Source organism: Bacillus sp. 17RED48, assembly GCF_019837545.1.
Lineage (GTDB): Bacteria > Bacillota > Bacilli > Bacillales > Bacillaceae_G > Bacillus_A > Bacillus_A wiedmannii.
The window spans coordinates 1-57,671 of sequence record NZ_JADAXG010000009.1 but is presented as its reverse complement, the minus strand read 5'-3'; the positions used below and the strand labels follow the sequence as shown (position 1 = coordinate 57,671).

Genomic DNA, 57,671 nt, shown 5'->3' with positions numbered 1-57,671 from the left:
ACATGTAAAAATTACTCCTGAAGAATGCTTTTACTTAATGAATACTTTACAACAATCTTCCACTACCTTTCGCCAAACCGGCGGGGTTCACAATACCGCGCTATGTGATCGAAACAATATCCTCCTATCAAGAATGGATATTGGAAGACATAATGCATTAGATAAAATATATGGTCATTGTTTACGCAACGATATATCCGTTAAAGGAAAAATCATCGCATTTAGCGGGCGTATTTCATCCGAAATTTTACTAAAAGTTTCAAAAATCGGATGTGAAATGGTTCTATCTAAATCCGCTCCAACAAAATTAGCATTACAACTCGCTCATGATTTAGGCATTACAGTCGTAGGATTTATTAGAAATGAATCTTGCAATATTTACACACATCCACATCGAATTGATGGTTATCAATCGAATAACTAAAATAACTCCTCGGTTGAGGAGTTATTTTAGTTATAAAAATGTAATATATTAAAGACTTGAATAGTTAATGAAGTTAATATATAATTTCATTACATATTAAAAATAAAACATTGTAGCATATATCTTTTCATTCTTTTACAAATTAAAAGAGACTGCTAACAAAACGCATACACAATCTTATAGAAGTAATGGATTTATTTTATTTGAAATCGACCAAGGAGGTTATAACTATGGAAATTCGCTTATTAACGACAGAGGACGCAGAAATATATTTAAAAGTTTGTATGGAAGGTTTAACGAAGAACCCAGAAGCTTTTAGCTCTTCTTATGAAGATGTTCTTAAACATGAGGATCCTGTAGCTGCTATGGCAAAACGATTAAGCAATCCGGATAAGTATACTCTAGGGGTCTTCAAAGATAACGATTTAATCGGCATTTCTACTTTAGAAACAAAGCCTTTCATTAAACAAGAACATAAAGCAAAAATCGGTTCCGTTTTTGTTTCCCCAAAAGCGCGTGGCCTTGGCGCAGGACGAGCTCTAATTAAAGCAATTATTGAAAATGCCGATAAACTACATGTAGAACAACTTATGCTCGATGTTGTAGTTGGTAACGATGCGGCAAAAAAATTATATGAGTCATTAGGTTTCCAAACTTACGGCGTACAGGAACGTTCATTAAAACATAACGGTCAATATTGGGACGAGGAACATATGGTTCTATTCTTAAATGATTAATACTTCAATATAGTTAAAAGCACCTTTTGATTAAGAAAGGTGCTTTTTTCATTACAACAATGTAATCTTCATGTCACCTTTATCGATCGTACCAAACCTTTCCATTCATTATACTAAAAGTATAAAGTGAAACTTTAATTAGTAAGGCATCAATTATGAAATGAACGTATAGCATTCAATTGATAGGTAGAGGAGAATGTGACATGAAACAAAACAAACGAGCTATGCTTTTAATATTTACTACAGCAATTGTAACTTCTGGGTTAGCAATTTTACCTTGGTTTATTATATAGAACTATTTCCCTAATAATGAAAAAAGCTTATTGCTTCTTAAGAAGCAATAAGCTTTTTTATATTATAAAATCCCCAAAATTTTATTTACACAACTTATAATAATAACCATAGATACGGCAATGCACATGACAACCGTATTACGATCTTGCTTTTCTTTTTTTGAAATTTCTTCTTTTGGATTCATGTGTATGATCTCCTTTTAAAAAAAGTGTGAGATAGGAAATTTTTCTTATCCGATGCGAGGTGAATACGAAAACCCTCTCTATCTCACATACACAATAGAATGGAATTGTCATTTTATAAATAAAATGACATGACGTTATGTCGCAACATAGGGTATTTTGTGTCGCTACGTTTTCTATTATAAAAAATAGTTGTGCAAAACTAGTGCATTTTTTATGTCAATTACTCTGAGCGAAAAATAACTCTTCCACTCAATCACATAAAAAGAGTTTTTTATTATTTTCATGTAAACTATACAAGTAGAATGAACAGTTTGGGGTGCACAAGATAATGGTAAAAATTTTATTAGTAGACGATGAAGAACGCATGTTACGATTATTAGATCTTTTCTTAAGCCCTCGCGGCTATTTTTGTATGAAAGCTACCTCTGGCCTTGAAGCACTAAAGTTAATAGAACAAAAAGACTTCGATATTATTTTGTTAGATGTTATGATGCCGAATATGGATGGATGGGATACTTGCTATCAAATCCGTCAAATTTCCAACGTTCCAATTATTATGCTAACAGCTCGTAATCAAAATTACGATATGGTGAAAGGCCTCACTATGGGCGCGGACGACTATATTACAAAACCATTTGATGAGCATGTATTAGTCGCAAGAATCGAGGCTATATTACGTCGTACAAAGAAAGACGGCTTCGTTAGCTTCAATGGTATCGAGTGGGATAAAACGAAACATACTGTCACAGTTTATGACGAAAAAATCTCACTAACTCCTATTGAATTTTCGTTACTTGGACTATTTTTACAAAATACAAACCGTGCTTATAGCCGAGATGATTTAATCGAGAAAATTTGGGGCTATGAAACAGACATCGAATATAGAACAATCGATTCACATATTCGCAATATCCGTGATAAATTACGTAAAAAAGGATTTCCAATTGAAAATTACTTAGAAACCGTCTATAAAGTCGGATATAAATGGAAATGTGAATAATTACTTCGGTCAGTGGAAATACCATACCACTGACCGTTTATTATGAATAAGGTATGGTGAGAAAATGAGTAAACTTTCCCTTAAAATTGGGACATACTTTTTAATATTAGCTTTATGTATTGAAACAATTGCTTTCGTATCTTTTTACAAAAGCATTTCAACAATGCGGATTGAGGAAGAAACACTTGCTCTTTTAGAAAAAGGTAATCGCTATAGTAAAAAAATTACAAGCCGCACAAAGTGGAATGCAATTGCTAAAGAAAAGCAACACCCCGAACGCGCTGAATACAATAAAAACCCTAACCGTCCTATGTATCCAGATTTCGATATCGCGGATGCAGCTGCACACTTAGTAGAATCAGAATTAATTGCTAACTCTGATATAGCTATCATACTAACAGACAATAATGGCAAAATTATTTCCACTTCAGAACCCGTAACAAAGGCAATGCAGAAACAACTTACTTGTAAAACAGAACCTATTCCAAAAGGCGGATTAATTGTCGAAAAGAACTGGAAAAAATCAAAATTCATCACAACGGTAAGCCCACTTAACACAGAAGAGTTTCAAGGAAAGTTATATATGTTATTAAAAACATCTTTCTTAGAAAATATGTTACTTAAACTCATGAATCAATTTCTTATCATTAGTGTTGTGACAATTATTTTAACGACTATTTCTGTCTTTGTTTTTTCTCGTGTTATTACAGAACCACTTATAAAAATGAAGAGGGCAACAGAAAAAATGTCAAAATTAAATACACCAATTCAATTAGGTATTAAACGGAATGATGAGCTTGGCAGCTTAGCAAAAACGATCGAAGATTTATCCAGTGAACTGACTTATATGAAAAAAGAAAGAAATGAATTTCTCGCTAGTGTTGCCCATGAACTATTAACTCCATTGACCTATATGAAAGGTTATGCGAAGGTAGCAAAGAGGGATTCTTTAACGAAAGAAGAGCGTGAAGAATACTTACAGATCATTGAGGATGAAACAGATAGTGTAACCGATCTCGTCCAAGATTTATTTATGCTAGTGCAATTAGAACAACATCAGTTTGTTATAAAAAAACAAAAAGTGATCCTTAAACCATTTTTAGAACGAATGGTTGAAAAAACAAAAACAACATTAACTAACAAACAAATGCAACTCCATGTATATTGCAAAGATGATTTAGAAGTTTGCATAGACGAAAGACGTATGGAACAAGTTATGTTAAATTTATTACACAATGCTTATCAACATTCACCAGAAAACACATCTATTACGATACGTGTACTCACGGAAACAGATTCTTTTACAATAAATGTAGACGATGAAGGAGAAGGTATTCCTGAAGAAGATATCTCACATATTTTTGATCGTTTTTATCGTGTTGATAAATCCAGAACGAGAGCTACTGGAGGAAAAGGTATCGGGCTAGCTGTTGCAAAAGAAATTGTAGAATTGCATAACGGTTCCATTCTAGTAACAAGCCAATTAGGAGTAGGGACAAACTTTAGAATCAAGCTACCATTTGAATAAGATGCGTGTGAAAACACCAGTAGTAGTAAACACTACTGGTGTTATTTTGTTCATAAAATCAGCTCATATAAGCTAACCTTTTGAAATTATTCTTATTTCAATATAAAATAAAGTTACATTTGCAAAGATTTGGAGGGTGATATAATTGGATATCCATGTATTAACAAAAGACGAAGCAGAAATTTACTTAGAACTTCGTGTAGAAGGATTAAAGCAAAACCCTGAAGCTTTCAGCTCTTCTTATGAAGATATTATTAATAAAGAGTGTGCGATTGAATATAAAGCACAAAAATTAGCACAAGATGAAAACTATACACTAGGTGCATTTAAAGATGGACAATTAATCGGAGTTGCAACGCTGGAAACGAAACCATATGTAAAACAAGAACATAAAGCTAAAATCGGTTCTGTATATGTGTCTCCAAAAGCACGCGGACTTGGAGCAGGAAAAGCACTTATTAAAGAATGTCTTGAACTTGCTAAATCTTTAGAAGTAGAACAAGTTATGCTTGATGTTGTTGTTGGCAACGATGGTGCGAAGAAACTTTATGAATCATTAGGATTTAAAACATTCGGTGTGCAAGAACGTTCATTAAAATATAACGGACAATATTGGGACGAAGAGCATATGGTCTTATTCTTAGATGAAAATAAATAATAAAAAACATCCTCATGCTTGGAGGATGTTTTTTTACTTTCTTGTATACCATGCCTTATGTAATAATTGAATCGCTTTCGCAATTTCTTCTTCTGATAAAATCGCAAACCCAAGTAAAACTACATTTTCAGGCGCAGTACCGTCTTTATAGTACGTAGAAACAGGATATATTTTAATACTATATTTCGCAGCTTCTTGAATTAGTTCTTCTTCTCGCATTCCATTATGCACTTGTAATAAAATGTGTAATCCAGAATCTTCTCCTATCACTTCAACACGATTAGAGAAATACTTCTCTATTTCAAAAACAAGTCGATCCCTCTTTTTTCGGTAAACGACACGCATTTTATGAATATGTTTTTCCCAATAGCCTTCATTGAAAAACCTTCTTATCACTTCTTGGTCCATTCTTGAAACACTTTGCGTATAAAATAAATATTCCTTTTGATACTTTTCAATTATATTCTTCGGTAATACGATATAACTCATCCGTAATGAGGGTAACAACGCTTTTGATAGCGTCCCCATATAAATAACTTTCCCATCTGTATCTAATCCTTGCAGTGCCGGAATTGGCTTTCCTGAATAACGAAATTCACTATCGTAATCATCTTCAATAATATACCTGCCTTCTTCTTTCTTCGCCCATTGTAAAAGCTGCGTCCTTCTCGTAATAGGCATAATCATTCCATATGGGAATTGATGAGAAGGTGTAACAAATACAACATTTGCATCGCTATTTTCTAAATCTGCCATACAAATTCCGTCCCTATCTAAAGACAACATTTGAACCTTCTTTTCTCCCTGTTCAAAAACGACCATTTTCCTATGATAACCTGGGTTTTCAACCGCATAGTTACTTCCCTTCAACAACTGAAAAAGTAACTTCACTAATATTTGTGTTCCCGCCCCTAATACAATTTGACTAGCTGAACAACGCACACCTCTAGATTCATACAAATAGCTCGCAATTTCCTCCCTTAAGCTCAATTCCCCTTGAGGGTGTCCAAGAAAAAGCAACTCATTATTATGCGGCTGCCATACATCATTTATAAGCTTACGGTACATAGTGAACGGAAAAGTATTCGTATCAACTCCTGTTTGGGTGAAATCAAATTTATAGTTCTCCTCCCGAAACGGTACTTCTTCTACTTTCGCTTCGCTTCCTTCTACATAAATCATTTGTTCAATTTTACATACAAAATAACCTTTTCTCGATGCCGATTCAATATAACCTTCTGCAAGTAATTGCTCGTAAGCTGCTTCTACTGTATTCTTACTCACTTGTAAATAGCTCGCCAGCTTTCTTTTAGCAGGTAATTTTGTAAAAGCCGGAATCGTTCCATCTTTAATCTCTTTTTTTATATACTCATACAATTGCACATACAATGCTATTTTACTTTTCGTATTTAAATTAGGCGTTAATTCTAACATAATATCTGACCCCTTAATAAAACTAAAATCTGATACTTTTTACAGTACCAGAAGTTATATATAATTCCTTGTATCATGTCACACATAAAAAATCAAATACTCGAGAGGGGATGCATGATCATGAACAACAATAGACGGATTGGACTCATTATGATTATTACAGGAGCTACCTTATGGGGATTATCTGGCCCGATGATTCAGTGGCTATTTCAACATACTAACGTATCATCAATTGATTTTTTAACAATTCGCTTGTTGCTTGCGGGAATATTTATTTTATCTTTCTTACTTATAAAGAAACAAAACATATTTCAAATTTGGAAACATCCGAGATATGCTATACAACTTATTATTTTCTCTATTCTCGGTATGCTCGGTGCACAATATGCCTTTATCGAAACAGTTCATATTAGTAATGCGGTCACAGCGACATTATTTCAATTTCTAGGTCCTGTTCTTATTACCATTTATGTCGCATTTGGACAAAGAAAATTCCCTGCTTCTATGCCACTACTCGCAATTATAACTGCCCTAACAGGAACGTACTTTATTATTACAAACGGTTCAATTGAAAATATTGTTTTATCGAAAGAAGCCATTATTTTCGGCCTATTAACAGCAATTGGCTTTGCATTTTATACCCTTCATCCAGCTTCTCTTATTAAAGAATGCGGAACAACTGTAGTAATTGGCTGGGGGATGTTAATCGGTGGCATTGCCCTACTTATTTGTAATCGCTCGTTTGAATGGAATCAGCTTTCACAAACTTTTACACCAAAAACTTTTTCTATGCTTATTCTTATCATCATAAGTGGCACTCTTTCTTTCCTCCTTTATATCGGTAGTCTGAAATATTTAGCAGCAACAGAAACGAGCATTTTATCTAGCATTGAACCACTTGTAGCTGCCATCGTGTCAATCGCTTGGCTAAATGAATCCTTTGGAGCATATCAATTATTAGGCGGCGTATGTATCGTTCTTTCTGTTATTTTCTTAACGATGCCGCAAAAAGAAAATGAACCGACTTTTACAACTGAACAAATATAGAAAATGTCAAAAGAGGTCGTACAAAACTTACGACCTCTTTTTATACTTTAAAGGAATTGTCCCGCTTTCTAGCAAATACAATTACACTAACAATAAAAATTAGGAGTGTGACACCATGAAAAAAATCGGAACTATGCTACTTTTCTCTTTTCTCATCGCTGGATGCACACAAGCGCAACCTGATTCAGAAGCACCTAAAAAAGAAACCATCGCAACGTCATCCACTCAAGTTAATGCACCTTCCTTCTTTCATCTTAGCGTTTTAAAAGATGTAAATTGGGAAGAAACACCCTCCTTCATACAAGAAAAAATACCTTTAAAAGGCATCGAAGAAAAAATCGCAATGGCTGATAGTCCTATTATCGCAAATGAAAAAAATGAAATGATGTGGTACTTTTTAGATACTGAAATGCCAACTGGAAAACTATCTATTATTGCACTAAAACAAGGATCAATAACTCCAACACCCGTACTCTTTCAACAAGAAACTTCCAAACCAACTTGGACCACTTCAAATACAATTGATTCTACTACAAACGAACTCCCTCTCACTATGTCACTACCTTCATCTGGATTATGGGTATTAAATATATATGTGAATGAAGAATATTATGATCAGTTTGTAATTACCGCTGAGTAAAGTGACAAAACTAAAACACTTTCTTACAACAATGTAATTTCTACGTCATATACTTCGATAGTGTAAGTATCTCTCTTCTCTTATACTTACAGTAAGAAATGGCACAAGGAGAGATGAAAAAAATGATAGAAGTGATCGTAGCAGTAACTGAGGTTTTAGTAAATGGTAAACAAGTTGCAATGGAATTAAATAAATAGTGAAGACACACAAATAAATAATTTTACACTTCTTCATTATTTTGATTTCTTATCTCAAAAAAGCAGTGCCTTTTTAGGCACTGCTTTTAGCTATTAATAGCTTGGTATTTTCATAATTTGCGCCACACCTGAATCAATAGCTGCTTTCGCTACAGCTTCCGCAACACTTGGAACAATTCTTTTATCTAACGGATTCGGGATTACATAATTCGCATTACGTTCTTCGTCCGTAATGATGTTAGCGATCCCATATGCTGCCGCTAATTTCATCTCTTCTGTAATATCAGTCGCGCGCACATCTAACGCACCACGGAATATCCCTGGGAACGCCAATACATTATTTACTTGATTCGCATAATCCGAGCGCCCGGTTCCTACTACAGCTGCCCCAGCCTCTAATGCATCCTCTGGGAAGATTTCTGGAATTGGATTCGCCATAGCAAACACAATTGCTTTCTCATTCATCGTTTGTACAAGTTCTTTCGTTAATACGTTAGGAGCAGATACGCCAATAAAAATATCAGCTTGATGAATCGCTTCTTTTAACGTTCCACGCACATATTCTCGATTTGTCTTTTTTGAAACTTCAATTTGCGCTTCGTTCATCCATGATTCACCTTCACAAACAATACCTTCTAAGCTAACTAACGTAATGTGCTTTGCACCAGCCTTTAATAATAATTTTCCAATTGCAATCCCTGCCGAACCCGCACCGTTAATAACAATTTTCACATTATCCATTTGTTTGCTAACAACTTTTAATGCATTAATAACAGCTGCTAAGACGACAATAGCGGTTCCATGTTGATCATCATGGAATACAGGAATATTCGTTTCTGCTTTTAATCGCTTTTCAATTTCAAAACAACGTGGTGCCGCAATATCTTCTAAGTTAATTCCTGCAAACGTAGGCTCTAAATTTTTCACAAGGGTAACGATTTCATCCACATCAGTCGTACCTAAACATAACGGGAAAGCATCTACATTCGCAAATTTCTTAAATAAAATACTCTTCCCTTCCATAACAGGCATAGCTGCTTTCGGTCCAATATTCCCTAAACCAAGTACCGCTGTTCCATCTGAGACAACTGCCACCATATTACCACGTGCCGTATAGTCATACACTGCTTCTTCATCCGCCGCAATTGCTTTGCAAGACTCCGCTACACCTGGTGTATATGTCAGGCTTAAATCATCCGCTGAATTTACTTCTACTTTACTTGTAATTTCAATTTTCCCTACTAATTCTTTATGCAGTAACAATGATCTTTCATTAATTTGATTTTCTAACATACTTATAATCTCCCCTTAATTTGACAAGCTAGCTATATGAATATAGCTAGCTTGTTTGATCATGAAAACATTTTTAATAAAATTGTCGCTGTTACAACCATTGCTGCCCCGCCTAAACGTGTTGAAATTTGCGCAAACGGCATTAATTCCATACGATTTGAAGCTGATAAAATAGCAACATCTCCAGTTCCACCTAAACCACTATGACATCCAGTTACAATTGCTGATTCAACTGGATACATTTTCATCACTTTCCCTACAAGAAAACCTGATGCTACCATTGTAAGAACAACTGATGCGCACACAACAACATATCCTACTGAAAGAACTGCTGCTACGTCTTTTAACGGAATATATAGCAATCCTAGTCCAACCATTAACGGCCAAGTTAAATTCTTCGAAATGAATTTATATAAATGGAATGCTCCTTGCTCCATTTTTGCTGGCATTAATTTAAAGTATTTCACAAGTGCTGCTGAGAAAATCATAATGATTGCCCCAGGAATACCGATGAACTTAGAAGCAAATCCTCCGAAGATAAAGAACGTACACGCAATTAATAAACCTGCTCCCATTAATGAGAAGTCAATTGGCTTCTCTGTATTTTGTTCTTTTAATAACTCTGCTTGATTGTCTGTTTTCACTAATACACCGTTACCACTAAGCTCCGGTTTCTTCTCACCTAAACGCTTCATATACCCTGCACTCACGATTGCGAACATATTTCCAATAATAGCCGCTGGAATAAGCTGTGATACAAACGTTGCTGATGATTCATTTAAAATATCACTATAAGCTAGCGACAATGGTAAAATCCCTTCCCCTATACCACCACTCACAATTGGTACGATGATAAAGAAGAATGTTTGCTTCATTTCAAATCCAAATAGTGAACCGACCAATAATCCTACCGCTACCGAAGCTAACGTCCCTACTACTAAAGGTATAAACATACGAACGAAACCTTGTACTAACACTTTACGATTCATTCCTAAAATACTTCCGACTACTAAACAAGAAATATATAAATATAAAAAGTTCGATTTTTTCATTAACATAGTCGCAGCTTCCATTGAAGCTGGATTCATCCAGTTAAAAAATACAAGTAATGATGGAATAAATAACGAAAGTATTGCCGGACCGCCGATATTTTTTAAAATTGGAATTCTCATTCCAATGTCGCCTAAGAAAATACCCATGATCATAATAACTGCAAATCCACCAATCATATCTGCTGGCAATTTATTATATACAGATGCCCCATAAATAATAGCAGCCAATACTACATATAACGGTAAAGGTATAACACCGATTTTTACATTCATAATTTTAGAAGCGAAAGATTCTCTTTGTACTTCATTTCCTTCAGAAAATGATACCGCTTCCACATTCTTTTGAATTCCCATATGGCACCCCCTTGTTTTCTTAATAACAATATTAAAACGCTTTCAATAGTAAAAATAGTTTTTGTAAGTTTTGTAATTGATTTTGTAATTAAAAAAAGTATAAGCGACTTATAATAAGTCGCTTATACGTAAAACTCTATTTTATTTTTGTCAATACATCTTAATTTACTCACTGGTCTTCCTACGTGTTGATACACCATTTCGTTTTCTAATACTCCAATTTCAGTCAAAAACATTACATACTTTCGAATAGAAACTCTTGAAACTCCAACTAATTGCGCCATTTCATCTGTTGTAAACGCTCGTCCATTCAGCGACTCGATCTTCTGCCAAATTAATTGCATCGTTTGCTTCGTTAATCCTTTCGGAAGCTCTTTAGTGACCGTAGGCTCTCTTTTTTCTTTTTGCAAAATTAACGAATCTAATTCCGATTGACTAATTTTTTGTTGTTCTTTCATGAAAGTAAGTTTTTCTCGATATATAGTTAATGCCTTTTTAAATCGTTCAAATGTAAATGGTTTAATTAAATAATCTACTACACCATATTGTAATGCTTTTTTAATACTCCCCATATCATGTACAGCTGAAATCATCATAATATCGATTTCTTTTTCTTGGTTCCGAATATACATTAAAAGCTCAAATCCAGTTTCTTCAGGCATAAAAATATCAAGTAATACTAAATCTACTCGTGATTCCTCTAATACTTCTATCGCTTCTTTAACGGAGTTAACTGCTTGAACAAGTTCAAACCCTCCTACTTGCTCTAAATAATGCGTATTTAACATTGCTACCATCGGGTCATCTTCTACAATTAAAACTTTAATCATATTTACCTCTCATCCCTACCTTTAGGTATTTCAATTGTTATCGTTGTTCCCTTTCCTACTAATGAATGCATATGAATTTCCCCATTTATTCGCTGTATACTTTCTTTTACAAGATACAAACCATAACCACGGTTATCTCCCTTTGTGGAATAACCTTTCGTAAATAATGCCCCTATTTCTTCTTCTGGTATACCTTTCCCCGTATCTTGTACTGTAATGATTAATGCATCCCCATATTGTATCTCAAGTTCAACTTGCTTCTTCTCACAATTCGTCACTGCCTCTAATGCATTATCAATTAAATTTCCGACAATCGTAATCAGTTCATGAGTAATACTTTCATCATCCATTTCTGGCATGTAAGAATCTTCACTTATGATTAATTTTATGTTTTTCTCTCTAGCATAGCTAAATTTTCCAAGTAAAAAGCCAGCAAATACTGGACTTTTTATTCTTTTCATAACCCCACCAATTTCATATTGATGCTCTGATACCATACCGCTTATATACTTTTGTAATTCTTCATACTGCTTCATATGTGTAAGCCCTAATACGACATGCATTTTATTCATAAATTCATGCGATTGTGCCCGTAATGCTTCCGCATATAGCCTAATACCAGTTAATTCTTCTGCTAATTTTCTAATCTCTGTTTTATCACGAAATGTTGCAATTGCACCAACTATTTCTCCTTTTACATATAAAGGAACACGATTCGTCACAATCGTAATTCCATAAATATTTTGTTCTTCGTTTAATTGTACCTCTCCCGTTTGTAATATTTCTTTTATACGTGAATTAGGCATATACAACTCAACATCTTTACCGATAAAATCTTCTTCAAGTCCACTTTTCTTAAACAATCGTTTTGCCTCATTATTTATTAAAGTTACATTGGCTTCCTTATCTACAGCAATAATACCTTCCTTTACAGATTGTAGCATCGTATTTCTTTCTTCAAGAATCTTCGCTATCCTGTGAGGTTCAAGACCGAATAAACTTTTCTTTATATGTCTAGCTAGCAATATTGCTCCTATAATTCCGACTAGTACTCCAACTCCGACACCAATGTAAATGATATGTCTACTTTCCTTAACTCTCTCTTTTACATTATCTGCTGAAATACCAACGGCCACCGCTCCAAGTTGTTCACCTGTTTCAGAAAATACAGGTACAAACACTCGCATTGAAATACCTAAAGTTCCTTCTGCCAGCGATACATGTTCCTTTCCTTTCAATGCAGGCCCTTCATCTCCCCCAATAAAATGATGGCCTATTTTTTGAGGATTTGGATGTGATTTTCTTATTCCATTCATGTCCATAACTACAATAAATTGAACACCTGTGTTTTTTAATATTCTATTTGTATACGTTTGGATTGCAGAAGTATCTGCCTTCCCAATCAAACCATCGATTACAATTGAATCATTCGCCACAATGTGTGCAATTGTTTTTGCTTTCTCTGCTTGGCTATCCTCCGTCGTCCGTTCTACATTATGACTAATTAATATATCTGTCACAAGTAAAGAAAAAATTACAACTGTACAAACTAACAATGTAATCGTTTTCCATAAATTCCATAGTCTTTTTCTTTTTTTCATCCCGTTAATGACTCCCCTAATTGCTGAATAGAAAAATAAGTAAGGTGAAAATAATATCACCTTACTTATCTGCTGTTATTATACTTTAAATTTACTAGTCATCGCTTGTAGTTCTTCGGCCATCCCAGCTAAGTTTTGCGAAGCTGAACTAATTTCTTCCATTGAATTCACTTGTTCTTCTGTTGAAGCAGCAACACTTTGCATACTAGCTGTATTTTCTTCTGCAGCCGCTGCAATTTCATCAATAGCATTTGTCACTTCATTTGCATCTCCAGCAATTCTCTTCGTTGTTTCTACCATTTGATTAACTTGAGAAACAATATGTGTAGTAGAACTTAAAATTTCCGTAAAACTTGCTTTCGTTTTCGTTACAACATCAAGGCCTTGTTGAACTTCTCCATTCACATTATCCATTGCCTTAACAGTATGTTCAATATCCGCCTTAATTTCTGCAATTAAATTTGCAATCTCTCCAGATGATGCTCCTGATTGCTCCGCTAATTTTCTAACCTCATCAGCTACAATAGCAAACCCTCGGCCCTGTTCACCTGCTCTTGCTGCTTCAATAGCTGCATTTAAAGCTAATAAGTTCGTTTGAGTAGCGATGTTTTGAATCGCTTCAGAAATAGCTCCTACCTGCTTTGATTTCTCATCAAGAAGTTTAATAATAGCATCTGAATCGGATACCGATCTAGAAATAGACTGCATTTGTTTTGCTGTTTGTTCAACCAATTCTTCCCCTTCTTCAGCTCTTTCTCTCGCATGTAATGAGGAGATAGAAATTGATTCCGCGCTTCCAGTTACATCTTGAATTGCTGTATTTACTTGTTGTAATGTAGCCGCACCTTCTTCAACACCTTGACTTTGTGATTCAGCCCCACCTGATACTTGTTCCATTGCAATTGTAATTTGATCTGTCGCATCATTTGCTTGCTGTACGCTCGCTGTTAACTCTTCAGCCGATGCAGCGACATGTTCTGCTGAAAAACTAATTTGAGTAATCACATCTTGTAAAGAGGCAGACATTTCATTAAATGAATTCCCTAATTTCCCTATATCATCCTTGGAATGGATTGTAATTTTCTCTGTCAAATCTCCCTTACTAATTTTATGGGCCGAGTCAGCTATTTTTCTTAATGGTCTTGTAATAGACTTTGTAATGAAATAAATTAATACACTACCAAATACAATAGCGATAGCAATGACAATCAAAGTCTTATAAAATACTGGATTCGCAGCTTGGGTAATTTCTTCGTCGAACATAACCCCAACTACTTTCCATCCTGTTTTCTCATTTGTTGCAAAGATTAAATTCTTTTTATCACCTTGTTCTGTATAAGACACATTTCCTTGTTTTTCTTCATAAATTGGTTTAATCCACGGATCAGTAACTTTTGCACCTGGTTTTCTAGATGGATGACTAACAATTTGCTTATTTTGATCTAGAATAACTGCATAACCTTTTTCACCAATGTTAATCATTTTGGAAATTTTTAAGATGTTATCTAAATTTAAGTTAATTCCTATAACACCTTTACCATCTTTTACTTCTTTAGCAATTGTCACTACCATATTTTTAGTAGATGCTGATTGATATGGTGCAGTAACAATTACTTTTCCTTTATTTTCATGTGCTTCTTTATACCAAGATCTATCTGTTGGATTATACCCATCAGCCATTTTGATAAATGGTTCTCTTATAAACTTTCCCGTCTGTGTTCCAATATAAATACCTTCTACTTCTGGATGAAGTTTTATATATTGCGCTAACTTCGTTCTTACTATTTCTTCTTGTCCGTTTGGATATGTATCCTCTGTTAAGACGTCTGCAAAATACGCCGCATCAACAAATTTCTCTTCTATATTTTGAGAAATAACAGTATTTAAAACAGAAATATTTTCCTTTGCTTTACCTGTAATTTGTTGTTCAAAATTTGTTTTGGCAGTTTGATATGAAACACCACCGATAATAAGTCCTGGTATAGTTAAAATAAGAAAAAATGAAATGATTAATTTTTTCTTGATACTCATACATTTAACCCAGTTAAATATTTTTTGCATAATAAGCCTCCTTTATGTAATGTGAATACTTGTGTAATTTTATACAATTAACATATATAAAACAATATATAATGATAACATGTAATTTTTTTGTCAATTATGCATTTTTTCATATTCACTACTTCTAAAGATTTAATCATAAAAAATAAGAGAACTTCAGCTTATATAATAAGCTGAAGTTCTCTTATTTCTTGACAAAAAACACCCACAAAAACTCCTCTTACAGTTCCTTACATCTATTTCCTTACTAATTCATTTAGAGCTTTTCACATAACTAATCGCCTGACTCCCCATTTGCATCCATGCCTTTTCAAATTTTCCTCTCGGCACTTTTATATCTAGGCTATCCTCGAGAGGATCCCGAATATATACAAATTCTTCATCGTATCCAATCAGTACTACACAATGTTCATTATACGTAATAGAAACATCTCCGCTATTTGTTTCCCATGTAGTAAATTCATCTTCATCTAATGGCGCAAATTTTGCATTCGTAATCATAACTACCGGTTGTCCTGATTTTACACTCTTATAAAGTTCTTCTATACTCTTCCCTGTTAAGTCCACAGCTTTATTAGGTAAATACTTTTTCGCTAATTGAAAAAGTGGTCCGTGATATACACCATATCCAGATTCAGAAAAGGTATAAATATTTCCTACAAATCCTTCATTCGGATTCCCACGTACACCATCGTTCATAAAATCAACTTTCTTTATTTCATTTGCTAATTTCATCTTATCCACTGTAATGCCTGCATATTGTAACATCATCGCTAAGCTAGTCACTTCACAGCCTCTATCTAGCTCTGGTAATTGCTGAATTAAAGGTACATTTGATAAGATGACCTTTTCATCATTATTACTAAAATCTGCTTCTTTTCCGCTTTGTATATTGAAGAATGTTAACTTCTCCACATACTTTGTAATGCCATTTGTATATACATTCCATACTGCTATAGCTAGTAAAGCCATACATATATACCACTTCCATCTCCGTATCACTCTCACGCCCTTTTTAGTTCGTTAAATAAGAATAAAACGCGTCAGCATCCGTGCGAATCACCGGTACAAAATTTAGTTCTTTTCCTTTTTCAGGCTGATTTTTTTTAATTTTTTCTGCTAGTTCTTGAACGTTCATATTCATTTTATCCATATTAAGCTCATCTGCCATTTGTAACACTTTTTGTTCATTAATTTCGCTTAATACTTGATATATATCTTTACCATACAAATCAATATGATATTTTTTTGCTTCTTCCTGCACTTTTTGTTCGTACACTTCTTGCGCTAACGTTTCTATCTCTTTTCCTTTTTGTGAAATACCTAACTTCCCTGCTTCCTCTCTTACTTTCGTTCCATAGATTTCTTCCGCAATGTCTTCTATTTCTTTTCCATTTGTCGAAATGCCTAATTTATCCGCTTCATCATTAATTTTAATCGTATTAATTTGATTAATTAAATTTACAATCGTTGTATTCTCTATAGATATGCCTAGCTTTAACGCTTCTTGCTTCACTTTTGTTTCATAGATTTCTTCTGAAAGAGTTCCAACGTCTTTTCCTTCAATCGAAATTCCTAACTGTTCAGCTTCTCTTCCTACTTCCGTCTCATGAATTTCTTTTTCTAGCGTAATTTGTTCTTTCCCTTCCGTTTCAATACCTAGATTCTCCGCCTTTTCTTCTGTATGCACCGCATGTATCTTCCCATTATTTAATTGTTCTTTACTGCGCTGCGTGTAATTTGTCTTTCCTTGTGATGTTTCAGAAGGAGAGGCACCCCCTAATATGCTTAAGCTCATTACTCCAATAGTGAATACCGTCATCATTTTCTTTTTCAAAATTAATTCCTCCCTCTTACACTTTCTTTTCCATCATTCCCTATACATAATCGAAATAACATTATGATCGATATAATCTGCTCAAATACCTTTTTATAATCGCTTCTTCATAGGGCTAACTTTCTGTATATCATACATGTTATAAATAGTTTCTTAACTTTCCCTTAAAAAAAGACGACCTTGTAAAAACAAGATCGTCTTCTCACTTATATTCTTTGGTTTTTAGGGAAATTCACTTCAAAACAAGTACCCCCTCCCCATTTGCTCTCTACTAATATTTTCCCATAATGCTTTTCTACAATCCAATTTGCGATTGAAAGGCCTAATCCCGCTCCTTCTGACGCACTTCTCGCTTTATCACCTTGATAAAAACGATCAAATAATTTTGGGATGTCCTCATCTTTAACCCCTATCCCGTCATCTTTCACCCGTATACGAATTGAGCTGCTCGTTTGCGTACAATCGATTTGAATATGCCCGCCCCCATTTGTATACTTCATCGCATTATCTAACAATATGACCATCATTTGATGAATTCTCTCTCTATCACCCATAAATGATATGTCATGTTCTACTTTTAATATCATCTCTTTTTCTTGATATGAAGCAATTTCCTTATATGGATCTACTATTTCTTCTAACAATTTATCCATTTCAAATGTTTTCTTATCCATCTCAATTTGATTAGAATCCGAACGTGCTAACAATAATAAATTAGTTACAAGCTTAGATAACCGTCTACACTCCTTTGAAATCGTAGAAATATCCATCGCTTTTTCTTCTATTGTCGCAGATGGTGACTGAAATAACACATCCGTTTTTGATTGAATAACTGCAAGTGGTGTCCTTAATTCATGTGATGCATCCGAAACGAATTGCTGCTGTTTTTCCCATGAATTTTGAATGGGTATGAGTGCCCTGCCAGCTAAGAAAAAGCCAATTCCTATTGCACATAAACTTCCTACGCTACAACCTATAACAAGAATTAAAAATAAAGTATTTAGCATCTCTTCTTCAGCTGTTGTATCGCGTACAATTTGAACTATTTTCCCATCTTCTTTAAACGCAAAGGTTCTAAAATATCGTCCTTGCACTTCAATATCTTGCAAATCCCCTAACTTCTTTGGGAAAAACTGATCCAAATTCCCTTCAAAGCTAGAACGAAATTTATGGTTATCTCCCTCTATCTCTACTACTTTCCCATTCCAAGTTATTTTAGTTATCCGGGGATCTCCAATTTTAATGTTCTCCATACGTTTTCTTGGTAATATTTTAGCATCAAATTTTTTTCCAAACTGAGCCTTCATTTTTATAGATTGATCCACTTCATTATAAATACGATTATATGTGTATGAATAAATGATACTGCCTAATACACCTATCAAGATAATAAATACTAATGAATTCAATATAGTCAATCGAATGCGTGTTTTCTGAAACATGCTTCCCTTTTTCATTGTTCTTTTAATATATATCCAATACCTCGAACAGTTTGAATATCTTTCTGATAACCGAATGGCTCTAATTTTTTACGTAAATGATGTACATACACTTCTACAATTGCTACTGTCGTATCTGAATCAAATCCCCAAACACGATCAAAAATTTGTTCACGCATTAAAATCTTTCCGCTATTTTGAACAAGGTACTCTAGAAGCTCATATTGTTTTAATGTTAACTTCATGCTTTGTCCATCTACTTGAACGTCTTTATCTTTTCCGAACAGTTCAATCCCTTTATAACGAATAGTCTGCTTTGTTGTTAAACTACCGCTTCGTCGTAATAAAGCACGAATTCTCGCTTTTAACTCTGGAGCCTGAAATGGCTTAACGATATAGTCATCCCCACCAAAGTCCAAGCCTTTCACGCGATCTTCTAAAGAATCTCTCGCTGTCAAAAATAGGACTGGTGTTTCAATCTTTTCATCACGTATTTTTTGAATTACTTCAAAACCGTCCATTTCTGGCATCATCACATCAAGCAAAATGGCGTCATATATATTTTGTAATGCTAGAAATAATCCATCTTCTCCATTCAATGCTGTATCTACTTCAAATTCATCGCGTAATATTTGGACAATAGACTCTAATAAAGAAGCATTATCTTCTACTACGAGTAAGCGCATATTCTCACCTTCCACCATATCGTTCAATCCTATTTATAATTATATTTTAACGTTTTTCTCAATATAAAATTTGAAAGATTTATTATAAAAATTCTTCCTTAAATTTTTCTTAATAAAAAATTGAAAGAAATAAGATTCCCCTTATCTCTTTCAACTTTTTACTACGTACACCTTTTTACTCGGCAATTCTAAACAATTTAACTGGCCACCATATACAGCACCGCCATCAATCCCTATAATACGATTACTCCCAAAATACACGCCACAATTCTCACTACCATGAAACGTTTTTGTTTCCGTATGACCAAATACAACAACCTTTTCACCACTATACCCACTATGAAACTCATTACGTATCCACATTAACGTATATGGTTCACATTCCGAAACTCGCTTCAATGGCTCAACACCGGCATGTACAAATATATACTCTTCTGTTTCAATGTAATGATCTAATTCTTGAATAAATTTTACATGTTCCTCTAAAACATGCGATTGTAAAATTGGTTTTTGGAAGGCTTCTTCATTAACTACAATATCTTCATCTACAAAGCCATAGCTGTATAAAGTCTTATCTCCACCATTCCTTTTTACCCAATGGTTCCATGAACGTTCTTCATCAGTCGTTAACGCTTTAATCATCATATCTTCATGATTACCCTTTAGAACGAGGGCTCCCTCTTCTTTTAACGCTTTTACCTTTTCAATTACAGCACGCGCATTGGGACCACGATCTACATAATCCCCTAATAAAATCAATTGATCCTGTCTTGCATCATATTGAGCTTCTTCTAATAACTGTTCGAACTTTTCTATTTCTCCATGAATATCACTAATAACAAGAATTCTTTTCATATTATCCCCCTTCTTTCTAAACCACTCTCTTTCTAATTATAGTTCAAAACAACAGAAATTTCTGAATCCATATTCAAAATCACATTTATTACAAATAAAACGATTGTCCTTACAACAATGTAAGTCTCTTGTCATCCAATTCGATAGTTGCAAGTGCTATATTTCCTTATACTAAAAGTAAGAAATGAAACAAAAAACAAGGAGAGATGAGACATGAAAAAAGTGATGGAAGTTGTAGTAGCGGTGGCAGAGGTTTTCGTAAATGGCAAACAAGTTGCAATGGAGTTAAACAAATAATGAAAAGGACAAGATTCATTCTAGACCCTTTACTCATATAAAAGAGATAAGACTTCTTCATTTTTTTGATCCCTTATCTCCTTGAAAAAGCCGTATCCTTTTTCGGATACGGCTTTTTCTTATTTTTGACTCGTACGAGCTGAAATACTAATTGCTCTATCAGTTGCTTTGGCAGCTTCATCTAACGCTTCTTTACTATTCTTTCCGTCATACATTGCTTCTAATGCTTTTACAACTGCATCTCGTGATTCTGGGAATACACTAATTAAAGCCCCTTGAGTTGCTGGAGATTGCTTCGTCGCTTGTAATTGTTCCACTGTTACTTTTAGCTGTGGATATTTTTCATATTGCTCTTTTACTAATGGTTCATTGTATGCATCTGGATTAATAGAGAAATAGCCTGTTGCAGTATGCCATTTTGCTTGTACGTCTGGCTTCGTTAAATATTTCATAAAGTCCCAAGCACCTTGTTGTGTTTCTTCTGAAACCATATTCGTCATCCATAATGATGCTCCGCCAATAACAACACCATTTTGTTTCGAATCCTCTGGATATGGAATATATGACACGCCTACATTAAACTTAGATGCATCAATTAAGTCGCGAACACCAGCTGAAGAATCTAAATACATAGCAACTTGTCCAGACTGGAACGCGGCACGAATATCATCCCAACTTGCTCCATATTTTCCAAGTGCGCCAGCTTTATTTAAATCATCTAACATTCCAAATACTTTCTGTCCTTCTTTATCGTTAAATACCGCCTTCTTTGCAGCATCTTTGCGACCGTTTTCGTTATCTACATATAAAGCACCTTGTGTCGCTAACAATTCTTCAAAGAACCAACCATAATTCAGCATGGAGAATCCATATTGTTTTACATTTCCGCCTTCTTTAATCGTTAACTTTTTCGCTGCTTCTTGTAATTCCGCATACGTTTTCGGAGCTTTTTCTGGATCTAAGCCCGCCTTTGCGAAAGCATCTTTATTATAAATTAGTACTGGTGTAGATGAATTAAATGGCATAGAATACATTTTGCCATCAACTGAATAATAATTTGTAATTGCTTTTTCCAACTTTGAGGTGTCGTACTTAGCTTTTTTTATCCAACTATCAATTGGCGTAATCTTTTTGCTATCAATCATATATTTTGTTGTAATTTCACTCGACTGAACAAGAGCTGGCGCTTCTTTCGTAGCAGACATCGTTCTAAATTTCGTTAAAGACTCTTCATATGTCCCTTGGAACTCTGCCTTTATCTCGTATTTATTCTGTGACTTATTATAGTCTGCAACAAGCCCATCTAGTACGCCTTGTGTTTTTCCACCCATCGCATGCCAAAAACGAATTACAGTCTTATCACCATTTTTTTCAACTGGTGCTACTTTTTCCTGCGCTTCAGATTTCCCCTCCGTTTTACTACTTGAACAAGCGGCACTAGATAATGCCATTGTTGCTGCCATTAATAGAGCAGCACCTTTTTTAACTAAACTCATTTTAATCTCACCTTCTCTTGGTTATTTAATTGCACCTTTTGTTAATCCTTGTTGTAATTGCTTTTGCCCTACAAATAGTAAAATCAGTGTTGGAATGACAATAACCGTAACACCGGCCATTACGCTTCCCCAATCAGTTGCAACTTCTTGAGACTGAAGCTGCTTTACACCAATTTGAACTGTTCTTACTTTTTCATCAGTGGTCACTAAAAGTGGCCATAAGTACATATTCCATGTTGTTAAAAAACTATATACTCCAAGCGTAATAAAACTCGTTTTACAATACGGAATTACGACGCTAAATAAAAACCTTACATTTCCAATCCCTTCAATAAAGGCTGCTTCTTTCAGTTCATTCGGAAGCGTCATAAAATGTTGACGTAACAAGAAAATACCGAAAGCTGTTGCAAAAAACGGCACTGTCATCCCAGCAAAGCTATTGATCCAACCGAAGTTTTGAATCGTTAAAAAGTTCGGTACCATCGTTGCTTCCCACGGAATAAGCATCGTTGAAATAAACAGGAAGAAAATAAGGTTTCTTCCTTTAAACTGTAGAAAGACAAAAGCATAAGCCGCTAAGCTTGATACGATAAGTTGTCCAATCATAACGACTGTCGATACAACTAAACTGTTATACAAGTATGTCAAAAGCGGTACTTTTTGAAAAATATTAATAAAATTATCAAAAGTAAATTGGGTCGGAAATAACCTTCTCATTTGAATATCATCTGGTGTCATAAAGCTTATTAAAAACGCATACAGTACAGGAAAAAACACCATTACTGCACTAATAATGAGCAGCATATATAATAGGAAATTTTGTTTCCACTGTTTAACGATCATTTATAATGCACCTTTCTCTCAGCAAACTTAAATTGAAGTAATGTAGTAATGAAAATGAAAACAAATAATATCATCGCTTGTGCACTTGCTGTTCCAAATTGATGATTCACAAACGCCTCTTTATAAATCGAGTACACAATTAAATTTGTTGCATCATTTGGTCCACCGTGCGTTAAAATATCAATTTGTCCAAAGCTTTGGAACGCACTAATTAACGTTACTGTCACGATAAAGAATAAAGTTGGTGATAGCATCGGTAATGTAACACGGCGAAGCTTATATAAATAGCTAGCGCCATCTATAGATGCACTCTCATATAAAGACGTATCAATATTTTGTAAACCACCTAATATAACTAAAAATGCAAATCCTGTATTCACCCAAACCGTTGTAACCGATACAGAGAACAATGCCCAATCTGGACTCGTTAACCATGCGATTGCAGGTAGATTCATAGAGGCTAATATATTATTAAATAACCCGACACTTGGATGAAATAAAAATAGCCAAATCACCGCACTAGCAGCTACTGATATTCCCATAGTGGAAGAAAATAACACACGGAATAACCCAATACCTCTTACTTTTCCATTTGCAATCAATGCAAGAAATAAAGCGAATATAATACTCGTAGGCACTGTATATACAACAAATAATAAAGTTGACTTTATGCTTTTGTAGAAAGCAGGATCAGAAAATAAGTATTGATAATTTTCTAAGCCAACGAAAAGATTAGCTTCTCCGTGTATATCTGTTAAATAAAAGCTATAGTAAATCGTCCTAAATAATGGATAAAAAAGAAAAATCGAAAATAGTAAAATAGATGGCGCCAAAAATAATAATCCTATTCTTAAATCTTTCGTTTTACTCCATAAACTCTTCTTTTTTGACACTTTTGCTTGTGCTGGTAACTTGCCTACCTCAATCATTATTTCGCCACCACTTTCAACTCTTCTTCAGCTACCACTTTTAATCGTTCATTCGTATTTTGGTGAAAGAAGCATAACTTATCTTGCGAGAATAATAATTTTACTTTGTCACCTTTGTTCAGGAGTAGCTGTCCAATGACTTTTGCACTCCAAGTTATTCCATTTACCGCGAAATTTAATATAGATTCGTTCCCTAATACTTCTACAGATTGTAACGTGAATTCTTGCCCTTCCTCAGACAGTTCAATATGTTCAGGACGCATGCCTATTCGAATTGTTCCTTCTGGTAATTGCTTTAACAGTCCATTAGATAATGGAATTTGCAATTCCCCTATATGTAATACACCTTTTTCTTTGTCCATTTCTCCATCATTTATATTCATCGAAGGAGACCCTATAAAGCTTGCAACAAATTCATTCGCTGGTTCGTTATATATATCAAGCGGTGTTCCAACTTGCTGTATGCTCCCTTTATTTAAGACCATGATACGATCTCCCATAGTCATCGCTTCTATTTGATCGTGAGTAACGTAAATCATTGTAATTCCTAACCGTTGCTGAATTTCTCTAATTTCAATCCTCATTTGCGCACGTAATTTCGCATCTAAATTCGAAAGTGGTTCATCCATTAAACAAATTGGTGCTTGACTCACGATCGCCCTAGCAAGCGCAACACGCTGTCTTTGTCCCCCTGATAATTGTCCTGGCTTCATTTTTACATACTCTTTCAGTCCTACCATTTCAATTGCTTCCATTAATCGCTTTTGTCGCTCTTCTTTTTGTACTTTTCTTACCTTAAGTCCGAATAAAATGTTTTCTTCTACAGATAAGTGTGGATATAGCGCATAATTTTGAAATACCATTGATAGATTACGGTCTTTCGGCTCTAAATCATTTGCAACATGTTCATTAATAATTAAATCCCCCGAAGAAATCTCTTCTAAGCCAGCAATCATTCGTAATAGTGTACTTTTCCCGCATCCTGAAGGTCCAACTAAAACAAAAAACTCACCCTTTTTAATGTGAACCGATACACCTTTAACCGCTGTCTCTTCCGCATTTTTATACACCTTTGAAACATTTTTCAATTCAATCACAAGATTGCACTCCTTTTTTCTTCTTGTATCCATACTTCATAATGACTCGTTGAAATTGCACTTGCTCCTGCACGAATAGCAATTTCCGCATCTTCTCGTGTTTGAATCAGTCCGCCTGCAATAATAGGAAATTCTATTTCCTCTGCTAACCGCTTAATAATGGAAGGCATAATCCCAGGCATAATCTCTACCGCATTCGGTTTAGTCGTTTTACAATTCTCAATTGATTTTGTAAGAGATAAAGTATCAACAATAAAAATGCGTTGAATCGTTTTTAATCCAATTTTATTAGCATTTCGAATTGTCGAACCTTTTGTTGAAATAATACCCTGCGCCCCGATAACATCTTGAATATACAAAAGAGCTTCCTCTGTATTTGTATTTAAACCTTGTATAAAATCACAATGAAGAAATACATCATGTCCATGCTTCTGTAATTCATATACACGCTCTGGTAACTCCAGCATTGAACCAGTCATAAGAAAAACTGTTTTCGGTAATTTTTTGTATGTTTTGTACCCTTTCCAATATTTTATCATCGCAATATAAGGTTCTTTGAACATTTGTTCCACCTAGCTTTTCTATTTTTATCCAAACTAAAAACACCTACTTACATAGAACACCTTTCTCCTTATTTGAACTCTAGGAAATAGAGCACACCTAAGAAAGTGGCACGTTATATGTAAGCGGGTGTTCTCAAATGTTCTCTACCCTAGTTATTCTGTTACCTTTACTATATTACTCATTTATTAAGTCAGTTTTGATAGATTGTTAATTAGGTGTTAATCGAATGTTAATATTCACCATATTTTTTTAACAATAATCTAAATATACGAATGAACCCCAACAGCAAACAACTACTTTTAAAATTTAAGTGATATGCAAATTCATTCCATAGTTAATCAATTTTAGTTTTCTCGCAACTGCTTGTGAAGCATAATTATCCCAAGAAGTACTATAAAGTGGAATGCGTTTTTCTTCTTGTATTGATATCGCCCAGGCTGTAACAACATCAGTACCATATCCATTCCCTTGAAACTCCGCTAAAGTTTCCACACTCGCCTCAGCAGCTACAGGCGTACTCCTAGCACTGCAACATATAGAAACTACCTTTTCATTTTTTACAATTGCAAAGTAAGGTTGCCTCCATTCCATCTGTTCTATTAGATTAGGAAAATTTTCTCGCAAAAGCTCTTTATTCTTCCCTGTTATCTGTATTGTTCTAGTTGGCTTATGTAAATTATTAGAGAACATGAAAGCAGGGCCCATCCAAATATTTTTCACTGTTCTTTCTTCATTTAATACATCAATGATCTTTGCTATCTCTATATGATTTGAAGGTTCTCGAATTAATTTCTCAATCTTACCTACCGTTCCATCATCCAGATCACAATGATATCTCGTTATACTCCCTTCACGAGTTCTGCCAAGAAAAAAGCGTGGTGCTTTCGGATTCCCTTGTTCATTTACATATTTCATTTTTCCTACTTGATTATGAACAAATAAAACCTCTACCTGAATTGCTATTAAATCAAGTTCTGAAAGCCTCATTTATATCCTCCTTAGTTACTCCATATACCATTCATAATCTATTTTTCATGCCCAAAACAAAAATCCCATTCAAATACACATTACTGAATCCATCATACTAAATGACTTCTTCATTCTGTCTATCTAAATGAGATTATTTCGTACTTTTTATTTCTTTATCTTGTTATTCCACTGGTTGTGGTTGTGGCTGTACGACTTCATTCGCTCCAGCTAACCTCAACATATTTGCAATATCTTTAAAACCTCTTTTTTCAGCATATTGCAGTGGCGTAATATTTTCCTTATTGGCCATATTTACATCTGCCCCGTGGTCAATAAGCATTTGAATTACTTTCTTATGATTTTCACTACCGTTTCCTAATACGATTGCTTCTACTAAAGCCGTTCCACCACGAGCATTTCTATAATTCACATCAATATCTGTATGCTCTAACAATTCTTTTACAACCTCTATATGGCCACGTTCAGATGCAGAAATGAGTGCTGTTCCACCTGATTTAGTAATTTCTTTCGTATTAACCCCTGCATTAATTAGTAGCTTTACAATGTCTGTATATCCTTCTCTACTTGCATAAAGAAATGGATTACTTTGTTTCTCATCTTTACTTTCAATATTAGCACCTGCACCAATTAATGCTTTAACTGTCTCTACATGATTTTGATACGTTGCTGCAAGGATAGGAGTTTCTCCGTTGTCACCTTCTACGTTTATATTAGCTCCATCTTGAATCAACTTCATAGCTGTTTCCGTGTCACCAAGAGTCGCAGAAAGTAGCAACTGTTTGTCCATTAAATTTATACTTTTTTCTTCTTTAGGTTCTTCCTGTTCTTTATGCTTTTCTTTTTTCTTTTCGTTTTTCACATGAACCGGTTTCGATTCTGGCTCCTCTTGCTTATCGCAAGCCACTACCGTCATTAAAAGTCCTAATAACATACATAATAAAATTTTTTGTTTTCTCACAACTACAGCTCCTATGAAAGATAATGTTTTCTTAACCATTCCTCCATCACATACAATAACTCTTCTTGAGTACATTTATCCATAAGCCCTTTATATTCCTTCTTTAATCGGATTATCTTAAAACCTATACTATGTTTCTCAACCTATTGGAATGATGTGCCTGATGGCCTCATCATTAACATTATGAAGCAATTAGTTTAGCACGATTTTACCGCATTTGTATACATTTCTAAAAAGTACATAAATAATTGCTTTAGGTTACTATATTCCATTGTAACCGTTCTTCTAAAAATTTTACACCTTTTCTATATTTGCACCTGAGTAATACTAAAAAAAGACAACTTATGTAGTTGTCTTTTTTTAGTATTAATGATGACCACCGTGATTTCCCTTTTTCGGGTTCCCCATCATCTCTTTATTCATTTCCCATTTATGCTCTGCTAGCTCTTTATATGAAAGAACTTTCCCTTTATAGTTAGACACAAAACTCTCTGCATCCTTTTTATTTTCAAATGAAATGACATTATAAGCCATCGGTGTCGTTATTGTTTTATCATATACGTAAGTCGCATCTTCTAATGAAATCCACTCTTTCGAATCATAATCTCGAACAAATTTTTCTTTCGTCTTTTCTCCTGGATTAATCTCCATCCATTTATACATACAACCGATATCATCAAACTTTAACGCTTTTCCATTTTCTAAAATGACTTCTGTTGCAAATTGATTATCCATTACCCCAATTTGGCAAATATCACACTTATCATGTTTCTCATCAATTGCTACAGCCTCTACTTGTTTCTTACCACATCCTACTATTGTAAAGACAAAGAATAAGCATATAGCAAGTGTCACATACTTTGTTCTCATTTTACTTCCTCCCTAACCGTATCTTCCACAAGGAGCATATCAAAAAGTTGTGTGAGATTTGTGAAAAAATAATGTACTTTTTGTAATATAAAGACCAAAAAAGATGTGTAGCCATTTCTACACATCTCTCATCATTCACAACCTGTAATTAATAAATCATCTTCTAACTTAACTAATAATGTATCTGTATTAATTTGCTGCCCAGCAACTACATTTACTAATCTTATATTTCCACTAATACCGACCGCAACTTTTTCAAGCTCACCGTTATTTTTTCGAATCATCATTAAATTTTCCCACTCATATACGTAAGAAGATTCATTAACAAAAATCTCTTCTACTTTTCCTTCATAAGAACTATAAATCTTTTCAATTCTCGTTTTCATATAAAATCTACTCCCTATTTCACACTTCAATATTTTCATCTTATTCTACCATTCTTACGGAGAGCAGCTTACTTTTTAAAAATTCAAATTAACTACCGTGAACAAAATGACCAAAATAAAAATTATGCTTCTAATGATGTTATTTTTCAAATTATTTACCATTTGAATGAATACTTTTATGATAAATAAAAAACACTTTTTCTGAATTTTCATTACATTTTGAAAGCGCAATCATTTTTGAGGGGGAGATTACATGTTAGCACTACTTGGATTTGCGATGGTATGTGTCTTTATGTTTTTAATTATGACGAAACGTATGTCAGCACTAGTAGCATTAATATTAATTCCAATTACTTTCGCATTAATCGGCGGTTTTTATGCAGATATGGGACCTATGATGTTAGAAGGAATTCAAAAACTAGCACCTACTGGTATTATGCTTATGTTTGCTATTTTGTATTTTGGAATTATGATTGATAGCGGTTTATTCGATCCCGTCATTAGTAGGATTTTGAAATTTGTAAAAGGAGATCCTTTAAAAATAGTTGTTGGTACAGCGATTCTTACGATTATCGTTTCATTAGATGGGGATGGAACAACAACGTATATGATTACTGTTTCCGCAATGTACCCACTATATAAACGCCTTGGAATGAATCCACTTATATTAGCTGGGGTTGTTATGTTAGGAGCAGGAGTGACAAATCTTACACCTTGGGGCGGACCGACAGCTCGGGTTATGAGTGCTCTTGGACTAGACGCATCAGAGCTCTTTACACCACTTATACCAGGGATGATCGCTGGTGCAATTTGGGTCGTTTTCGTTGCTTACTATCTTGGCAAAAAAGAAAGAAAACGATTAGGAATTATGGATGTACAATATTTAAAACAAATGCAAACGATGGATGAGCAAGCTGCCACAGTAGAAGCTGCCGTTCATAAACGCCCTAAACTTCTATGGATTAACTTTTTATTAACTGTTACCTTACTTGTCTGTCTCATACTAGAAGTTATGCCGTTACCTGTTTTATTTACAATCGCTTTCGCCATTGCTGTTATGCTTAACTATCCGAACTTAGAACAACAGAAAGAACGTATTGCTTCTCACGCTGGAAACGTATTAGCGGTTGTTTCTCTCGTATTCGCCGCTGGAATTTTCACTGGTATTTTATCAGGAACAAAAATGGTAGATGCAATGGCTCAAAGTGTAGTTACTCTTATACCTGACGCTCTTGGACCACAACTACCGATTATTACAGCTCTTCTTAGTATGCCGTTCACATTTTTCATGTCCAATGATGCATTTTACTTCGGGGTACTACCTATTTTAACGAAAGCTGCCGCTGCTTACGGAATTAGTGCAGCTGAAATGGGACGCGCTTCATTACTCGGGCAACCTGTTCACTTATTAAGTCCTCTTGTCGCTTCCACGTATTTATTAGTCGGAATGGCCAAAGTTGATTTTGGTGAACATCAACGCTTTACGTTACTTTGGGCTGTTGGAACGACAATGGTGATGTTAATTACGGGAATTGTAATCGGAATTATTCCGATATAAGACGTGAAAAAACAGTAGAAGAAATGTAATTCTCTACTGTTTTTTTGTTATGAAGAAACAAGAAAATACCTTCTTTCTGGTCTCCCTACACTCCCATATATAAGCTCCGCATGAACTTTCTTTCCAGATATTAAATACTCTAAATAGCGCCTCGCTGTTGATCGGCTTACCCCAACCATTGAGCTTAACACTTCTGCCGTAATACCTTCTTCATCAACTGTTAACATATGCTTTTTTATTTTTGCTAAAGTTAAAGGATCTATCCCTTTCGGGGCATATTCTATTTCATTTCCCTTTACGCCTCTTTGAGACCATAAATGTTCAATTTGCTCTATAGATAATTGATTAGTTTTCTTTAACTGCAAAATCTTTTTTTGGTAACTTTCCAAACTCGCCCTAAATCGATCAAACATAAGTGGCTTTACGATATAATCTGTTACTCCGCCTCGTAGAGCGTGCCTCACTACATCTGTTTCCGATGCAGCTGTAATCATAATAATATCTGTATCATGCAAATTATGCCTAATATATGTGACAAGTTCCGTTCCTTGCATATCAGGTAAGTACACGTCTAATAAAACGAGCTGTGGCTTCACAAGCTCTAGCCATTCTTTCGCTTGTTCTCCAGTCGTTGCTGTTCCAATTACTTTAAATCCCTCAATCTTTTCAGTAAAACGACGATGAATGTCCGCAATTCGAATATCATCTTCTACAATCAATACTTCAATCTCCTCACCCATTACAATTCGCCTCTCTCTTTTGGTAATGCAATAATAAATAATGCACCACCTAAATCCCCTTTTTCGATTGCAATACTTCCATTTAACTCTTCTACTAACTCTTTCACTTTTGCTAATCCATATCCTCGTTTCCCGCCTTCTTTCGTCGAGAAGCCTTTATAAAATATGCTAGTAATGACTTCATCATGAATCCCTTGTCCTGAATCTTCCACTTCAATTACTATCTCTTCTCCAATATCAGTTACAAACATCCTTACCTTCTTATCATTCTCTTCATTTCTTTCAATTGCTTCAAATGCATTTGTAATTAAATTTCCTAAAATAGAAACGACGTAATTACTCTCAATGTGCGGGCTTAATTTATCTAAGCTACTTTCTCGATCTAGCATAAAATCAATCTTTAACTCTCGTGCTCTATTATAGAATCCAATTAAAATTCCACCTAACCATGGATTTTGAATTCGCTTCATAATAAATTGAACAAAATCTTGATATACCGCTGTTTCCTTATGAATAAGCTCTAAAGCATCTTCATATGATTCTAACTGGATAAGACCTGAAAGCGTATACAACAAATTATTATATTCATGCGTTTGCGCTCGTAATGCCTCTGTATATTGCTTCGTCTGAGATAACTCTGCCGTTAACTGATCCATTTCAGATTTCAAACGTAAACTCGATACAACGCCAGTTACTTTATTCTTTACTTTAATAGGTAGACGGTTCGCAATAACAGCCTGCCCTTTTATATTTAATTGACGATCAAACTGTTCTTCACCAGTTTGAAGTACATCTAGTATCGTTGAATTAGGAATTACATTTAAAATAAATTCTCCAATAATATTACGCTGTTCATCTAACGAAAGAATATCATAAGCCGCTTGATTGACTAAACTAATCATGCCATTGTGATCAATGACAATAATCCCTTCACGTACAGATTGAATCACTGTACTATGCTCTTCATATAAAGATGAAATTTCTTCTGGCTCCATCCCAAACATCATTCTTTTTATACTTCCGGCTAAATATATAGAACCAATTATCCCGATTAAAAGACCTATTACTGTAATCCAAAATACACGCTTTCCATATACTTCTACCGCTCCATGAATATCATTCATTGAAAATCCAACAGACACCACGCCAATAATTTCATTTTCCTGATTACGGATTGGAACTTTGCCACGTAATGAAGGGCCTAATGATCCAGTTGCTTTCGAAACATAAGACTTCCCTTCTAATAGAACGCCTTTATTATCTCCACCAACCATTGCTTCTCCTATTTTATCTCGCTCAGGATGCGCATACCGAATCCCCTCTTTATTTCCAACTACAATAAAGTCAGCATCTGTATCAATTCGAATTTTTTCTGCAATTGGCTGAATAATAGAAGCTGGGTTTTCTTTTTGAAAAGCTTCCTGGATTTCAGGTATAGCGGCAACTGTTTTCGCAACATGCAAAGCCCGTTTCCCAATTTGCTCTTCTACCGTTTCAGACAATATGTAATAAAATAAATAACTTGTTAATAGAAGTACGACTAGAATAAGTGTACTAATTGTTATTGTAATTCTCGGTTGCAGTTTTAACTTTTTAAATTTCAAAACCATTCCCCTAACATAATTAAAGATAGAATTTAACGAATTTACAGTCTTTTGTAATTACACCTAATCATAACACGGTTACTCTATATTTCTTTATTTTTATCTTCACAAAAAAAAGAAACGAGATACAATTACTACCTCGTTTCTTAACATTTTTTATTACACTTTAAATTTCCCAATCATCTCTTGTAATTCTTCTGCCATTTGCGATAAATGAACTGCTGCTGCATTGATTTCATCTACTGAAGCTAATTGTTCCTCTGAAGAACCAGCAATATTTTGAACGCTTGCTGCATTTTCTTCAATCGTAGCTGCAATTTCATTAATAGATGCACTAACTTGTTTTGCATCTACTGTCATTTGTTTCGCTACTTCTACCATACTATCAATTTGTACAACTGTATCATCTGTAGACTTCAATATTTCAGTAAAGCTTTGCTTCGTTTCATTTGCAACTACAAGTCCTGATTGTACTTCTGTTCCAACTTGCTTCATAGAGCTTACTGTTTCTTTTATGTCAAATTGTATCTCTTTTACTAATTTTCCAATTTCCGTAGAAGACTGTCCTGATTGTTCTGCTAACTTTCGCACTTCATCTGCTACAATTGCAAATCCTCTTCCTTGTTCTCCAGCTCTCGCAGCCTCAATTGCAGCATTTAATGCTAATAAATTTGTCTGCTCTGCAATATGTTGAATTACCTCAAGGATTGCTCCAATTTGCTTCGATTTATCATCTAACAACACAATCACTTTATCTGATTGTGAAACAGACTCATGGATTAATTGCATTTGATTCACCGTTTGTTCAACTAACTTCCCACCATCTTCAGCCTTTTTCTTCGTATACATAGATGCTGTGGATACTAATGAAGAACTGTCTGCCACACGTTGAATTCCTTCTGTAACTTCTTCTAATAATGTCGCGCCTTCTTCGACTTCTTTCGTTTGTATTTCCGCTCCACTCGACACTTGCTCTATCGCTTGTGTAATTTGTTCCGTCGCTTCACTCGTCTGCTTCATACTAGCTGTTAATTCTTCTGAAGATGCCGCTACATGACCTGCTGAAGTATTTATATTGGAAATGACATTCTGTAATGATGCTGCCATCTCGTTAAAGCTTTCTCCTAGCTGTCCAATTTCATCTTTAGAATGAACTGCAATAGATTCTGTTAAATCGCCTTCACTAATCTTTTTCGATGATATAACAAGTTGTTTTAACGGATTAATAATAGAAGCAATTATGAAGTAAATTAAAATCCCGCCAATTATTAATGAAATACCAATAACAGTTATCGTTTTATAGAAAATAGGTTCAGCTGCTTCAATAATTTCTTTTGAAGGCATAATTCCTGCTATTTTCCATCCAGTTTTCTTATTCGTTTTAAAAGTAATATTACGGTCTTCACCCTCTAATGAATAATGAAAATCACCAGATTCCTGTTTATAAAATTCCTTACTAAGTTTCTCTTCTAATTTCTCTCCCGGCTTCATTTTCGGGTGTGCTACTACATTTTTATCTTGATCAAATATTGCTACATACCCTTCCTTACCGATATTAACCATCTTGGAAGTAGTAACAATATCATTAATTATTAAGTCAATCCCAAGAACGCCACTTTTATCCTCATTTTGTTTCGCTAGTGTAATAACAATATTCCCTGTCGTTTGTGACTTATATGGAGCAGTTACAATTACCTCTCCGCTTTTCTTCACTGCCTCTTTATACCAATCTCTTTCTGTAGGATTATATCCGTCTGGCATCTGAATAGCTGGTGATTGAATAAACTGTCCATTACTAGATCCTGTATAGATTGCTTCCATTTCTGGATGTAATTTGTTGTATTCTTCTAGTTTATTTTGGATGTTTTGAATTTGGTCTGCTTGGTAACTTGAGTGTGTGAATAATTTCGTAAAATAAGTTGCATCTACTTTTTTACTATCTAATTCCTTGTTAATTACATTATCCAAAATTTTTATATTATCTTTCGCCGAGTTTACAATCGTTTCATTAAAATTCGTCTTGGCCTGCTGATAAGACGTCCAACCAATTACAATACTTGGAAGAATTAAAATCATAACAAATGATACAAGTAACTTTGCTTTTAAACTACTACTCCTTAATTTCCCTTGAAACATATTTCTACCCCTCCATACCGTTTTAAATGTAATTGTTTTACATTTAATTTCTTTATATAAATCATACGATTCAAATGTATCAATGCGACTCTCTATCTCTTTCTCTATTGAAGAGTTGATACATACCTTTTTCATTCTATATAAATTAAATAATTAAAACAATATATAAAAATGTATATTATTCGAAATATTATAATTCACTGAAGAACCTCTAGTATCTCACTTACTAGAGGTTCCTCCCGCTTTACTATTCTTTATCTTTTTCTACTTCTTTTTTCGCATCTTCTACTACAGATACAACAGGTTTATCGTTTGATAATTGTTGTACTGCTCCTTTTCCAGCAAATCCTTCTAATAACTCTTTTAAATCAATGCCAGAAGAAGCTTTTAATGTTTCTTGCATCGTTGCCATTAAATCAGTCGCATAACCTGCAACTTTTCCGGCGCCGCTATTTTTACCACCACCGCCTGTATCGACAACTGTAATTTTATCAATGTTGCTAAGCGGGCTTGCAATTTCCTTCGCATAACTTGGAAGCATGTTAAGAACCATATCCATAATTGCCGCTTGACCATATAACTCAAATGCCTCTGCAATTTTTTGTTTCGCTTCCGCTTCTGCTAAACCTTTTAATCTGATAACATCTGCTTCCGCTGTACCTTGTGCTTTTTGTACTTCTGCTTTTGCTTGACCTTGCGCTTTTTCGATTTCCGCCTTCGCTAAACCTTCTACACGAACTTCTTCTGCACGTGCTCTTGCTTCCGCTTCAATTTTATATTGATCTGCATCTGCTTTTTTCATTTGTTTTACTTTTTCCGCTTCTGCTGATTGTTCAACAGCATAGCGATCTGCATCTGCCTTTTTCTTTACTTCTGCATCATATTGCTTTTCACGACGCGCAATCTCTTTTTCTTCTAATTCAATTTGCTTTTCACGCTCAATGATTTTAACGCGCATTTGCTCTTCTGTAACACCTTGTTGCGCTTTTGCTTGTTGTAATTCATAGGAAAGATCTGCATCTGCGCGAGCTTGTTCTTGGTCTCTCTTATAAGATTGTACTTTTAACTCTTTATGTTTTTCAGCTTCAGCGATTTGTGCATCACGTTGATACTCAGCTTCTTTCGCTTCTTTCTCAGCACGAGCTTTTTCAATTCGTGCCTCTTTTTCACGCTCTGCATTTGCAACTGTTGCATCACGCTTAACCATCGCAATTTGTGGCTGACCAAGTGCATCTAAGTAACCGTTCTTATCCATGATTTCTTTAATTGTAAAGGAAACGATGCGAAGTCCCATCTTCTTTAAATCTGTAGAAGCTACTTCATGTACCTTTTGAGCGAATTGCTCTCTATTACTATAGGCATCTTCTACTGTCATAGAAGATAAAATAGCACGTAGATGACCTTCTAAAACTTCTTTTGCTTCTATTTTCAACTCTTCTGTTTCTTTTCCTAAATATTGTTCAGCTGCTGTAGAAACTTCTTCAATAGTAGATCCTACTTTAATAATAGAAACACCATTTACTGTAATCGGTACACCTTGTTTCGTATACGTATCACGTGTTCCCACTTCTAATTTGTAGTTTAATAGACTTAAAGGCTCTGCTCTTTGCATAATCGGAACTACGAAAGTACCGCCACCACGAATAATCTTAATCTTCTTTCCATCATCAGTGGTAACTACATTTTTCCCGCCACCAAGCCAGTTTCCAGTAACAATTAATGCTTCATCTGGTCCAACTGTTCGATACTTTGTAATGAATACTAAAATGAGTAGAATTAAAATTGCGAGTAATACTCCACCGATAATTAATGGAATCGTCATGTAAATTCCCCCTTATAATTTTGGTTTCTTTAAAGAATAAGCGATGTTCTGTACAAGTAAAACACCATCTTGGACTCCCTCGATAATAACTTCCGTTCCTTGTGAAATATCTTTCTTTCCAACTGTTTTAGCTAGGATTGCATTGTTTCCAAATTGGGAGGAAATTAATACTTCACCAAACCCTTCTGTAGGAATAGTCGTAATGACCTCTCCCTTACAACCAATGAATTCATCCATACGCTGCACAGTGTTTTGTTCTGCTTCTGCAATCGGCTTTAAAATTAATATTTTCATTATGAAGACACCAATAAAGGATATAGCAAATGCAGCCCCAAAAATAAGAATGCTATTAAAGGAAAATAAATATTCTCCTATATAACTAAGTCCACATAACATGGCGAAAAAACTAAGTAATAAAGTAACAACGGATACCGATCCGCCTCCAAAACTAAATATGGATTCAAATATATCTCCAAAAAAGATATAAATAACAGTAAGTATAGTAGCAATAATAAATCCGTATAAATAAATTGTTTCAAGTGGATAACCAAACAAAGCCATTTCTTATCCCCCTTTCTTAAACAATCCCTTTTTTGTTATGTGTATGCCCCACCTCTTTCAAAGATTATAGTTCTTAATTTTCAGTTATTTACCCTTTAAAGAAAAGCCTGTAAGACAGGCCCCTAAAAAAGAACAGGAGAAACCTATTGTGACAGGCTCCTCCTAGTAAATAACCGATATATTATATATCTATATAATATACTATTTTCCACAAAAAGTAAAGTTAAACATACATTGGAAAAGCGTTTATTTTAGTGATAATGAGTACGTTCCATCGCCATTATCATATTTATATACATACAAATAATACTTACCTGGTTTTGCATTAAATTTTGCCTCTATATGATTTCCATTAGCTTGACCGTAAGCGGCATAATTTTGCATATCTGATTCATGGTGAAGCACCCATGTCATCCCAATTCCATACTCATTTAAAACGGAAATATCGATATTTTTCGTTGATGCTACATTAAATGTATAAACATCGGTGTGATCTCCGCCAATAAGGCTACCTTTTATAGTAGTGTTTAGCCCAATACGATTCGCTTCCTCTGGACGATTATTTGGTTCTAATTCTGTTAAACTTCCATCTTTAATCGTAACAGTGGTTTCGTTTCTGCTCTCTTTACCTTTATCATCTTTTACTCTTAACGCTACTTTATAAATTCCTTCTCTTTCATATGCATGTATTGGATTAACTTCTGCACTTGTGCTGCCATCTCCAAATTCCCATAAATAAGAAACAATTTTTCCATCTTCATCATTTGAACCATCACTTTTAAATTGAATTCCTTCTTTTACAAGCCCATTATAAGGTCCATTTATATTAACCGTTGGAGCTTTATTTTCTCCATCATCTTTTGCGATACCGTGGAAGACTACATCATATTCAAATTCATTTGAACTATTCACACGATAATTGACGAAGTATGCTGTAACAGTTTTGTAGCCACTCCATTCTTTTTGCGCCAGTTGTTCTAGTGCTTCATTTACTCGTTTACTCATTTCGTTCCAGTCTTCTGATTCACCTTTTGTTACACTACCTGTAAATGTGCCTTCTAATGTAAATGTATTAAAGAATTGGGAGCTATGTTTTGTCATTTTTGCCTCTTTCATCGGCAACGTATCACTAATTTCTTTCTCTACTGCTGTTAACGATTTTGGTGCATGTTCAGCTAAATAATCATCTGCTACTTCCGGTACATTATATTTATCTTGATTATCAATTAGCTGTTGCATATACTCTTGATACTCTTTATTTAGTTTAGAATCTTTACTTAAATTCTCACGATAGGCATCATAATTTTTCACGTCATTTGCACGAATTAAATCTTGAATTTTATCAAATGTTTCAAATTGATGTGTATATAAATAAGATTGCAATGCGAACGAGTAATTATAGAAATCCCAAGAACCATATTTAGCAAATAATGTGCGCTCTGCTGTATAACGGCTTGCAGGATCAGATGATAATCCACTAATGATGCTCTTTCTCGGTACTACATTATTTGTACGAGTAGATCCTGCGAAAAATTCTGCATTTCCTTCTTGGAACCAAGTTAATCTCTCATTTTGATACATATCTCCTCTTCCAAATAAACCTGGCACTTCAAATCTACCTTGAAGATAATGAGTAAACTCATGACGGAATAACTCTTCTAAACTATAAATACTTTGTTCTGGCGTACGCTCATATGTAAAGAATGTACCTGTTTCTTCTATATAAATGCCACCGTTGTTTGTTTCATATCCATACAGTTGTCTGTTTAACTGATATTCGTCTGGAGTATTATAGATTACTATCGTTAATACGTCGTCTGCATTACCTGGCTCTAATGCTTTGTCATTCCCAATTACACGATGATACTGTGCTTTTACTTCCTTTGCAGCCCAGTATAGTCTCTTAATTTTTTCTTCTGATACTTTATCTCCTGTTTTAAATACGATAGATCCATCGTCGAATGTATACGTTTTTGGTAAGTACTGTTCTTTTCCTTCTTTACGTATCGTCTCTAAATTTACCGTATTACCGCTATAATCTTTTCCGTTATAATTTGTTGTAATTTGTTCTACTGCAACAAAATACGGCTCACTTAAACGCGGATACATATGCATTGCTTGTGTAACAACCTCTAAACCTTTATTTGGATTACTATGAAACTTCCCTAAACGACTAGCAAAATAAATTCCATTATTAACGAGCCACTTATTTTCTGGTGTTACTTCATTTAAAAGAGCAATACGATTTATTTCACTAATAAATCCATCTATTTTCCCGTACCACATTGTATCTTTTGCCTCTTTACGAGTTTCAAATAAATAAGATTGCATATCATAATCAATACCTTGCATCATATCGTATACAGCTTGTCCTTTCATACGATCGTCTGCATAAGTATGAAGATTATCATTGTATTGTTTTAAAATATTCGATGCGTATTGAACCGTTTCCACATCACTTGAAGCATTACTAATTAATTTACCGTATGCAGATACGACTGCATCTTGCTCATATGTACCAAGCTTAAAGTTTGGATTGGTTGCAATTGCTTTTAAAGCAGGTAAACATTTATCCTGGAAGCTTCTCTCATTTAAATCGCTTAATTCATTATTGTAAAATGCGAGGTAAAAAGCTGAACGTAACACTTCCGTAAACGTTTGAATTCCTTTTGAATCATCTTTCGTAAATGTACTACCTCTATGAGCTAATTCATCTATAACTGCTTGCATTTTCCCTTTGTCTTTATAAAAGGCCTTTGCATCTTCATTGAACTGGAATAAGTCTGTAATTTGATTCCATTTAATACTTCCTATCGTTTCAACTAATTCTTGATTATTCATTTTGTTTAAATCAGCCATTGAATAGCTTTCTTTCATTTGCTTTACTTCTGAGCTCTTCATACTAGACGCTGGTCGCTGTGAAAAGTCTCCTACTTTTAAACGTTCTTGAAACGATAATGTTTCCTCTGCTTTAGAAACATGTCCAATCTCATCTACTGGTTTTTCTATTCCAACTGGTTTCGAATGCAATACATTATATGGTACCTTTTCTTCTGCTGATACATTCGTTTGAATTGCTCCTAATGATAGCGCCATTGTACTAATACTAAGCATCACTTTATTAATCTTTGATTTCTTGTTCATATCATTGCCCCCTATTTATATATTCCCTTGAAGAATTTAACATAAAATCTAGATACAACAATATAAAATGCAATATTTCATATTATTTCTTCCTACAATTTGTATATATCGTGAACAAATCAACCTTTATCTCCCGCCAATAATCTGCTTTCTTCCATTTCTAATACACTTAGAAATGCCCAGCAATATCCTTCTCTCATAAAAAAAGACATCATCATATGCATGTTTCTAATGAAACTGCCATGATAATGTCCTCTCGAAAAAGCAAAAATTAGTTATATCTAATAATAAGATTAAACGTTATTTATTTCTTAAATAATCTCTTTCTAAATACGAACATACTTAGGGTGGAAAGAACAAGTGTTATTCCAGAAAGTAAAGTCGATGTGCTAGCTTCACCGCCTGTTGATGGTAAAGATTTCTTGCCTTCCTCTGACTTATTAGTATGTTGTTTATTTAATGTGTCTGCTTTTCTTCCCTCTTTTTCAACAACTTGATTATTCTCTTTTGGCTCTTGATCCAATCCTGTTGCTGATTCTTTTACTTCTTCAACTTCTTTCGTTGGCTCTTTTACTTCTTCTTTTGTTTCTTCAACTTCTTTTACCGGCTCTTTCACTTCTTCTTTTGTTTCTTCAACTTCTTTTACCGGTTCTTTCACTTCTTCTTTTGTTTCTTCAACTTCTTTTACCGGTTCTTTCACTTCTTCTTTTGTTTCTTCAACTTCTTTTGTTGGTTCTTTTACTTCTTCTTTCGCTTCTTCAACTTCTTTTGTTGGTTCTTTTACTTCTTCTTTCGCTTCTTCAACTTCTTTCGTTGGTTCTTTTACTTCTTCTTTCGCTTCTTCAACTTCTTTCGTTGGTTCTTTTACTTCTTCTTTCGGTATTAATTTTTCTACTATATTCTGCATGACAATGCCACTATATAATATGCCAGTCTCATAATGATCTGCATCTAAATCAAATTCATATATTTTTTCTCCTAAAGTATTCCAAATGATTCCCTCATCAGTAAGCGTTCCACCTTCACTCTTTAGTGTAATCTTTTCAATTGGCTCTCCTTCTAAATTATATACAGGAATTGTCACTTCTTTATTTATTTCTGCAGCATCCAAAATGACCTTTTGCCTTCTAACATCAATTGTTCCCCACTGACCTAATTGTATTAACGGCCTTACATCACGAATCTCATTTTCAGCTAATTTTAAACTAAGTAAGTCTAACATTGAGCCAAGAACCGTTACATCTTTAATACGATTATCTGTAAGATTTAACCATTGTAAATTTTTCAATGAAGATAACGGTGTTACATCTTCAATTTGATTATGAGATACATTTACATCGTTCAATTGTTTCAAGTTTGAGATGAACTCAATATTTTTCAGGCCTACTCCTTCTAAAGTGAGGTTTTCTAAGTTCGTCATGTACTCTAAACCGGTTATATCTTTTATCTCTTTTTCTTTTTCTTTAAGTATCTCTAATTTTTTAATCTGTAATAAATCTTCTTTTGTGATAGGAGTGTTTAAATTCTCTCTACCTAAATTCTCTTTATTAATATGTTGTTGTAAAGTTTTATCAAGAATCAAATTTTCACTTTCTTTTTGTTTTTCAACTATATTCTGTACGACCATCCCATTAAACCTTATTTTACTTTCAGCAGGATTCGTATCTAGTTTAAATTCATATATTTTTTCTCCAGGACTATTCCATTTTATAAATCCGTTACTCAGCGTAGCCCCTTCATTTTTCAATTTAATATTTTGAAGTGGCTCTCCTTTAAAATTGTATACTGGAATTTTTATTTCTTCATCTACGCTTGCTTCATCTAAAAAGATTTTTTGTCTTTGAATATCTATTGAAGTTCGCTTACCCAATTCCTCAACAGACTTTATGTCAGAAATTTCATTCGCTCCAAGATTTACCTCATGTAAATTTGTTAAATTACTCAGTGGCGATATATCAGAGATATAATTCTCTTCTAAATTCAATACTTGTATTTTTACTAATTTAGATAATGATGATATATCTTTTATTTCACTATCAGCAATTTCTAGTTCAATAAGATTACTCATTTTACTAATAGGCTCAACATCACTAATTTTATTATTTCCTATCCATAGTAGTTTCACATTCTTTAACTTCTCAATACCCGAAAGATTACTAATTTGATTATTTGCTAAGTATACTTCTTCTAACGATAACACTGTAAATAATGGTGTAAGATCCTTTATATTATTACCAATTAAATCTAATATTTTAATCTTTTTCATTTGACTTAACGGTGTAAGATCTGCAATTTTGTTATCTCTTAAAAAGAGCATGTCAAGATTCTCTAGCTTAGAAACGGGTTGAATACTTTCAATTGGATTAGAGGATAAATCTAAATATTTCAAATGTCTCAATCCCGAGATAACAGATATGTCTGTTACATTAGACTCTCTTAATGTCAACTTCTCTAAGTTTGTCATATATTCTAAACCAGCTATTTCATTTATCCCCTCACCTGAGTATATGGATAATATTTTAATTTGTAATAAATCTTCCTTCGTTATAGGTTCATTTATATTTTTTCTCTCTAAATTATATTTATTAATATGCTGTTGTAATTTCTTATCAACTATTACATTTGCATTTTCATCTTGTTGATCCACTTTATCCTCTTTATTTTCTTTTTGCTTTTCTGGAACATTATTTTCTAAATTTAAAGCATTTACTTCAAACTGCACTTGATATTTATTATCATAGGCCATTGTCGGAATATAAATATGCATTTGCATATTATATCTTTTTCCTAATTCTCCTACTTCAAACTGAATCACTTTCGTTCCATTTTTCTTTTTATCTTCTGATATTACTTTTACATCATGAAACACACCAGGAGTATGAATATCTTCTGTTTTCAAGTATTTGAAGAAATCACTATCACTTAACGTTGCCGTTACAATTTTCTTTCCATTCTCAATCGTTAATTTAGGATTCTTTATATAAACAGTTGCCATAGACTCCTCATTCGTTTTATCTTTATATGCTTTCATAACAGCATCATATGTACCATCTTCTAAAGCATATCCCTTTTTATTAGCCTCAATTGCTACCGCTGCTAAAGCAGGTGTTGAATACGCAGCAAACGGTAGCGCTAAAGCTGCCGCCACTAACATCGCATTTATATGTTTTCTTTTATTTTTTTTCAACTTTACATCTCCTCCGAAATATATAAATCTAAATGTAATCATATCTCGAATAAATGATAATGATTTTCATTATCATTGTCAACTAAAAAAATAAAAAGTTAACAAAAAAATAACCCCTTTTTAAGGGGGTTATGCCATTTTTTCTCCGGATTCTTCTTTAAAAAAGCTCTTCATCGCATGGAATACGTCTGCTTTTTGCTTTAAAATATAATATCTAAAATTCTCATCTTTAATATTTTTATAGGCTGACATGAGGGTACTATGGCGGTTGTACTGGTTCACTTCCCCATATCCAAACATATTACACTTCTTCATTAACTCTTCAACAAGTTTTACACATCTAGCATTATCTGATGTTAAATTATCACCGTCTGAAAAATGGAATGGATAAATATTATAGCGGTCTGGTGAGTATTTATTATCAATTAGCTCGAGTGCTTTTTTGTATACAGAAGAACAGATCGTTCCGCCACTTTCTCCTTTTGAGAAAAACTCTTCCTCTGTAACGACTTTCGCCTCCGTATGATGAGCAATAAACTCAATATCTACCGTTTCATACTTCGTTCGTAGAAATCTTGTCATCCAGAAAAAGAAGCTACGTGCCATATATTTCTCCCATATTCCCATCGATCCACTCGTATCCATCATCGCTAATACAACAGCTTTTGAATCTGGCTTTAATACTTCATTCCAAGTACGGAACTTTAAATCTTCTTGGTGAATCGGATGAAAAGAGGCTTTACCACGCATCGCATTTCGTTTATATGCGGATATCATCGTTCGTTTCTTATCGATATTTCCCCATAATCCAGTCTTTCTAATGTCATTAAATTCAACATGTTCAATCCGGTTTTCATCTATTTCTTTTCTCTTTAAATTAGGCAGCTCTAATTCTTTGAAAAACGCTTGCTCTAATTCTAGAATAGAGACTTCAGCTTCATAATAATCTTCTCCAGCCGTATCCCCTGCTCCTTGCCCTTTTCCTGGTCCTTTTTGCTTTTGACCACCTGATCCATCTCTCGCAACGACATCACCAACTTTGCTGTCACCATCTCCTTGCCCAACGTGTTTGTTTTTATCATAATTGTACCTAATCTTATATTCATCTAAAGAACGAATCGGTATTTTTACAACATCCTTACCATTAGACATAACTATGCTTTCTTCTGTTACAAGATCGGGTAAATTATTCTTAATTGCCTCTTGTACTTTTTCTTGATGGCGTTGTTGGTCGTCATATCCTTTGCGATGGAGGGACCAGTTTTCCTGTGAAATCGTATAATTTGGTTGGTTTTCTTCACCCATTTCTTTCCCTCCTTACTGTAATTGTCTTCCCCTATGAACAGTAAGCTAGAAATTTTGTTTTATACTGTGCAAGCTAGAATGAAAGATAACTGCCCATCGAAATTCATCCCATAAACATATATAACGTTTTTCATATAATACTCCGAGCATCCTAAACAAAATTTTGCCACTCACATACTAGAAAGAAATATTCAGCCGTTGATAAGAAAGAAACACAATGCATAGTTGCACACATTTACACTTTGCAACATATTGTATTGTGTTGGCTTTTTTCGTATGAATGGTTGGTTACTCTATCATATGCATATTGTAAAAATAATTGACAATAAATTCATGAAATTGCATCTTAATTTATTACATTTGGACAAGGTATGACACTTTACACATATAAATGGATAATAAAACGCTGTCCCGCAAAATACAAGAGACAGCGTTTTGTTATCAAACTATCGGTTTAGCAGACTACCTACATAGCGTAATAATTCATTCGCAGATGAGGAATTATAGCCGTGCTCATCAATTAAGCGTGCAACAACATCATTGATTTTCTTAAGCTGATTTTCGTCTGGCGTTTTCGTTGATGTTGTAATTTTCACTATATCTTTTAAATCAGCAAATAGTTTTTTCTGAATCGCTTCACGAAGACGCTCATGTGAATTATAATCAAAGCGTTTTCCTTTACGCGCATAAGCAGAAATGCGAATTAAAATTTCTTCACGGAATGCTTTCTTAGCATTTTCTGAAATTCCAATTTGCTCTTCAATTGAGCGCATTAGCTTTTCATCTGGACTCATTTCTTCACCTGTTAATGGATCACGTAATTTCGATTTATTGCAATATGCTTCAACGTTATCTAAGTAATTATCCATAAGTGTCTTCGCTGATTCTTCATATGAATACACGAATGCTTTTTGTACTTCTTTCTTCGCAATTTCATCATATTCTTTTCTCGCTAATGAGATGAAATTCATATAACGCTCTCGATCTTCATTACTAATTGACGGATGCTGATCCAACCCGTCTTTGAGCGATCTAAGTACATCTAATGCGTTAATAGATGGTACCTCTTTTCGAATAATTGTAGAGGAAATTCGATTAATAACATAACGAGGATCAATACCTCTCATACCTTCATCTTGATATTCACGTTGCAGCTCCTCTACATCAATCGCATTATAACCTTCTACCGTTTCTCCATCATATAAACGCATCTTTTTAATTAAATCAATATCCGGACGCTTCGGATCTTTTAAACGCGTTAAAATCGTAAACATTGCTGCAACGCGAAGTGTGTGCGGTGCAATATGCACATTGGATACATCACTTTCACGAATCATTTTTTCATAAATATGTTCTTCTTCACTAACTCGTAAATTGTATGGAACTGGCATTACAATAATTCTTGAGTGCAATGCTTCATTTTTCTTGTTTGCTATGAAGGAACGATACTCCGTTTCATTCGTATGCGCTACAATTAATTCATCTGCTGAAATAAGCGCAAATCTTCCCGCTTTGAAATTCCCTTCTTGCGTAAGCGATAATAAATGCCATAAAAACTTCTCGTCGCATTTTAGCATCTCTTGGAATTCCATCATCCCACGGTTTGCCTTATTCAATTCTCCATCGAAGCGATACGCTCGTGGATCTGATTCTGAACCATATTCTGCGATTGTTGAAAAGTCCAGACTACCTGTTAAATCGGCGATATCTTGTGATTTAGGATCAGACGGGCTAAATGTACCAATCCCTGTACGGCGATCTTCCGAGAAGAAAATACGCTCTACAACTACATCCTCAATTCTTGAACCATATTCTTGCTCTAGACGCATTACGTTTAGTGGCGATAAATTCCCTTCAATTCTAACTCCATACTCACCAAAGAAATCATCCCGTAAATGATGCGGAATTAAATGAAGTGGATCTTCATGCATTGGGCAGCCTTTAATTGCAAAAATTGCTCCTCGATCTGTTCGTGAATATGTTTCTAATCCTCGTTTCAACATCGTAACTAATGTTGATTTCCCTCCACTAACAGGACCCATTAATAATAAAATACGTTTTCTAACATCTAATCGTTTTGCAGATGGATGAAAATATTCCTCCACAAGACGTTCTAAAGCATCCTCTAATCCAAATAGCTGATTACTAAAGAAGTTATACTTTCTTCTACCATCTACTTCTTCGATTCCAGCATCTTTTATCATATTGTAAATGCGAGAGTGTGCTGTTTGAGCCACCCATGGTCTTTCCTTCACAAGCTCCAAATACTCCGCAAACGTACCTTCCCATTGTAACCGTTCTTCTGCTGCTCGATGCTGTTCAATCTTTTTTAGAATATCCATTATAGCTCCTCCCCCATCTCCTTGTTCAATCGGATTATTATAAAAGGTATGCTAGGATGTCCTTAAACATTCTTTAAATCAAAATGAAATATACAGTATTGCTATAAAATTCTCTCCAAAATTCAAAGAAAATTCTGTATAATATAGGTATTAAAGTTTTTACACCTCTATTCATTTTAAATAAATTCTTTTCTTCCAAGAACCTTACATACATTTTGATTCATATTTAAGATTCGTAAACTGAAAAATAGGAGGGATATTAGTATGAAATTATTATTAATTTTAGGTGTATCACTCACATTTCTTACAGCTATTTTCACATCTGGTTACAATGATAAACCCGGTACACATAAAAAGTGATGTGCTTCTTAGCACATCACTTTTTTTATCAATCATTTATAATACACATTTTCCACATCATATTTTGATAAAGGTCGGCTATAATAATAACCTTGCACAAACTTCACATTCTTTTCCTTCAAAAATTGTATTTGTTCCGCTTTTTCTACACCTTCTGCAATTACATTCAATTCCAAAGTATGAGCCAAATGAATAATTGCAGCTGTAATATTCGTATCACGTTCATCCACATGTATACCTTCCATAAAAGAACGATCGATTTTCAACGTATCAATTGGATACGTTTTTAAATAACTTAAAGATGAATATCCCGTCCCAAAATCATCTAAATGAATCTTTAAATTTTGTTCTTTTAATTGTAGCAATACTCTTTTTGATATGTCTTTATGCATAAGGGCCCCTTCTGTAACCTCTATCGCTAATAGATGAGCTGGTACATTGTACTTATGTAAAGCCCGTGTAATCATCTCTATTAATGTAATCGAGCGAAAGTGCCTGGCTGAAATATTAACTGCAATCGGGACAACTTCATATCCTTTATTTAACCATTCACTTATTTGCCGACACACTTCATTTACTACCCATTCATCAAGCTTAATAATAAATCCTGTTCTTTCTGCTAGCGGAATAAATTGATTGGGAGAGACAAATCCCAATTCTTTATTCTCCCACCTTATTAAAGCTTCCATACTCGCTATTTTTTTCGTTTCAATATTCATTTGTGGCTGATAATACAAGCAGAATTCATTTTTTTCTATAGCCCGATGCAATTGGTTTTCTATTATAAATCTTTGTTCACGCTCACAATCTAATCCACTGCAATAAAACTGATAATGCCCTTTTCCTTTTTCTTTTGCTTTTTCCAAAGCAGCATCAACTCTTTGGAATAATATTTTTTCATCCTCTCCATCTGTTGGAGCCATTACAATTCCGATTGACGCACTTAAATAGACGTCCTCTTCTTCGATTACAAAATGTTCACTAATCTTTTTTAGTATTCTTTTTGCAACTATCTCTACACGTTCTTTCGTTATATTTTCTATTAACATAACAAATTGATCATCGTGTTCTCTAAATAAGTGCATACCGTCTATTTGAAAACTGCTTAAACATTCTGTAACTTTTTGTAATACTTTATCTCCTTCTTTATGACCAAAAGTATCATTAATAAGGTGAAATTCATCTAAATCTATAAAAACAAGCGCAAACTCTGTATTATCATTAAAAAAAACATTTAACTTATTTGCACATGAAATTCTATTCATTAATCCCGTTAATTGGTCATAATAAGCTAAATATTCTGTTCGCATTTCATTCAATACTTGTCTTGTAACATCCCTCGTAACAATATATACCCCAACAATTTCGGCGTTCACAATAATCGGAATAGTTCTCAAAGAAATATAGAGCTCGTACCCTTCTTTATGAACATATTTCTTTGAAACAATTTGTTTTGCCCTTCCTTGCAGGGCTCCTTTAAATATAATTTGAAAATCTTTTTCATATTCTTTATTAATAAATTCAAAAATAAATTTATTATGTAATTCTTCATATCGATATCCAAATATTTCATACGTTGCTGGATTTGCATATGTAATTCTACCTATAGAATCCATAGATATAATGGAGTCATTATTATATTCTAATAACGACTTAAACAACATTTGTTTTTCCTCTATCTCTGCCTTTTCCTCAATCTGAGCTGTGATATCCCTCGTAATACAAATAATAAACTGACATACTCCTTCTTCGTCGAATACAGGATTAAGTGAAGATTCATAATGTAACTCACCCTTTGGTAAACTAACTACATCACAAAAGGTATGTGCTTTCGCTTCGCTCGCTACTTTTGCATATTGCACTTGTAATATTTCCGCCGTATCTTCTGATAATACTTCAGCAAACGTTTTTCCATAACATTCTTCGCTTAGCTTCGCATAATCCATACCTATCTTATTTACATAAATATATTTAAAGGTTTCCTCATCCATAACTTTCACAATAAATACTAAATCTTGAATAGCATGTAATAGTCCTCTTCTTATTAAATCCATATCTATCATACTTAAAAAGGTATTTTGATTATTATATTGTTCCTTCATATTTATCTCAACCCGTCTAATCTATTTTTATTCATATATCCCATTCTATATGAATATGTACCCTTTTTTAAATGTATGATTACATATTATTTTTATTTTTAGAAAAAAAGTCGCCATATGGCGACTTTTAATAAACAATTTCTAAATCTAATCCCGGATAATTTTGTTGACGGAATGCTTCATAAATTAAAATAGCTGCTGTATTAGATAAATTTAATGAGCGCACTTTATCAGTCATTGGAATACGTAAACAATGATCGAAATTTTCTTCGATTACATTAGCTGGTAAGCCGTTTGTTTCTCTTCCAAATACAAAATAGTAATCCTTCTCACGTTTGCTATAATCAAACGCTGTATGAGCTTTCTCGCCATACTTTGTTAAATAGAAGAATTCACCGTCTTTATTTTTCTCATAAAATTCTTCAATTGAATCATAATACGTAACTTTCACGTGCTGCCAATAATCTAATCCTGCACGCTTTAACATTTTATCATCCGTTGAAAATCCAAGCGGTCTAATCAAATGTAATTCTGTTCCAGTTGCTGCACAAGTACGAGCAATATTCCCTGTATTTGCTGGAATTTCTGGCTGATATAAAACAACATGTACTCCCACGCGATATTCACCTCTGTTTTTTGTCTACTACGTATTATACCACTTGAGCGAAAAATCTCTACCCATTAATAATGTGAAAGAATTTATATTTCATTTGTGGTGTATATTTACTAGAATCTTCATAGTTCCAATAACGCCGACGGCTATTTGCTGAATGTGCATTCACAAGTGGCATACCATCTGCGTCTTTGGCTACTACAATCGTCGTATGATTCCACCTACCATCATCCTCGAAATCATAAGCAATGACATCACCAAGAATAAGGTCCTCTGGTCTTTCTACTGCTTCTGCTCGAAGCCCAGTTGTAGCACCTGACAAATACCAATAAAAAGAGTGTGCGACAGCCCAGCTCCAACTCCACTGATTCTCCCTTTGCCACCATCCTTTACGAATATTAGGATATCCATTCATTGGTACTTCTCCAGTATGAAGACATTGAGAAATAAAATTCGTACAATTATCAGGGAAATTACGATATACAGGATTTCGATCATCCCACCAACGCTCTGCATATTTAACTGCCTCTAAACGGTTGTACTGATAGGAACCGTACTTCTCTTTTGTAACTTCCCTTTCTAACGTCTCACTCATTCCAACTGCTTCTGGCACTTCAATAGCATAATCACCTATTACCCGGCTATTATTTAAACAAACTCTTCGTTTTAGTTGTTCCTCTTCGATATAAAATAATTCTTTATGCTTAATTAAATATTTAAAATGTATTTGATAATCAATTTCTTGATGATTGCTATTATTTAATTGTCTCATGAAAGAAACATCCGCAGTTGCTTTCACTATCTCTGCATTACGCTTTTGAAACAATTGTTTCTTTCTCTGTGCTATTTGTAATAAATCTTCAGCAATACCATCTACATTTGTTCGTTTCTCTGTTACATATGCTAAAAATTGTTGTACTTGCTTTTCAATATTTATTTTTACAACCATTTCGTCTCCCTCCCATATTACAATATGAAAAAGGGAGATATTATCTACTCTTTTTTCTGAGCTAACAATTCAAGGCCGCGATTCATTTCATGAAGAACCTCTTCATCTTTCTCACGTTGCATCGCTTTTTCAATAGCTTCGCCCACGCCATCTCCACCAATTTTCCCAAGTGCCCATGCTGCTGTTCCGCGAAGTACCGGTCTTGGATCGTCTTTCATAACACCAATTAAATCAGGAATTGCTGATGCCTCTTTAAAATGCGCAAGTGCCAAAATTGCATTTCGTTGCAACGGCTTTTTACCTCTCCATGAACCAGACATAATTCCATATTTCTCTTTAAAATCACGATTACTAATTGTTAAAAGTGGTGTTAATAAGGGCTTAACTAACTCAGGATCTGGTTCCATCTCAGGGTGGTTATGAAAATCCATTCCTTTATTTTTCGGACAAACAGTCTGACACGTATCACATCCATAAATACGATTACCTATTTTTTCGCGATATTCTTCCGGTAGGAACCCTTTCGTCTGTGTTAAAAATGCAATACATTTCTTCGAGTCTAACTGTCCTCCTTGTATTAAAGCACCTGTAGGACAAATATCAATACATTTTGTACAACTTCCACATTGATCTTCTATTGGCTGGTCTGGTGGGAACGGAACGTTTGTAATGATTTCTCCTAAATATACATACGAACCGAATTCAGGTGTAATAATAGCGCAATTCTTACCGCTCCATCCAATGCCGGCACGCTCCGAAACAGCTCGATCACTTAATTCACCCGTATCAACCATTGACTTAACTTCTATCTCGGGAAGTTTTTCGATTAAGTATGCTTCTAATTTTTGCAAACGATCTCGTAAAACAAGATGATAATCTTGTCCCCAAGAGGCACGACAAAAAATCCCCCGGCGTTCTCCACGCTTACTTAATGGTGCATTTTTTAATTTTGAAGGATACGCTAATGCAATCGCAATAATTGATTTTGCACCAGGTAGTAGAAGCTGTGGGTTCGTTCTTTTTTCTATATCAGACTCTTCAAATCCCGATTGATAATTTAATTGTTGTTGCTGGATTAACCTCTGCTTTAATTCCTCAAATGGTGAAGCACTAGCAAAGCCTATTTTATCTATACCAATTGTTTTACTATACGCAATGACATCTTGCTTTAATTGTTCAAAATCCATTCTTAATCGCCTCCTCAGATGAATCCATCTCTTATGTAACGACTATATTGGTTAGCAATTCACTTTTGGAATACTATTCTTTACTTTTATTTTCGCATACAATTATGCTTTTCAAACATTAAAAAACGCAATGCCTCGTTTATCTTAGAAACGAAACACTGCGTTGATAACAATTTATAGAAAAACATTTAATAAAATTTGGAGCGGGTGAAGAGAATCGAACTCTCGACCAGAGCTTGGAAGGCTCTTGTTTTACCACTAAACTACACCCGCAAATATGAAATAAATATAAGATATTAGAATAACTTATGTAAGGTAGTATAGCATGTAAAAAAAACGGAAGCAAGAATTTTATCGAAAAAAGTCGAAAAAGTGATGAGTAGCTCATCACTTTTTCAATTCTTTATCAATCGCCTTCTTCATACTATCGAAATCAGGGTTTGCAAGATTTCCGTTTATGTATACTGAAGGAGCACCTTGAACTTTTAATTTTTGAGCACGATCTGAATCTTTACGTACTTTTTCTTTTATTTCTTTACTGTGTAAATCTTTCTTAAATTGTTCTACATCAACTTTCGGAAGCTTCTCTTTCACAATGTTAAGAAGTAATTCTTCTGTAATCCATTCTTCCGTATCTTTCTTTTGACTTTGATAAATCTCATCATAGAAAGTCCAGAATGAATCTTGATCTTGTTTATAAATTGCCTCACCAGCTGCTGCGCCTAAATCAGAGTCTTTTCCGATGAACGGGAAGTTAATAAAATATAACTGCACTTTACCTTTATCAATATACTCTTCTTTTAATCGTGGTAATACTGTTACATCCCAAGTACGACACGCAGGACATTTGAAGTCTCCAAATTCAACTACCTTAACTGGTGCATCATCTTTCCCTAAAGATTGTTGTGTGGAATAAGCAAACATCTCATTCCCTTTATCTTTTTTGTCATTTATGATGCTATACGCAATTGTTCCGATTACAATCAATACTGCGATAGAAAAAACTACACCAAGAGCCATGAGTTTATTTGATTTCATATACATTCCTCTTTAAATTCATATTCTGTATACAGCATTGTACACACTACACATAATATCAACACTTATATACGTCACGCAATGAACACGCTCACATAAATTACAAAAATACAATAATTGTGACGATATTGTGTCACAATTTGTCACAATTTATTCAAAAAAAAGAAGCTCCTATGTAGGAACTTCACTTAGCTTACTGCTTTTTCACGTGCATTATTTAACATCGACTGCTCTGTTTTTATATCATGACGAATTACTAATTTCTCACTAACTGCTTGCACATACTCATCATGATTGATATAGCCTTCCTTCTCCATCAATCTCAAAACGACATTTCGTCTCTCTACGGCCTTATCATAATTTTGTGCAGGTGAGTAATAAGCAGGTGCTTTTACTACAGCAGCCATCATTGCACTTTCAGCCAGCGTTAATTGGTCCACCTTTTTACCGAAGTAAAGGTTTGCCGCTTTTTCAATTCCCCATGCTCCTTCTCCGTAATAAATATTACTTACATACAATTTTAAAATTTCATCCTTCGTAAATGTACGTTCAATTTTTTTCGTATAGAAAATCTCTTTCCACTTACGAGAAAATGTACGTTCATTCGTTAAAAAAGCATTTTTGGATAACTGCTGTGTAATTGTGCTTCCGCCTTGCACAACACCACCAGCCTTTATATTCTCAACAGACGCTCTGACAATCGCTATATAATCTAAACCGTTATGATGATAAAACCTTTTATCTTCTGTCGCAATAAATGCATGTGTTAATGATTCGGGCACCTCTAACTTAGCCGGTACATGTAATTTACTAATATCACTTTGCTCGATCATTACATTTCCAACGAATAATAATGTACAACTTAACAATAATAATAAAATAATGGCTTTATAAAAGAATTTAGTCATTGGATTTAATGCAACTTTTTGATGATAGTTCACCCTAGATAATACTCGTTCTTTCATCTTGAACACCTCTTTTCCACACAGCATATAACTCTTACTTTAAGAATACCTTGTTGTAAAAAAACATCCCATCGATTTCTCTTACACATACCTTACATCATTGTAAGGTATAAAAAAGTATTGTATCACAGTCTTTTTTTATCTACTATTCATCTGAAATATTGAATATAGATTATGCTAAACCAATAGCAGAGTATACCTTAAGCCTATACTCCCCTATTAAAACACCCTATTTTCATTATATCATCTACAAATATATATATTTGTAAGTATCTAGTAATCTAAATGTATACAATATATCATACATTATACAGAACAAACGTTCTAAAAATCAACACTAGCACTATTATTATTTTGACCTTTTTCTTAAACAGTATACAAAAAAGAGTAGTGATTTGATTGTATCTCAAACCGGCTACTCTTTTCTTTACAATCTATCTATTAAATTATACGGCTGCACTTCCCACGTTTCGTACGGAATACAATGTGTTGCTCTCATCGCATCAAGCGTTCTGGATTTCATATGAGGACGCGTTATATACTCATCTATGTTCTCTTCATTTAAAGCAACAAATTTAGCCTCTTGTATTTCTTCAGGTTGAATTTTTATTTCACCGCTCACATATGCCACTTTAAAAACAACAGCCAAAATATGCATAGAGGCATTATAATAAACCCCTGTAATTCCAATAGGCTTCACCGTTAAACCCGTTTCCTCAAACATTTCCCTACAAACTGCTTGATCGAGCGCTTCTCCTTCTTCCACCTGTCCTCCTGGCAACTCCCACGTATCCGATCGCCAATGTACTTTAGCTAATAACACTTCATCTTTTTCATTTGTTAAATAACCTGCTACAGCAACAATATGCTTTGGTGTTTTATGTTCCATATTAAACCTCCTAGAAATAATGATTATTTCATATATCCCTATAAGCATATTCCCTGTCTACAACAAAATACCTTTACTAATTCATCAACTTAATTAACTTCATAAAAAAAGCCCCTATCCGTTAAACGGGCAGGGCTTCTATCGTATTATTCTCCTAAGTCTACGTTGTGGTAAACTTGTTGCACATCTTCTAAATCTTCTAATGCATCAACCATTTTTTCAAATTGTACTTGAGCATCTTCAGGAAGTTCTACATCACTTTGTGCAAGCATTGTTAATTCTGCAACTGTGAATTCTTCAACACCAGCATCTTTAAGTGCAGATTGTACGGAATGGAATTGATCAGGTTCAGCATACACGATAACAGAATCTTCTTCTTCTAGAATGTCACGTGCATCAACATCTGCTTCCATTAAAATTTCAAGAACTTCATCTGATGTTTTACCTTCAAGACCGATAACAGCTGTCGCATCAAACATGTAAGCTACAGAACCGTTTACACCCATGTTACCACTGTTTTTGCTGAATGCAGCTCGTACATCTGCTGCAGTACGGTTTACGTTATTTGTAAGTGTATCTACAATTACCATAGATCCGTTTGGTCCGAATCCTTCATAACGAAGCTCGTCATAATTTTCTTCTGAACCGCCTTTTGCCTTTTCAACTGCACGATCAATAATTGTTCTTGGTACGTTGTATGTTTTCGCACGTTCTAATACAACTCTAAGCGCTTGGTTTGATTCTGGATCTGGCTCGCCTTGTTTTGCTGCCACATAAATCTCACGTCCAAATTTCGCGTATATACGGCTTGTATTTGCATCTTTTGATGCTTTTTTTTCTTTAATATTATTCCATTTACGACCCATACTTTCCACTCTCTTTCCCGTTTTAAATCTACATAAAAATATTAATATAAAATATAACGTGTATTCAACACATTTTTAAAAGAAATATAAAAAGTTCATTTTTGATTCATATTACAGACATAATATAAATTACTATCATTTTGTTCTATCCGCAAGTTATATTATACATGAATTCCTACGTTTATTACGAATTTTAGAATCAGGTAACATAATTTAACAAAAAAGACTCTAACATTTCTGTTAGAGTCTTTTTACATCACCGATTCCCATAATATTTCCTTAATTACTTTCTATTGCTGTATAATTAAAATAGGAAAAAATTTGAAGAAAACATAGGGGAGAGTAATTATGACACATTCAAATGAGAAAAAAGCACATGGTCTTAAAGGGATAGGAGAAAAGCTAAACCCAACTATCTATCAAGTGAGATTCATGAAATTAGATGAACCAATTCAATTTGAATCATTTCCTGAATTAAAGGAATTAGGAGATTGGTTGAGTACTTCAACGCACATGTGGGCGTGCCACTCAACTATGTACAAGTACAACAAAGAAGAGTTTAAAAAGAGGTTTTTAGAAATTACAAACTTAACCGTTGATAATGTACTAATATCTACTGGTGCTGTCGGATTTAACTTCATGTCACCCGGGTGGAGAAATTCTCTCTAGAGTGCTCGAAGGGAATATTGTATATACAATATTTTGCTGGAATTTTATAGAATATCACAATTAAAAGGATAAAAATGAATGTTTGTTTTTATCCTTTTAATGTTTCGCAGTCTACTCACCGTACACTTTTTGTACTTATTTTGTCATATAATGAAAAGAAAATACAAAAAAACTCTATACTAATTGTATAGAGTTTTTTTCGCCGTTCATGATACCGATGGTCGGGGTCGAACCGACACTCCCGAAGGAACACGATTTTGAGTCGTGCGCGTCTGCCAATTCCGCCACATCGGCACAAAAGAAAGGCGGCAACCGGATTTGAACCGGTGGTAAAGGTTTTGCAGACCTCTGCCTTACCACTTGGCTATGCCGCCATGTTAAATTTTATTGGAGCGGAAGACGGGATTCGAACCCGCGACCCCAACCTTGGCAAGGTTGTATTCTACCACTGAACTACTTCCGCAAAAATGGCTGGGCTAGCTGGATTCGAACCAGCGCATGACGGAGTCAAAGTCCGTTGCCTTACCGCTTGGCTATAGCCCATCGAATTCTTACTTAATTATATGTAAGTATCAATTAAATTATTTGTAATTTTAAAAATAAAAATGGGGCGACTGATGGGAATCGAACCCACGAATGCCGGAGCCACAATCCGGTGCGTTAACCACTTCGCCACAACCGCCATGTTGTGTAATTATATTTGGCAGGGGCAGTAGGAATCGAACCCACACTGGAGGTTTTGGAGACCTCAGTTCTACCTTTAAACTATGCCCCTATGTAAATGGTGGAGGGGGGCAGATTCGAACTGCCGAACCCGAAGGAGCGGATTTACAGTCCGCCGCGTTTAGCCACTTCGCTACCCCTCCGAAACTTACATGGTGCCGGCTAGAGGACTTGAACCCCCAACCTACTGATTACAAGTCAGTTGCTCTACCAATTGAGCTAAGCCGGCGTATATTATTAAGATAAATGGTGGCTCGGGACGGAATCGAACCGCCGACACGAGGATTTTCAGTCCTCTGCTCTACCGACTGAGCTACCGAGCCTTATTA

At 34.4% G+C, this 57,671-nt stretch carries 47 protein-coding genes, 10 tRNA genes and 2 pseudogenes (1 of these 59 running past the window's edge); 9 read left to right on the top strand and 50 right to left on the bottom strand.

Features of this window, described 5'->3' with window-relative positions:
* Together fdhD and ILT06_RS26405 are read left to right on the top strand one after the other, a co-directional pair.
* On the top strand, positions 1-424 hold the 3' portion of the coding sequence (gene fdhD, locus ILT06_RS26410; protein ID WP_222655658.1) for a formate dehydrogenase accessory sulfurtransferase FdhD. 383 nt of this gene lie to the left of the window's left edge; 424 of the gene's 807 nt are visible here — the last part of the coding sequence; the start codon falls outside the window, past its left edge; the stop codon is at positions 422-424.
* Between the two features lie 230 nt (positions 425-654).
* Positions 655-1,161, top strand: coding sequence for a GNAT family N-acetyltransferase (locus ILT06_RS26405; protein ID WP_000405878.1), 507 nt, complete (start codon positions 655-657; stop codon positions 1,159-1,161).
* Between the two features lie 355 nt (positions 1,162-1,516).
* Here ILT06_RS26405 and ILT06_RS32710 read toward each other — a convergent pair whose 3' ends face one another.
* Complete coding sequence (locus tag ILT06_RS32710) at positions 1,517-1,639, bottom strand: hypothetical protein (RefSeq protein WP_001068388.1); 123 nt, start codon at positions 1,637-1,639, stop codon at positions 1,517-1,519.
* A 329-nt stretch (positions 1,640-1,968) separates the two neighbouring features.
* On the opposite strand from ILT06_RS32710, the gene ILT06_RS26400 reads away from it, so the two are divergent.
* From ILT06_RS26400 to ILT06_RS26390, 3 genes are all read left to right on the top strand, one after another.
* Complete coding sequence (locus tag ILT06_RS26400) at positions 1,969-2,640, top strand: response regulator transcription factor (protein WP_064477129.1); 672 nt, start codon at positions 1,969-1,971, stop codon at positions 2,638-2,640.
* A gap of 64 nt (positions 2,641-2,704) precedes the next feature.
* Positions 2,705-4,168, top strand: a complete 1,464-nt coding sequence (locus tag ILT06_RS26395) for a sensor histidine kinase (protein ID WP_064477130.1) — start codon at positions 2,705-2,707, stop codon at positions 4,166-4,168.
* Positions 4,169-4,313: 145 nt separating this feature from the next.
* The gene (locus tag ILT06_RS26390) at positions 4,314-4,826 is read left to right on the top strand and encodes a GNAT family N-acetyltransferase (protein ID WP_000351216.1); all 513 of its coding nucleotides are present in this window, start codon (positions 4,314-4,316) and stop codon (positions 4,824-4,826) included.
* Positions 4,827-4,859: 33 nt separating this feature from the next.
* Here the strand turns inward: ILT06_RS26390 and pdxR are convergent, their stop codons facing one another.
* A complete protein-coding gene (gene pdxR, locus ILT06_RS26385; protein ID WP_222655657.1) occupies positions 4,860-6,260 on the bottom strand; it encodes a MocR-like pyridoxine biosynthesis transcription factor PdxR in 1,401 nt (466 codons plus the stop codon).
* Positions 6,261-6,380: 120 nt separating this feature from the next.
* Between pdxR and ILT06_RS26380 the strand changes: the two genes are divergently transcribed.
* Together ILT06_RS26380 and ILT06_RS26375 are read left to right on the top strand one after the other, a co-directional pair.
* Positions 6,381-7,307: a DMT family transporter gene (locus ILT06_RS26380; RefSeq protein WP_149174051.1), complete on the top strand. Its 927-nt coding sequence runs from the start codon at positions 6,381-6,383 to the stop codon at positions 7,305-7,307.
* A gap of 115 nt (positions 7,308-7,422) precedes the next feature.
* Positions 7,423-7,947, top strand: a complete 525-nt coding sequence (locus ILT06_RS26375; protein ID WP_222655656.1) for a DUF4871 domain-containing protein — start codon at positions 7,423-7,425, stop codon at positions 7,945-7,947.
* A gap of 290 nt (positions 7,948-8,237) precedes the next feature.
* On the opposite strand, the gene ILT06_RS26370 is transcribed toward ILT06_RS26375, so the two are convergent.
* From ILT06_RS26370 to ILT06_RS26280, 20 genes and pseudogenes are all read right to left on the bottom strand, one after another.
* Positions 8,238-9,437 (bottom strand): NAD(P)-dependent malic enzyme, encoded by a 1,200-nt coding sequence (locus ILT06_RS26370; RefSeq protein ID WP_064477134.1) that lies wholly within the window; start codon positions 9,435-9,437, stop codon positions 8,238-8,240.
* 59 nt (positions 9,438-9,496) lie between these two features.
* On the bottom strand, positions 9,497-10,843 hold the full coding sequence (locus ILT06_RS26365; protein ID WP_000512725.1) for a 2-hydroxycarboxylate transporter family protein: 1,347 nt from the start codon (positions 10,841-10,843) through the stop codon (positions 9,497-9,499).
* A 122-nt stretch (positions 10,844-10,965) separates the two neighbouring features.
* Entirely contained in the window at positions 10,966-11,673 is a 708-nt protein-coding gene (locus ILT06_RS26360; RefSeq protein ID WP_048541629.1) for a response regulator, read from the bottom strand.
* Positions 11,674-11,675: 2 nt separating this feature from the next.
* The gene (locus ILT06_RS26355; protein ID WP_064477137.1) at positions 11,676-13,274 is read right to left on the bottom strand and encodes a sensor histidine kinase; all 1,599 of its coding nucleotides are present in this window, start codon (positions 13,272-13,274) and stop codon (positions 11,676-11,678) included.
* A gap of 78 nt (positions 13,275-13,352) precedes the next feature.
* The gene (locus tag ILT06_RS33315; protein WP_433848330.1) at positions 13,353-14,171 is read right to left on the bottom strand and encodes a methyl-accepting chemotaxis protein; all 819 of its coding nucleotides are present in this window, start codon (positions 14,169-14,171) and stop codon (positions 13,353-13,355) included.
* A 120-nt stretch (positions 14,172-14,291) separates the two neighbouring features.
* Positions 14,292-15,305, bottom strand: a pseudogene (locus tag ILT06_RS33310) (HAMP domain-containing protein); the annotation flags it as partial.
* Between the two features lie 282 nt (positions 15,306-15,587).
* Entirely contained in the window at positions 15,588-16,337 is a 750-nt protein-coding gene (locus tag ILT06_RS26345; RefSeq protein WP_222655655.1) for a C39 family peptidase, read from the bottom strand.
* A 13-nt stretch (positions 16,338-16,350) separates the two neighbouring features.
* Positions 16,351-17,172 carry a transporter gene (locus ILT06_RS26340; protein ID WP_078183464.1) on the bottom strand — a complete coding sequence of 274 codons (822 nt, stop codon included), beginning with the start codon at positions 17,170-17,172 and terminating at the stop codon, positions 16,351-16,353.
* Between the two features lie 206 nt (positions 17,173-17,378).
* The gene (locus ILT06_RS26335) at positions 17,379-18,629 is read right to left on the bottom strand and encodes a sensor histidine kinase (protein ID WP_222655654.1); all 1,251 of its coding nucleotides are present in this window, start codon (positions 18,627-18,629) and stop codon (positions 17,379-17,381) included.
* A complete protein-coding gene (locus ILT06_RS26330) occupies positions 18,626-19,297 on the bottom strand; it encodes a response regulator transcription factor (protein ID WP_001238626.1) in 672 nt (223 codons plus the stop codon). The genes ILT06_RS26335 and ILT06_RS26330 overlap by 4 nt, the downstream gene beginning before the upstream one ends.
* Before the next feature lie 150 nt (positions 19,298-19,447).
* Positions 19,448-20,152: a metallophosphoesterase family protein gene (locus ILT06_RS26325; RefSeq protein ID WP_078183462.1), complete on the bottom strand. Its 705-nt coding sequence runs from the start codon at positions 20,150-20,152 to the stop codon at positions 19,448-19,450.
* Between the two features lie 416 nt (positions 20,153-20,568).
* Positions 20,569-21,945 carry an ABC transporter substrate-binding protein gene (locus ILT06_RS26320; protein ID WP_222655653.1) on the bottom strand — a complete coding sequence of 459 codons (1,377 nt, stop codon included), beginning with the start codon at positions 21,943-21,945 and terminating at the stop codon, positions 20,569-20,571.
* A gap of 21 nt (positions 21,946-21,966) precedes the next feature.
* Positions 21,967-22,788, bottom strand: coding sequence for a carbohydrate ABC transporter permease (locus ILT06_RS26315; protein ID WP_064477144.1), 822 nt, complete (start codon positions 22,786-22,788; stop codon positions 21,967-21,969).
* Positions 22,785-23,717: a carbohydrate ABC transporter permease gene (locus ILT06_RS26310; RefSeq protein ID WP_064477145.1), complete on the bottom strand. Its 933-nt coding sequence runs from the start codon at positions 23,715-23,717 to the stop codon at positions 22,785-22,787. The genes ILT06_RS26315 and ILT06_RS26310 overlap by 4 nt, the downstream gene beginning before the upstream one ends.
* Entirely contained in the window at positions 23,717-24,814 is a 1,098-nt protein-coding gene (locus tag ILT06_RS26305) for an ABC transporter ATP-binding protein (RefSeq protein WP_064477146.1), read from the bottom strand. The genes ILT06_RS26310 and ILT06_RS26305 overlap by 1 nt, the downstream gene beginning before the upstream one ends.
* Positions 24,811-25,377: a glycerol-3-phosphate responsive antiterminator gene (locus ILT06_RS26300; RefSeq protein WP_064477147.1), complete on the bottom strand. Its 567-nt coding sequence runs from the start codon at positions 25,375-25,377 to the stop codon at positions 24,811-24,813. The genes ILT06_RS26305 and ILT06_RS26300 overlap by 4 nt, the downstream gene beginning before the upstream one ends.
* Before the next feature lie 307 nt (positions 25,378-25,684).
* Positions 25,685-26,365, bottom strand: a complete 681-nt coding sequence (locus ILT06_RS26295) for a GNAT family N-acetyltransferase (protein WP_064477148.1) — start codon at positions 26,363-26,365, stop codon at positions 25,685-25,687.
* A gap of 163 nt (positions 26,366-26,528) precedes the next feature.
* Positions 26,529-27,401 carry an ankyrin repeat domain-containing protein gene (locus tag ILT06_RS26290; protein ID WP_000287346.1) on the bottom strand — a complete coding sequence of 291 codons (873 nt, stop codon included), beginning with the start codon at positions 27,399-27,401 and terminating at the stop codon, positions 26,529-26,531.
* Positions 27,402-27,692: 291 nt separating this feature from the next.
* On the bottom strand, positions 27,693-28,196 hold the full coding sequence (locus ILT06_RS26285) for a nitrous oxide reductase accessory protein NosL (RefSeq protein ID WP_064477149.1): 504 nt from the start codon (positions 28,194-28,196) through the stop codon (positions 27,693-27,695).
* A gap of 131 nt (positions 28,197-28,327) precedes the next feature.
* Positions 28,328-28,582, bottom strand: coding sequence for a hypothetical protein (locus ILT06_RS26280; RefSeq protein ID WP_064477150.1), 255 nt, complete (start codon positions 28,580-28,582; stop codon positions 28,328-28,330).
* Between the two features lie 253 nt (positions 28,583-28,835).
* Here ILT06_RS26280 and ILT06_RS26275 point away from each other — a divergent pair, with 253 nt between their 5' ends.
* The gene (locus tag ILT06_RS26275; protein ID WP_064477151.1) at positions 28,836-30,140 is read left to right on the top strand and encodes a CitMHS family transporter; all 1,305 of its coding nucleotides are present in this window, start codon (positions 28,836-28,838) and stop codon (positions 30,138-30,140) included.
* A gap of 47 nt (positions 30,141-30,187) precedes the next feature.
* Here ILT06_RS26275 and ILT06_RS26270 read toward each other — a convergent pair whose 3' ends face one another.
* The 19 genes and pseudogenes from ILT06_RS26270 to ILT06_RS26185 form a co-directional block, all read right to left on the bottom strand.
* On the bottom strand, positions 30,188-30,880 hold the full coding sequence (locus ILT06_RS26270; protein ID WP_048562839.1) for a response regulator: 693 nt from the start codon (positions 30,878-30,880) through the stop codon (positions 30,188-30,190).
* Positions 30,880-32,490 (bottom strand): ATP-binding protein, encoded by a 1,611-nt coding sequence (locus ILT06_RS26265; RefSeq protein WP_078183459.1) that lies wholly within the window; start codon positions 32,488-32,490, stop codon positions 30,880-30,882. Before ILT06_RS26265 ends, ILT06_RS26270 begins: the two co-directional genes overlap by 1 nt.
* Positions 32,491-32,643: 153 nt before the next feature.
* Entirely contained in the window at positions 32,644-33,504 is an 861-nt protein-coding gene (locus ILT06_RS33185; protein ID WP_392388213.1) for a methyl-accepting chemotaxis protein, read from the bottom strand.
* Between the two features lie 81 nt (positions 33,505-33,585).
* A pseudogene (locus ILT06_RS33180) lies at positions 33,586-34,560 on the bottom strand (HAMP domain-containing protein); the annotation flags it as partial.
* A 307-nt stretch (positions 34,561-34,867) separates the two neighbouring features.
* Positions 34,868-36,442: a flotillin lipid rafts scaffold protein FloT gene (locus tag ILT06_RS26255; RefSeq protein ID WP_064477154.1), complete on the bottom strand. Its 1,575-nt coding sequence runs from the start codon at positions 36,440-36,442 to the stop codon at positions 34,868-34,870.
* A 12-nt stretch (positions 36,443-36,454) separates the two neighbouring features.
* A complete protein-coding gene (locus ILT06_RS26250; protein ID WP_001173143.1) occupies positions 36,455-37,003 on the bottom strand; it encodes an NfeD family protein in 549 nt (182 codons plus the stop codon).
* A 246-nt stretch (positions 37,004-37,249) separates the two neighbouring features.
* Complete coding sequence (colA, locus tag ILT06_RS26245) at positions 37,250-40,147, bottom strand: collagenase ColA (protein WP_222655652.1); 2,898 nt, start codon at positions 40,145-40,147, stop codon at positions 37,250-37,252.
* A 304-nt stretch (positions 40,148-40,451) separates the two neighbouring features.
* Positions 40,452-43,334: a leucine-rich repeat domain-containing protein gene (locus ILT06_RS26240; protein WP_222655651.1), complete on the bottom strand. Its 2,883-nt coding sequence runs from the start codon at positions 43,332-43,334 to the stop codon at positions 40,452-40,454.
* Between the two features lie 129 nt (positions 43,335-43,463).
* The gene (yhbH, locus tag ILT06_RS26235) at positions 43,464-44,639 is read right to left on the bottom strand and encodes a sporulation protein YhbH (protein WP_222655650.1); all 1,176 of its coding nucleotides are present in this window, start codon (positions 44,637-44,639) and stop codon (positions 43,464-43,466) included.
* Positions 44,640-45,085: 446 nt separating this feature from the next.
* Positions 45,086-46,981, bottom strand: coding sequence for a PrkA family serine protein kinase (locus ILT06_RS26230; protein ID WP_000353275.1), 1,896 nt, complete (start codon positions 46,979-46,981; stop codon positions 45,086-45,088).
* A 392-nt stretch (positions 46,982-47,373) separates the two neighbouring features.
* Positions 47,374-49,443 (bottom strand): sensor domain-containing protein, encoded by a 2,070-nt coding sequence (locus tag ILT06_RS26225; protein WP_098103511.1) that lies wholly within the window; start codon positions 49,441-49,443, stop codon positions 47,374-47,376.
* A 127-nt stretch (positions 49,444-49,570) separates the two neighbouring features.
* Entirely contained in the window at positions 49,571-50,059 is a 489-nt protein-coding gene (trmL, locus tag ILT06_RS26220) for a tRNA (uridine(34)/cytosine(34)/5-carboxymethylaminomethyluridine(34)-2'-O)-methyltransferase TrmL (protein WP_000538149.1), read from the bottom strand.
* Positions 50,060-50,117: 58 nt separating this feature from the next.
* The gene (locus ILT06_RS26215) at positions 50,118-51,005 is read right to left on the bottom strand and encodes an amidase domain-containing protein (protein ID WP_000260555.1); all 888 of its coding nucleotides are present in this window, start codon (positions 51,003-51,005) and stop codon (positions 50,118-50,120) included.
* 44 nt (positions 51,006-51,049) lie between these two features.
* Positions 51,050-52,192 carry a tRNA epoxyqueuosine(34) reductase QueG gene (gene queG / locus ILT06_RS26210; RefSeq protein WP_064477160.1) on the bottom strand — a complete coding sequence of 381 codons (1,143 nt, stop codon included), beginning with the start codon at positions 52,190-52,192 and terminating at the stop codon, positions 51,050-51,052.
* A 199-nt stretch (positions 52,193-52,391) separates the two neighbouring features.
* Positions 52,392-52,465: transfer RNA gene (locus ILT06_RS26205), tRNA-Gly, on the bottom strand.
* A 114-nt stretch (positions 52,466-52,579) separates the two neighbouring features.
* The gene (locus ILT06_RS26200; protein ID WP_064477161.1) at positions 52,580-53,230 is read right to left on the bottom strand and encodes a DsbA family protein; all 651 of its coding nucleotides are present in this window, start codon (positions 53,228-53,230) and stop codon (positions 52,580-52,582) included.
* Between the two features lie 188 nt (positions 53,231-53,418).
* Positions 53,419-54,195 carry a transglycosylase domain-containing protein gene (locus ILT06_RS26195; RefSeq protein WP_000664702.1) on the bottom strand — a complete coding sequence of 259 codons (777 nt, stop codon included), beginning with the start codon at positions 54,193-54,195 and terminating at the stop codon, positions 53,419-53,421.
* A gap of 427 nt (positions 54,196-54,622) precedes the next feature.
* Positions 54,623-55,084 carry an NUDIX hydrolase gene (locus ILT06_RS26190; RefSeq protein WP_222655649.1) on the bottom strand — a complete coding sequence of 154 codons (462 nt, stop codon included), beginning with the start codon at positions 55,082-55,084 and terminating at the stop codon, positions 54,623-54,625.
* Between the two features lie 146 nt (positions 55,085-55,230).
* Positions 55,231-55,950 (bottom strand): YebC/PmpR family DNA-binding transcriptional regulator, encoded by a 720-nt coding sequence (locus tag ILT06_RS26185; protein ID WP_000532975.1) that lies wholly within the window; start codon positions 55,948-55,950, stop codon positions 55,231-55,233.
* 348 nt (positions 55,951-56,298) lie between these two features.
* Here ILT06_RS26185 and ILT06_RS26180 point away from each other — a divergent pair, with 348 nt between their 5' ends.
* Positions 56,299-56,619, top strand: coding sequence for a DUF3884 family protein (locus tag ILT06_RS26180; protein ID WP_064477163.1), 321 nt, complete (start codon positions 56,299-56,301; stop codon positions 56,617-56,619).
* A gap of 212 nt (positions 56,620-56,831) precedes the next feature.
* Here the strand turns inward: ILT06_RS26180 and ILT06_RS26175 are convergent.
* The 9 genes from ILT06_RS26175 to ILT06_RS26135 all read right to left on the bottom strand — a co-directional run bounded on the left by ILT06_RS26175 (position 56,832) and on the right by ILT06_RS26135 (position 57,665).
* Positions 56,832-56,913, bottom strand: a tRNA-Leu gene (locus ILT06_RS26175).
* Between the two features lie 9 nt (positions 56,914-56,922).
* Positions 56,923-56,993 (bottom strand) — tRNA-Cys (locus tag ILT06_RS26170).
* Between the two features lie 14 nt (positions 56,994-57,007).
* Positions 57,008-57,082 (bottom strand) — tRNA-Gly (locus ILT06_RS26165).
* A gap of 5 nt (positions 57,083-57,087) precedes the next feature.
* Positions 57,088-57,162, bottom strand: a tRNA-Gln gene (locus tag ILT06_RS26160).
* Positions 57,163-57,225: 63 nt separating this feature from the next.
* Positions 57,226-57,301, bottom strand: a tRNA-His gene (locus tag ILT06_RS26155).
* A 19-nt stretch (positions 57,302-57,320) separates the two neighbouring features.
* Positions 57,321-57,394 (bottom strand) — tRNA-Trp (locus ILT06_RS26150).
* A 7-nt stretch (positions 57,395-57,401) separates the two neighbouring features.
* Positions 57,402-57,485, bottom strand: a tRNA-Tyr gene (locus ILT06_RS26145).
* A 10-nt stretch (positions 57,486-57,495) separates the two neighbouring features.
* A tRNA-Thr gene (locus ILT06_RS26140) sits at positions 57,496-57,571 on the bottom strand.
* Positions 57,572-57,589: 18 nt separating this feature from the next.
* Positions 57,590-57,665: transfer RNA gene (locus ILT06_RS26135), tRNA-Phe, on the bottom strand.
* Positions 57,666-57,671: the final 6 nt, after the last annotated feature.

Bases quoted from the DNA above. Each gene is read 5' to 3' on its own strand.
- ILT06_RS26360 (WP_048541629.1), bottom strand. From the start codon at position 11,673: ATGATTAAAGTTTTAATTGTAGAAGATGACCCGATGGTAGCAATGTTA.
- ILT06_RS26375 (WP_222655656.1), top strand. From the start codon at position 7,423: ATGAAAAAAATCGGAACTATGCTACTTTTCTCTTTTCTCATCGCTGGA.
- ILT06_RS26315 (WP_064477144.1), bottom strand. From the start codon at position 22,788: ATGATCGTTAAACAGTGGAAACAAAATTTCCTATTATATATGCTGCTC.
- ILT06_RS26335 (WP_222655654.1), bottom strand. From the start codon at position 18,629: ATGAAAAAGGGAAGCATGTTTCAGAAAACACGCATTCGATTGACTATA.
- ILT06_RS26405 (WP_000405878.1), top strand. From the start codon at position 655: ATGGAAATTCGCTTATTAACGACAGAGGACGCAGAAATATATTTAAAA.
- ILT06_RS26320 (WP_222655653.1), bottom strand. From the start codon at position 21,945: ATGAGTTTAGTTAAAAAAGGTGCTGCTCTATTAATGGCAGCAACAATG.
- ILT06_RS33315 (WP_433848330.1), bottom strand. From the start codon at position 14,171: ATGGAACAAGTATCAGGTGGGGCTGAATCACAAAGTCAAGGTGTTGAA.
- ILT06_RS26400 (WP_064477129.1), top strand. From the start codon at position 1,969: ATGGTAAAAATTTTATTAGTAGACGATGAAGAACGCATGTTACGATTA.
- ILT06_RS26180 (WP_064477163.1), top strand. From the start codon at position 56,299: ATGACACATTCAAATGAGAAAAAAGCACATGGTCTTAAAGGGATAGGA.
- ILT06_RS26395 (WP_064477130.1), top strand. From the start codon at position 2,705: ATGAGTAAACTTTCCCTTAAAATTGGGACATACTTTTTAATATTAGCT.
- ILT06_RS26225 (WP_098103511.1), bottom strand. From the start codon at position 49,443: ATGAAGGAACAATATAATAATCAAAATACCTTTTTAAGTATGATAGAT.
- ILT06_RS26325 (WP_078183462.1), bottom strand. From the start codon at position 20,152: ATGAAAAGAATTCTTGTTATTAGTGATATTCATGGAGAAATAGAAAAG.
- ILT06_RS26370 (WP_064477134.1), bottom strand. From the start codon at position 9,437: ATGTTAGAAAATCAAATTAATGAAAGATCATTGTTACTGCATAAAGAA.
- pdxR (WP_222655657.1), bottom strand. From the start codon at position 6,260: ATGTTAGAATTAACGCCTAATTTAAATACGAAAAGTAAAATAGCATTG.
- ILT06_RS26310 (WP_064477145.1), bottom strand. From the start codon at position 23,717: ATGATTGAGGTAGGCAAGTTACCAGCACAAGCAAAAGTGTCAAAAAAG.
- ILT06_RS26255 (WP_064477154.1), bottom strand. From the start codon at position 36,442: ATGACGATTCCATTAATTATCGGTGGAGTATTACTCGCAATTTTAATT.
- ILT06_RS26280 (WP_064477150.1), bottom strand. From the start codon at position 28,582: ATGAAAACGAGAATTGAAAAGATTTATAGTTCTTATGAAGGAAAAGTA.
- colA (WP_222655652.1), bottom strand. From the start codon at position 40,147: ATGAACAAGAAATCAAAGATTAATAAAGTGATGCTTAGTATTAGTACA.
- ILT06_RS26185 (WP_000532975.1), bottom strand. From the start codon at position 55,950: ATGGGTCGTAAATGGAATAATATTAAAGAAAAAAAAGCATCAAAAGAT.
- ILT06_RS26250 (WP_001173143.1), bottom strand. From the start codon at position 37,003: ATGGCTTTGTTTGGTTATCCACTTGAAACAATTTATTTATACGGATTT.
- ILT06_RS26285 (WP_064477149.1), bottom strand. From the start codon at position 28,196: ATGAGAACAAAGTATGTGACACTTGCTATATGCTTATTCTTTGTCTTT.
- ILT06_RS26265 (WP_078183459.1), bottom strand. From the start codon at position 32,490: ATGGTTTTGAAATTTAAAAAGTTAAAACTGCAACCGAGAATTACAATA.
- ILT06_RS26190 (WP_222655649.1), bottom strand. From the start codon at position 55,084: ATGGAACATAAAACACCAAAGCATATTGTTGCTGTAGCAGGTTATTTA.
- queG (WP_064477160.1), bottom strand. From the start codon at position 52,192: ATGGATTTTGAACAATTAAAGCAAGATGTCATTGCGTATAGTAAAACA.
- ILT06_RS26300 (WP_064477147.1), bottom strand. From the start codon at position 25,377: ATGTTCAAAGAACCTTATATTGCGATGATAAAATATTGGAAAGGGTAC.
- ILT06_RS26295 (WP_064477148.1), bottom strand. From the start codon at position 26,365: ATGAGGCTTTCAGAACTTGATTTAATAGCAATTCAGGTAGAGGTTTTA.
- ILT06_RS26355 (WP_064477137.1), bottom strand. From the start codon at position 13,274: ATGAAAAAAAGAAAAAGACTATGGAATTTATGGAAAACGATTACATTG.
- yhbH (WP_222655650.1), bottom strand. From the start codon at position 44,639: ATGGGTGAAGAAAACCAACCAAATTATACGATTTCACAGGAAAACTGG.
- ILT06_RS26200 (WP_064477161.1), bottom strand. From the start codon at position 53,230: ATGAAATCAAATAAACTCATGGCTCTTGGTGTAGTTTTTTCTATCGCA.
- ILT06_RS26215 (WP_000260555.1), bottom strand. From the start codon at position 51,005: ATGGTTGTAAAAATAAATATTGAAAAGCAAGTACAACAATTTTTAGCA.
- ILT06_RS26290 (WP_000287346.1), bottom strand. From the start codon at position 27,401: ATGTACTCAAGAAGAGTTATTGTATGTGATGGAGGAATGGTTAAGAAA.
- ILT06_RS32710 (WP_001068388.1), bottom strand. From the start codon at position 1,639: ATGAATCCAAAAGAAGAAATTTCAAAAAAAGAAAAGCAAGATCGTAAT.
- ILT06_RS26270 (WP_048562839.1), bottom strand. From the start codon at position 30,880: ATGGGTGAGGAGATTGAAGTATTGATTGTAGAAGATGATATTCGAATT.
- ILT06_RS26330 (WP_001238626.1), bottom strand. From the start codon at position 19,297: ATGCGCTTACTCGTAGTAGAAGATAATGCTTCTTTATTAGAGTCTATT.
- ILT06_RS26365 (WP_000512725.1), bottom strand. From the start codon at position 10,843: ATGGGAATTCAAAAGAATGTGGAAGCGGTATCATTTTCTGAAGGAAAT.
- ILT06_RS26230 (WP_000353275.1), bottom strand. From the start codon at position 46,981: ATGGATATTCTAAAAAAGATTGAACAGCATCGAGCAGCAGAAGAACGG.
- ILT06_RS33185 (WP_392388213.1), bottom strand. From the start codon at position 33,504: ATGAAGCAGACGAGTGAAGCGACGGAACAAATTACACAAGCGATAGAG.
- ILT06_RS26275 (WP_064477151.1), top strand. From the start codon at position 28,836: ATGTTAGCACTACTTGGATTTGCGATGGTATGTGTCTTTATGTTTTTA.
- ILT06_RS26380 (WP_149174051.1), top strand. From the start codon at position 6,381: ATGAACAACAATAGACGGATTGGACTCATTATGATTATTACAGGAGCT.
- ILT06_RS26195 (WP_000664702.1), bottom strand. From the start codon at position 54,195: ATGAAAGAACGAGTATTATCTAGGGTGAACTATCATCAAAAAGTTGCA.